The sequence below is a fragment of the Streptomyces barkulensis genome, assembly GCF_002843305.1.
Lineage (GTDB): Bacteria > Actinomycetota > Actinomycetes > Streptomycetales > Streptomycetaceae > Streptomyces > Streptomyces barkulensis.
The window spans coordinates 112,971-170,402 of the sequence record NZ_PGSG01000110.1 but is presented as its reverse complement, the minus strand read 5'-3'; the positions used below and the strand labels follow the sequence as shown (position 1 = coordinate 170,402).

General features: G+C 73.4%; 43 protein-coding genes and 1 pseudogene (2 of these 44 running past the window's edge). 14 read left to right on the top strand and 30 right to left on the bottom strand.

What is annotated here, in order from left to right; translation table 11 throughout:
• On the bottom strand, nt 1–108 hold the 5' portion of the coding sequence (locus tag CUT83_RS31180) for a hypothetical protein (RefSeq protein WP_240958212.1). 300 nt of this gene lie to the left of the window's left edge; only the first 108 of its 408 coding nucleotides appear in the window; it begins with the start codon at nt 106–108; the stop codon falls past the left edge of the window.
• A gap of 335 nt (nt 109–443) precedes the next feature.
• Between CUT83_RS31180 and CUT83_RS25640 the strand changes: the two genes are divergently transcribed.
• The 4 genes from CUT83_RS25640 to CUT83_RS25625 all read left to right on the top strand — a co-directional run bounded on the left by CUT83_RS25640 (nt 444) and on the right by CUT83_RS25625 (nt 4,939).
• On the top strand, nt 444–851 hold the full coding sequence (locus CUT83_RS25640; protein ID WP_173915151.1) for an NUDIX domain-containing protein: 408 nt from the start codon (nt 444–446) through the stop codon (nt 849–851).
• A gap of 117 nt (nt 852–968) precedes the next feature.
• On the top strand, nt 969–2,702 hold the full coding sequence (locus CUT83_RS25635; RefSeq protein ID WP_101258201.1) for an ABC transporter ATP-binding protein: 1,734 nt from the start codon (nt 969–971) through the stop codon (nt 2,700–2,702).
• Nucleotides 2,702–4,621, top strand: a complete 1,920-nt coding sequence (locus CUT83_RS25630; protein ID WP_101258200.1) for an ABC transporter ATP-binding protein — start codon at nt 2,702–2,704, stop codon at nt 4,619–4,621. Before CUT83_RS25635 ends, CUT83_RS25630 begins: the two co-directional genes overlap by 1 nt.
• Nucleotides 4,622–4,708: 87 nt before the next feature.
• Complete coding sequence (locus CUT83_RS25625; RefSeq protein WP_093850559.1) at nt 4,709–4,939, top strand: hypothetical protein; 231 nt, start codon at nt 4,709–4,711, stop codon at nt 4,937–4,939.
• Between the two features lie 31 nt (nt 4,940–4,970).
• Here CUT83_RS25625 and CUT83_RS25620 read toward each other — a convergent pair whose 3' ends face one another.
• The 5 genes from CUT83_RS25620 to CUT83_RS25600 all read right to left on the bottom strand — a co-directional run bounded on the left by CUT83_RS25620 (nt 4,971) and on the right by CUT83_RS25600 (nt 7,691).
• Nucleotides 4,971–5,285: a hypothetical protein gene (locus CUT83_RS25620; RefSeq protein WP_101258199.1), complete on the bottom strand. Its 315-nt coding sequence runs from the start codon at nt 5,283–5,285 to the stop codon at nt 4,971–4,973.
• 100 nt (nt 5,286–5,385) lie between these two features.
• Nucleotides 5,386–5,583 (bottom strand): hypothetical protein, encoded by a 198-nt coding sequence (locus CUT83_RS25615; protein ID WP_101258198.1) that lies wholly within the window; start codon nt 5,581–5,583, stop codon nt 5,386–5,388.
• A gap of 146 nt (nt 5,584–5,729) precedes the next feature.
• Nucleotides 5,730–6,149 carry a PPOX class F420-dependent oxidoreductase gene (locus CUT83_RS25610; protein WP_101258197.1) on the bottom strand — a complete coding sequence of 140 codons (420 nt, stop codon included), beginning with the start codon at nt 6,147–6,149 and terminating at the stop codon, nt 5,730–5,732.
• A gap of 147 nt (nt 6,150–6,296) precedes the next feature.
• Complete coding sequence (locus CUT83_RS25605) at nt 6,297–6,599, bottom strand: SCO4225 family membrane protein (protein WP_101258196.1); 303 nt, start codon at nt 6,597–6,599, stop codon at nt 6,297–6,299.
• A 48-nt stretch (nt 6,600–6,647) separates the two neighbouring features.
• Entirely contained in the window at nt 6,648–7,691 is a 1,044-nt protein-coding gene (locus CUT83_RS25600) for a S66 family peptidase (protein WP_101258195.1), read from the bottom strand.
• Between the two features lie 264 nt (nt 7,692–7,955).
• Between CUT83_RS25600 and CUT83_RS31800 the strand changes: the two are divergent.
• Together CUT83_RS31800 and CUT83_RS25595 are read left to right on the top strand one after the other, a co-directional pair.
• Nucleotides 7,956–8,168: pseudogene (locus tag CUT83_RS31800) on the top strand (hypothetical protein); the annotation flags it as partial.
• 85 nt (nt 8,169–8,253) lie between these two features.
• Nucleotides 8,254–10,941: a SpoIIE family protein phosphatase gene (locus CUT83_RS25595; RefSeq protein WP_101258194.1), complete on the top strand. Its 2,688-nt coding sequence runs from the start codon at nt 8,254–8,256 to the stop codon at nt 10,939–10,941.
• 117 nt (nt 10,942–11,058) lie between these two features.
• Here the strand turns inward: CUT83_RS25595 and CUT83_RS25590 are convergent, their stop codons facing one another.
• Nucleotides 11,059–11,889, bottom strand: a complete 831-nt coding sequence (locus CUT83_RS25590) for an NAD-dependent epimerase/dehydratase family protein (RefSeq protein ID WP_101258193.1) — start codon at nt 11,887–11,889, stop codon at nt 11,059–11,061.
• 306 nt (nt 11,890–12,195) lie between these two features.
• Between CUT83_RS25590 and CUT83_RS25585 the strand changes: the two genes are divergently transcribed.
• The 4 genes from CUT83_RS25585 to CUT83_RS25570 all read left to right on the top strand — a co-directional run bounded on the left by CUT83_RS25585 (nt 12,196) and on the right by CUT83_RS25570 (nt 16,743).
• Nucleotides 12,196–13,122, top strand: a complete 927-nt coding sequence (locus CUT83_RS25585; RefSeq protein ID WP_101258192.1) for a 5-dehydro-4-deoxyglucarate dehydratase — start codon at nt 12,196–12,198, stop codon at nt 13,120–13,122.
• 228 nt (nt 13,123–13,350) lie between these two features.
• A complete protein-coding gene (locus tag CUT83_RS25580; RefSeq protein WP_101258191.1) occupies nt 13,351–14,913 on the top strand; it encodes a sodium:solute symporter family protein in 1,563 nt (520 codons plus the stop codon).
• 106 nt (nt 14,914–15,019) lie between these two features.
• Nucleotides 15,020–15,934 (top strand): slipin family protein, encoded by a 915-nt coding sequence (locus CUT83_RS25575; RefSeq protein ID WP_101258190.1) that lies wholly within the window; start codon nt 15,020–15,022, stop codon nt 15,932–15,934.
• Nucleotides 15,935–16,311: 377 nt separating this feature from the next.
• Entirely contained in the window at nt 16,312–16,743 is a 432-nt protein-coding gene (locus CUT83_RS25570) for a subtilase-type protease inhibitor (protein ID WP_101258189.1), read from the top strand.
• A gap of 136 nt (nt 16,744–16,879) precedes the next feature.
• On the opposite strand, the gene CUT83_RS25565 is transcribed toward CUT83_RS25570, so the two are convergent.
• The 4 genes from CUT83_RS25565 to CUT83_RS25550 all read right to left on the bottom strand — a co-directional run bounded on the left by CUT83_RS25565 (nt 16,880) and on the right by CUT83_RS25550 (nt 23,716).
• Complete coding sequence (locus tag CUT83_RS25565; RefSeq protein ID WP_101258188.1) at nt 16,880–17,617, bottom strand: peptidoglycan recognition protein family protein; 738 nt, start codon at nt 17,615–17,617, stop codon at nt 16,880–16,882.
• Between the two features lie 175 nt (nt 17,618–17,792).
• Complete coding sequence (locus tag CUT83_RS25560) at nt 17,793–20,759, bottom strand: tetratricopeptide repeat protein (protein WP_101258187.1); 2,967 nt, start codon at nt 20,757–20,759, stop codon at nt 17,793–17,795.
• Nucleotides 20,759–22,621, bottom strand: a complete 1,863-nt coding sequence (locus CUT83_RS25555) for an HSP90 family protein (protein WP_101258186.1) — start codon at nt 22,619–22,621, stop codon at nt 20,759–20,761. The genes CUT83_RS25560 and CUT83_RS25555 overlap by 1 nt, the downstream gene beginning before the upstream one ends.
• Before the next feature lie 75 nt (nt 22,622–22,696).
• Nucleotides 22,697–23,716 carry a hypothetical protein gene (locus CUT83_RS25550; RefSeq protein WP_240958211.1) on the bottom strand — a complete coding sequence of 340 codons (1,020 nt, stop codon included), beginning with the start codon at nt 23,714–23,716 and terminating at the stop codon, nt 22,697–22,699.
• Nucleotides 23,717–24,127: 411 nt separating this feature from the next.
• On the opposite strand from CUT83_RS25550, the gene CUT83_RS25545 reads away from it, so the two are divergent.
• Complete coding sequence (locus CUT83_RS25545) at nt 24,128–24,322, top strand: antitoxin (RefSeq protein ID WP_101258185.1); 195 nt, start codon at nt 24,128–24,130, stop codon at nt 24,320–24,322.
• Nucleotides 24,323–24,464: 142 nt separating this feature from the next.
• On the opposite strand, the gene CUT83_RS25540 is transcribed toward CUT83_RS25545, so the two are convergent.
• From CUT83_RS25540 to CUT83_RS25525, 4 genes are all read right to left on the bottom strand, one after another.
• A complete protein-coding gene (locus tag CUT83_RS25540) occupies nt 24,465–26,108 on the bottom strand; it encodes an efflux permease Rv1217c-related protein (RefSeq protein WP_101258184.1) in 1,644 nt (547 codons plus the stop codon).
• A gap of 6 nt (nt 26,109–26,114) precedes the next feature.
• A complete protein-coding gene (locus CUT83_RS25535; RefSeq protein ID WP_101258183.1) occupies nt 26,115–27,092 on the bottom strand; it encodes an ABC transporter ATP-binding protein in 978 nt (325 codons plus the stop codon).
• A 36-nt stretch (nt 27,093–27,128) separates the two neighbouring features.
• Entirely contained in the window at nt 27,129–27,791 is a 663-nt protein-coding gene (locus CUT83_RS25530; RefSeq protein ID WP_101258182.1) for a hypothetical protein, read from the bottom strand.
• 131 nt (nt 27,792–27,922) lie between these two features.
• A complete protein-coding gene (locus CUT83_RS25525) occupies nt 27,923–28,906 on the bottom strand; it encodes an aldo/keto reductase (protein ID WP_101258181.1) in 984 nt (327 codons plus the stop codon).
• A 254-nt stretch (nt 28,907–29,160) separates the two neighbouring features.
• On the opposite strand from CUT83_RS25525, the gene CUT83_RS25520 reads away from it, so the two are divergent.
• The 3 genes from CUT83_RS25520 to CUT83_RS25510 all read left to right on the top strand — a co-directional run bounded on the left by CUT83_RS25520 (nt 29,161) and on the right by CUT83_RS25510 (nt 33,667).
• On the top strand, nt 29,161–30,189 hold the full coding sequence (locus CUT83_RS25520) for a pyridoxal-phosphate dependent enzyme (RefSeq protein WP_101258180.1): 1,029 nt from the start codon (nt 29,161–29,163) through the stop codon (nt 30,187–30,189).
• A gap of 157 nt (nt 30,190–30,346) precedes the next feature.
• Nucleotides 30,347–31,168, top strand: coding sequence for an SAM-dependent methyltransferase (locus CUT83_RS25515; RefSeq protein ID WP_101258179.1), 822 nt, complete (start codon nt 30,347–30,349; stop codon nt 31,166–31,168).
• Nucleotides 31,169–31,444: 276 nt separating this feature from the next.
• Nucleotides 31,445–33,667 (top strand): catalase, encoded by a 2,223-nt coding sequence (locus tag CUT83_RS25510; protein ID WP_101258178.1) that lies wholly within the window; start codon nt 31,445–31,447, stop codon nt 33,665–33,667.
• A 95-nt stretch (nt 33,668–33,762) separates the two neighbouring features.
• On the opposite strand, the gene CUT83_RS25505 is transcribed toward CUT83_RS25510, so the two are convergent.
• The 15 genes from CUT83_RS25505 to CUT83_RS25435 all read right to left on the bottom strand — a co-directional run.
• Nucleotides 33,763–34,644, bottom strand: a complete 882-nt coding sequence (locus CUT83_RS25505) for a peptidoglycan-binding protein (RefSeq protein ID WP_101258177.1) — start codon at nt 34,642–34,644, stop codon at nt 33,763–33,765.
• A 4-nt stretch (nt 34,645–34,648) separates the two neighbouring features.
• Nucleotides 34,649–36,265: a DUF6519 domain-containing protein gene (locus CUT83_RS25500; protein WP_101258176.1), complete on the bottom strand. Its 1,617-nt coding sequence runs from the start codon at nt 36,263–36,265 to the stop codon at nt 34,649–34,651.
• A gap of 75 nt (nt 36,266–36,340) precedes the next feature.
• Nucleotides 36,341–38,539, bottom strand: a complete 2,199-nt coding sequence (locus CUT83_RS25495; protein ID WP_101258175.1) for a hypothetical protein — start codon at nt 38,537–38,539, stop codon at nt 36,341–36,343.
• Between the two features lie 70 nt (nt 38,540–38,609).
• Nucleotides 38,610–42,527, bottom strand: a complete 3,918-nt coding sequence (locus CUT83_RS25490; RefSeq protein ID WP_101258174.1) for a putative baseplate assembly protein — start codon at nt 42,525–42,527, stop codon at nt 38,610–38,612.
• Nucleotides 42,524–45,844, bottom strand: a complete 3,321-nt coding sequence (locus CUT83_RS25485) for a putative baseplate assembly protein (protein WP_101258173.1) — start codon at nt 45,842–45,844, stop codon at nt 42,524–42,526. The genes CUT83_RS25490 and CUT83_RS25485 overlap by 4 nt, the downstream gene beginning before the upstream one ends.
• A complete protein-coding gene (locus CUT83_RS25480) occupies nt 45,841–46,224 on the bottom strand; it encodes a GPW/gp25 family protein (RefSeq protein ID WP_101258172.1) in 384 nt (127 codons plus the stop codon). The genes CUT83_RS25485 and CUT83_RS25480 overlap by 4 nt, the downstream gene beginning before the upstream one ends.
• Complete coding sequence (locus CUT83_RS25475; protein ID WP_101258171.1) at nt 46,221–46,559, bottom strand: hypothetical protein; 339 nt, start codon at nt 46,557–46,559, stop codon at nt 46,221–46,223. Before CUT83_RS25475 ends, CUT83_RS25480 begins: the two co-directional genes overlap by 4 nt.
• A 20-nt stretch (nt 46,560–46,579) precedes the next feature.
• The gene (locus tag CUT83_RS25470; protein ID WP_101258170.1) at nt 46,580–47,125 is read right to left on the bottom strand and encodes a phage baseplate assembly protein V; all 546 of its coding nucleotides are present in this window, start codon (nt 47,123–47,125) and stop codon (nt 46,580–46,582) included.
• 40 nt (nt 47,126–47,165) lie between these two features.
• Entirely contained in the window at nt 47,166–48,305 is a 1,140-nt protein-coding gene (locus CUT83_RS25465; RefSeq protein WP_101258169.1) for a hypothetical protein, read from the bottom strand.
• Nucleotides 48,295–48,567 (bottom strand): LysM peptidoglycan-binding domain-containing protein, encoded by a 273-nt coding sequence (locus CUT83_RS25460; protein WP_420882463.1) that lies wholly within the window; start codon nt 48,565–48,567, stop codon nt 48,295–48,297. The genes CUT83_RS25465 and CUT83_RS25460 overlap by 11 nt, the downstream gene beginning before the upstream one ends.
• A gap of 114 nt (nt 48,568–48,681) precedes the next feature.
• Nucleotides 48,682–49,365, bottom strand: coding sequence for a hypothetical protein (locus CUT83_RS25455; protein ID WP_101258167.1), 684 nt, complete (start codon nt 49,363–49,365; stop codon nt 48,682–48,684).
• A 14-nt stretch (nt 49,366–49,379) separates the two neighbouring features.
• A complete protein-coding gene (locus CUT83_RS29875; protein ID WP_143688619.1) occupies nt 49,380–50,141 on the bottom strand; it encodes a hypothetical protein in 762 nt (253 codons plus the stop codon).
• A 25-nt stretch (nt 50,142–50,166) separates the two neighbouring features.
• Nucleotides 50,167–56,616, bottom strand: coding sequence for an eCIS core domain-containing protein (locus CUT83_RS25445; RefSeq protein WP_101258165.1), 6,450 nt, complete (start codon nt 56,614–56,616; stop codon nt 50,167–50,169).
• Nucleotides 56,613–57,011, bottom strand: coding sequence for a hypothetical protein (locus CUT83_RS31175; protein ID WP_240958207.1), 399 nt, complete (start codon nt 57,009–57,011; stop codon nt 56,613–56,615). Before CUT83_RS31175 ends, CUT83_RS25445 begins: the two co-directional genes overlap by 4 nt.
• On the bottom strand, nt 57,002–57,432 hold the end of the coding sequence (locus tag CUT83_RS25435; RefSeq protein WP_101258254.1) for an ATP-binding protein. Its footprint extends 1,501 nt past the window's final position; the window shows 431 of its 1,932 coding nt (coding positions 1,502–1,932); its start codon lies beyond the right edge, outside the window; the stop codon is at nt 57,002–57,004. Before CUT83_RS25435 ends, CUT83_RS31175 begins: the two co-directional genes overlap by 10 nt.

The following is a 57,432-nucleotide window of genomic DNA, read 5'->3' as shown; positions in this document are numbered from 1 at the left end:
GTCCTCGAGGAAGATCTTCCCGTTCCGGCTGAGCGTGCGCGCCACCCAGACCGTCAGACCGATGCTGACGGCCAGGTAGACGACGTACGTGACCACGGTGAGGTCCATGTCCCGCCCCTTCGTGAAGCGCTCTTTGAACGTGTTCAAAAAGCTGTTGCACTGGACTGTAGACCTGTTTTTGAACACGTTCAAGTCGCTTGTGCGGCAAGGGGGATGAGGCTGGAGGGCTCCGTCCGGCTGACGGCGCGCACCGGCCCACGACGAGCGCCTGACGCACCGGCGGGGGCGGATGCGCCATCGTGGGCGGCGGCGCCTCCGCACGGCTGCGCACCGGCGCGGCGCGGAGGGCCGCCCATGCCGGACCCACCGAAGGAGAAGACGCCGTGAAGAGGATCGCCGCCCGGATCTGGCACCGCATCGGCGGCCCGCTGCAGTGGCGCCTGATGTGGCTGGCCAACCCGAAGTTCATGGTGGGCGTCACCGGTGTCGTACGCGACGCGGACGGCAACGTGCTCCTCCTCAGGCACCGCTTGTGGCACGCGGACCGCCCCTGGGGGCTGCCGACGGGGTACGCCAAGAAGGGCGAGACCTTCCAGGAGACGGTCGTCCGCGAGGTGCGCGAGGAGACCGGACTCGACGTGCGCGTCGGCGAACTCGTCCGTCTCACCAGCGGGTACCGGCTGCGGGCGGAGGCCGCCTACGAGGCCCGGCTCACCGGCGGCAGGCTCGAGATCGATCCTTTCGAGGTCCTGGAGGCCAGGTGGTTCGCGCCCGGCGACCTGCCCGAGGGACTGCAGGAGTCCCACCGGTCGCTGATCGGACGCGAGTCCGGTGGATCTTCGGGCAGTTGACTCGGTCGCCTGAGAACTCCTCGCCGCATGACGGATGATGAACCCCTCACCACCCGGCACGGCCCGCCGCGCCGCACCACGCCGATACGCCGATACGCCGATACGGGGGACCACCGCTTGCTGACCGGATTGCTCAGAAGACATCTGGCCCCCTACCGGGGAGCGATCACCGCCCTGGTGCTGCTGCAGCTCCTGCAGACCTGCGCCACCCTCTACCTGCCCGCCCTCAACGCGGACATCATCGACGAGGGCGTGGTGAAGGGCGACACCGGCCGCATCCTCGTCCTCGGCTCCGTCATGGTCGCGGTCACCGTCCTGCAGGTGGCGTGCAACGTCGGCGCCGTCCGCCACGGCGCGCGGACCGCCGCGGCGCTCGGGAGGGATGTGCGGGCCGCGGTCTTCGACCGCGTGCAGTCCTTCTCGGCGCGCGAGGTCGGCCGCTTCGGCGCCCCCTCGCTGATCACGCGGACCACCAACGACGTCCAGCAGGTGCAGGCGCTGGCGCTCACGGGCTTCACGCTCATGGTGTCGGCCCCGATCATGTGCGTGGGCGGCATCCTGATGGCCCTGCGGCTCGACGTGCCGCTGTCCGCGGTGCTGGTGGCGACCGTGCCGGTGCTCGGCGTCTGCGTGGCCGTGGTCGTACGGCGCCTGCGTCCGCTGTTCCGCGCCATGCAGACACGACTCGACACGGTGAACCGGGTGCTGCGCGAGCAGATCACCGGCAACCGCGTCATCAGGGCCTTCGTGCGCGACGCGCACGAGGGCGAACGCTTCCGCACCGCCAACTCCGAGCTGACCGAGGTGTCGCTGGGCGCCGGGCGGCTGCTGGCGCTGATGTTCCCGATCGTCATGACCGTGGTGAACCTCTCGTCCGTCGCCGTGGTCTGGTTCGGCGCGCACCGCATCGACGACGGCGACATGCGGATCGGCGCGCTGACCGCGTTCCTCGCCTATCTCATGCAGATCGTGATGAGCGTGATGATGGCCACCTTCATGTTCATGATGGTGCCGCGTGCCGAGGTGTGCGCCGAGCGCATCGAGGAGGTCCTGGCCACCTCCACCAGTGTCGCGCCGCCCGCAAAGCCGGTGCGGGAACTGCCCCGCCGCGGCCGGCTGGAGATCCGCGGGGCCGGGTTCCGCTACCCGGGCGCCGAGGAGCCGGTCCTGCGCGATGTGCGCCTGGCGGCCGGGCCCGGCGAGACCACGGCGGTCATCGGGCCGACCGGCAGCGGGAAGTCGACCCTGCTCGGCCTGGTGGCCCGGCTGTTCGACGCCACCGGCGGCGAGGTCCTGGTCGGCGGCGTGGACGTACGCGACCTGGACCCCGCGCTGCTGGCCAGGACGGTGAGCCTGGTGCCGCAGAAGCCCTATCTGTTCTCGGGGACGGTCGCGACGAACCTGCGCTACGGCAACCCGGAGGCGACGGACGGGGAGCTGTGGCACGCCCTGGAGGTGGCCCAGGCGGCCGACTTCGTCCGGCGGCTGGAGGGCGGGCTGGAGGCCCCCGTCGCACAGGGCGGGACGAACGTCTCCGGCGGCCAGCGGCAGCGGCTCGCGATCGCGCGCACCCTGGTGCGCCGCCCGGAGATCTATCTCTTCGACGACTCCTTCTCGGCCCTGGACTACGCCACCGACGCGGCGCTGCGCGCCGCGCTGGCGCGGGAGACCGCCGACGCGACGGTCGTGATCGTCGCCCAGCGGGTGTCCACCGTCCGCGACGCCGACCGCATCGTCGTCCTCGACGAGGGCCGGGTCGTGGGCGTCGGGGACCACCACGAGCTGATGACGGCCAACACGACGTACCGGGAGATCGTCCTCTCCCAGCTGACGGAAGCGGAGGCCGCCTGATGGCCATGGGCCGGATGACGGCCGGAGCCCCGGACCAGCGGTCGGCGGACTTCCAGGGGTCCGCCCGGCGGCTGCTGGCGCGGTTCCGGCCGGAGAGGACCGTGCTGTCCGGGATGCTGCTGGCCGTGGTGCTGAGCGTGGCGCTGTCGGTGGCCGGGCCGAAGATCCTGGGACGGGCCACCGATCTGGTCTTCGCCGGGATCGTGGGGCGCGAGATGCCCGCCGGCGCCGACCGGGAGCAGGTCCTGGAGGACATGCGCCGACAGGGCCGGGGCGACGAGGCCGACATGCTCTCGGGCATGGAGTTCACCCCCGGCGCGGGCATCGACTTCACCGCCGTCGGCGAGGTCCTGCTGCTGGCCCTTGCGGTGTTCGCCGCGGCGGGGCTGCTGATGGCCGTGGCGACCCGCCTGGTGAACCTGGCGGTGAACAACACCGTGTTCCGCCTGCGCGAGGACGTACAGGCGAAGCTGTCCCGGCTGCCGCTGTCGTACTTCGACGGCCGGCAGCGCGGTGAGGTGCTCAGCCGGGCCACCAACGACATCGACAACATCGGGCAGACCCTCCAGCAGACGATGGGCCAGCTGGTCAACTCGCTGCTGACCGTGGTCGGGGTGCTGATGGTGATGTTCTGGATCTCGCCGCTGCTCGCGCTGGTCGCGCTGGTGACCGTGCCGCTGTCCGTCGTGGTGGCCCGGCGGGTCGGCAGGCGGTCGCAGCCGCAGTTCGTGCGGCAGTGGGGCTCCACCGGCAGGCTCAACGCCCACATCGAGGAGATGTACACCGGGCACGCCCTGGTGAAGGTCTTCGGGCGGCAGGAGGAGTCGGCCGCGATGTTCGCCGAACAGAACGGGGAGCTGTACGAGGCCTCGTTCCGGGCCCAGTTCAACAGCGGGATCATGCAGCCGCTGATGTTCTTCGTCTCCAACCTCAACTACGTCCTGGTGGCCGTGGCCGGCGGTCTGCGGGTCGCCTCCGGCGCGCTGTCCATCGGCGACGTGCAGGCCTTCATCCAGTACTCGCGGCAGTTCTCGACACCGCTCACCCAGCTGGCGTCGATGGCCAACCTGGTGCAGTCGGGCGTCGCCTCGGCCGAGCGGGTCTTCGAGCTCCTCGACGCCGGGGAGCAGGAGCCCGATCCGGTGCCGGGCGAGCGCCCCGACACCGTGCGCGGCAGGGTCGTGCTGGAGAAGGTGTCCTTCCGCTACACCCCCGACAGGCCGCTCATCGAGGACCTGTCGCTGACGGTGGAGCCGGGGCGGACCGTGGCCGTCGTCGGCCCGACGGGGGCGGGCAAGACCACCCTGGTCAACCTCCTGCTGCGGTTCTACGAGACGACCGGGGGGCGCATCACCCTGGACGGGGTGGACATCGCCGCGATGCGGCGGGAGGAGCTGCGCTCGCGGATCGGCATGGTGCTGCAGGACACCTGGCTGTTCGGCGGCACGATCGCGGAGAACATCGCGTACGGCGCCTCCCGCGACGTGACGCGGCAGGAGGTCGAGGAGGCGGCCCGCGCGGCCCACGCCGACCGCTTCGTGCGCACCCTCCCCGACGGCTACGACACCGTCCTCGACGACGAGGGCTCGGGGGTGAGCGCCGGCGAGAGGCAGCTGATCACCATCGCGCGCGCCTTCCTGTCCGATCCGGTGATCCTGGTGCTGGACGAGGCGACCAGTTCGGTGGACACCCGCACCGAGGTGCTGATCCAGCGGGCGATGGCGCGGCTGTCCCACGGCCGCACCAGCTTCGTGATCGCGCACCGGCTCTCCACCGTCAGGGACGCCGACACCATCCTGGTGATGGAGGACGGCTCGATCGTGGAGCAGGGCACGCACGAGGCGCTGCTGGCCGCGGACGGCGCGTACGCGCGTCTGTACCGGGCGCAGTTCGCGCAGGCCGCGGCGGAGGTCGACTGACCCCCGCGTCCCGCGTCCCGGCCGGACCGGCGCACGGTCGGCCGGGATGCGGGACGCGGGATGCGGGAGCGGCCCCGCCCGTCCACGATGGAAGGCGTGACCGACCAGACGCCGTCGCAGCCCCCGATCATCGTCTGGGGCGTGACACACGGGGACCGGCCGTTCCGCACGGTCCAGCTCAGTGACGGGACGGTCGGCCTCGCCCATGACATCACCGACGTGGTCCGGCTGGCGTACGACGCGGGGCTGAGCCCGGTGGACCTGGACGACCCGGCCACCGTGCGCTGGGTGGGCGGGGGCAAGTACACCTGGACCTGAGCCGCCGCCCCGCTCCGGGGGCGGCGCCGCCTCACACGTCGTGTCCCCGGGCGGCGAGCCACCGGTGGACCGCGGTCTTGTCGGCCACGCTGACGTGCGCGGGCCCCTGCCTGGAAGGCCCCTCGTCCTCGTTGAACCCGGTGTCGGTGACCCGGGCCGTCACCCAGTCGGCCAGTTCCCTCGCGGCGTCGGGGGACAGACGGCCCTGTTCCCACTCCTGCCGGGCCCGCCCGGCCGCCTCCGCGTCGTGGCGGGCGGCCTCCTCCAGCCAGACCGGTACCAGGCGCCGGACGGCCTGTTCGTCCGCCGGGTCGCCGGCGGGGGATGTGCTCGGTGAATCGTTCATGTTCCGACGTGTGACCGGCCGGGCCGGATGCCATGCCGGACTCCCCTCTCCATGCCCCGGCAGGGTCAGCGGAGAACCTGCGGGGGCATGGGGAGGGGAGTCAGCGGGAAAGGGTCTCGGCTGCGCCGCCCGGGGTCGTCTCCGGCGCCCGCCACCGCACGGTCCGCGCCGCCGGCTCCCTCCGGCCGGCGAAGTGGTCCAGCAGCCGCACGGTGCCGTTCAGACCCCAGGTGAGCAGGGCCAGGGCTGCGATGGGCGCGACCACCAGGCCGAGGATGAGAACGACGGTTTCCGTCACGGTGCCTCCTGAAACAACCGAACCGGGCTGTCATCGACCGGTGCCCCGTACGGAGAAGAACACTCCTGCCGGCTCGCGGCCGCCTCGACCGGGCCTCGCGGACGAGCACGCGGACGAGCACGCTGCCGGGGGCTCGGCCGGGGGCGTCATCCGGGCTGGTCGCTGTCCTTCAGGGAGCCCCAGCCGTGCCAGCGGTCGATCCCGATCCAGGCGCTGACGCGGCGGCGGTCCCGCCGCGGATACGGCTCGCCGAGGTAGTGGCGGGCCAGCCGGTCGATGTCGGCGAGCTCCGGGTCGTCGCGGATCTCGGTCACGCGGCCGATGAGGCTGACGTGCGTGTACCAGTTGCCCTCGTCGAGCACGGTGAGGGTGACACGGGGGTCGTCGCGCACATGCCGCAGCCGTTTGCGGGCCTCGTCCATGTTGACCAGCACCCGGCCGTCCTCCCACAGGTACCAGGTGGCGGTGGACACCGGCTGGCCGTCCGGCCGCAGGGTCGTGATGACGGCCGGGTTGGCCTTCTTCAGCATGGTCACGGCCGCTTCGGGGAGCGGTGGCTTCGACATGGGTGGCACTCCTCGACACATCGCTGTACGTCGCTGTACGCCGTCCGACCGACATGGTCCCGCCCAGCATCACACACCGCCGGCGCCGAACGCGGGAGCATGCACCCCCCGCGGGCGGCGACGTCGCACCGCCGCCCGCGGGGTGCCTCAGGCCCGGGCGGCGCGGGTGCGGAACCGGCGCAGCACGGCGCTGAGGACCCCGGCGTTGACCACGGCGGCCAGGGAGACCAGGCCGAGCAGGAGCGCCGCTCCCACGGGACCGTCCGGCAGCGGCACGGCGAGGGCGAGCAGTCTGGTCGGGGCGGTGGCTGCCACGGGCCACACCACCGCCATCGAGACGACCAGGAGCAGCACCTTCCGTTCGCGGGGCGTGAGCCGCTCCAGTGCCCCGCCGACCCCGGGACGGACCGGTGCGCCCTGCGCGAAGGCGACGATGAGGCGGCCGGTCACCGCCGGCGCCGGGATGGGGGTCGTTCCCCTGCCGGCCGGGGGACCGGCTCAGTAGGTGACCGTGATACGGCGCGCGGGGCCGTCCACCCGGATCCGTCCTCCGACGGGGATGACGAGCTGAGGGTCGGTGTGGCCGAGGTCGACGTCGAACACCGCCATGGTGTCGGGGGCGTACTGCCCAAGGGCCCGCAGGACGGCCTCCCGCTGGTCCCGGCGGAACCGTGCCTTCTCCGGGGCGGTGAACCGGTTCTCGAACGACCAGCTCCTCGCCCTGCCCATCAGCAGCGCCGGGAACTGCCGGAGCAGACCGCGTTCGCCCATGTTGCGCAGGATCCGGTAGACCTGTTCGGCGCGCGGCATCTCCTCGGACGTCTCCAGGAAGAGCACGCCGCCGGCGTAGGAGTCGACCGGAAGGACCTCGCGGTCGGCCATCAGCAGCCAGGAGACGATCTCCAGTTCGCCGCCCCAGCTGATCCCCTCGACCACCCGGTCGCCGTTGTGCCAGGACCAGCCGTCGGCGGGTTCCATCTCCGGTTCGGAGTCGAAGGTGCGCGGGTCGTCCCAGGGGCGGCTGATGTCCCCGTAGGCGTCCGCTGCGGTGAGTTCGTACTCGCCGGAGGTGAACAGCGCCGCCCTGAGCGAGTCGGCGGTCAGCGGGTGCATCGCGCCGGGGCGCCCGAGCTCGACCATCACCGTGCCGCCGTGGTATCCGACGATGCCCAGGTTCCGCAGCAGGAGCAGCAGGTTGGTGTTGTCGCTGTACCCGAAGAAGGGTTTGGGGTTGGCGCGGAGGAGGTCGCGGTCGAGGTGGGGCAGGACGGTGATCTGGTCGTCACCTCCGATGCTGGCGAACACGGCCTTGACACGGGGGTCCGCGAAGGCCGCGTGGATGTCGGCGGCCCGCTCCCCGGGCGTCGACCCCATCTTCCTGGAGGCCGGGTACTCCACCGTCTTCAACCCGAACTCCTCCCGCAGTCTGCGCAGGCCCAGCTCGTACGGCATGGGGAGGACGCCGGGCAGGCCGGACGAGGGGGACAGCACCGCGACCATGTCACCGGGCCGGGGCTTCGCCGGGTATACGGGATCCGTCATCCGCCGATCATAGAAGTCGGCGGCCCCGTCACCGCAGCGAATATTCCGGGGCCCGTCCCGGGAGGGTTCGCTCCTCCTCCTCGGCGCTGCGCACCACCCGGCCCGCCCGTTCCAGAACGGTCCCGCGCGGCCCTTCGGCGACGTGCCGCCGCTGGGCGCGCCCCCGCGGCGGCGGGGGCAGCCGGTGCCGCCCCGCGGGTTCCCCCGCCGCCCCGGACACACCGATATGAACTTCCACCCTTTTTGTCCTATTATTTCGTTCCGGTGACTTCTTTCCCGATCCTCGCGAGGGACGGCCGCGGTGTGCGACCGCCCACCCCCGAGGTGCGTGCGGAGATCCTCGCCTCCTGGCAGCGATCGCGCCTGCTCGGCGTCGACCAGGAGAATCCCTCGCTACCCGTGGAGAGCGACCTGGATCCGGACTCCCGGCTGGTCAGGGCTGCCATGCCGGTACTGCGGCGGCTGTACGAGCGGTTCTCCGGGATGCCCGTCACCGTGGTGCTGACCGATTCGCGGGCCAACATCGTCGACCGGCTCGGGGAGACCGGGGGGGCTGGAGCTGATGGACGCCGCCTCCCTCGTCCCGGGCGCCAATGTCGACGAGCGGTTCATGGGAACCAGCAGCGTCAGCATGGTGCTGAGCACCCGGGCCCCGTTCGTGGTCGTCGGGCACGAGCACTTCCTGCACAGCCTCAAGACGCTGACCTGCATGGCCGCCCCGGTGCGCGACCCGGTGGGCGGCACCGTGCAGGGCGCGGTGAACCTCTCGGTCCCCATAGAGCTGGCCAGGCCCGGGATGGCGCTGATGCTCCAGAACGCCACCGACCGCATCGGCGAGCGGCTGCTGGAGATGGGATCGGCCCGGGAACGCGGCCTGATGGAGTCGTTCCTGCGGGCCAGGCGGCGCGGCGAGCACGCCGAGATCGATCTCGCCTCGGGGACGCCGGCCCGGCGCGGCGGGGCGGCGCCCCGGCTGGCCCCGCGAGAGGAGCTGGCGCTGCTGGAGACCGCCACCGAGTTGATCTCCTCCAGCAGCGAGACGTTCGCCGAGGTGCCGCTGACGGGCGGGCGGGTGGCGACGCTGCGGCGCAAACTCCTGCACCACGGCGACGCGGAGGGCGCCGCCGTCGAGATCAGTTTCCGGGAGGCCCGCTCCACCGTCACCGCACCGGGAGCGCCCGCGGCCGCGGCGGGCGGCCCGGACGGCCGGAGGGTGCCGCTGCTGCGTCCGCCCTCCCCCGCCGGGCGGCCCGCGGACACTCGGGAGGAGACGGACGTACCTGGCGGTGTACGGCAGGAGCCGGAGGGGCCGCGGGAGGCGGAGGGGCCGCGGGAGGCGGAACGGGAGCGCCGGCCCGGCGGGACGGAGGGCGGCGGCCCCGAAGCGTGGCTGCTGATGGTGGGCGAGCCGGGGGTCGGCCGCCTGGCCGTCGAGGCCCGTCGGCGGCTGTCGCTGCTGAACGAGGCGGGCACCCGGATCGGCACCACACTGGACATCCGGCGCACGGCGGAGGAACTGGCGGAGATCACCGTTCCGAGGTTCGCCGACGTCGTCGTGGTGGACCTGGCCGAGGACGTCCTGGCCGGCGAGGAGCCCCCGCCGGGAACCCCCGGCGCAGCGCCGGCGCTGCGCCGGGTGGCCGTACGGGGCGGAGGGCGGGCGGAGGGCGCGCCGGGCGACGGCGCGGACGCCCCGGTCGGCTACGCGCCCGGCACTCCGCAGGCCCGGTGCCTGGAGGCCGGGCGGCCCGTCGCGGACTCGGTGCGGACCGAGATCCTCACGGCCCCCTCCCTGAGCGGCGCCCACCCCGGTGAACTGCTGCGCGAACTGCTCGGCGAGGGCGAGCACTCGTATCTGGCCGCGCCACTGCGTGTCGGGGGCGCCGTCCTGGGCCTGGCCGGTTTCTACCGGCGCGGCAGGGCGCGCACCTACGAGGAGGACGACCTGGCCCTGGCGGGTGAGCTGGCGGCCCGCACCGCGATCAGCGTGGACAACGCCCGCCGCTTCAGCCGGGAGCGTGACGCCGCCCTGACCCTGCAGCGCAGTCTGCTGCCGCGTGACACGCCCCGGCTGGCCGCCGTCGATCTCGCCCACCGCTATCTGCCGGCCGACGCCAGGAGCGGGGTGGGCGGCGACTGGTTCGACGCGATCCCGCTGTCCGGGATGCGTTCGGCGCTGGTCGTCGGGGACGTGGCGGGCCACGGGCTGGAGGCGGCGGCCACCATGGGCCGGCTGCGCACGGCGGTGCGCACCCTGGCCGATCTGGACATGCCGCCGGAGGAGGTGCTGGCCCACCTGGACGACCTGGTCGGCCGCGCGCCCGACGACCCGGCCACGGCCGCGACCTGCCTGTACGCGGTGTACGACCCGGTGACCTGCCGCTGTACGGCCGCCCGCGCCGGGCATCCGCCGCCCGTCGCCGTGCTGCCCGGCGGCGGAACGCGGACGCTGGACCTGCCGGCCGGGCCGCCGCTGGGGCTCGGCGGGCTCCAGCCCTACGAGTCCGCCACCGTGGAGCTGCCCGCGGGCAGTCTGCTGGCGCTGTACACCGACGGCCTGCTCAAGGAGGGCCGCGGCTACGGCGACACCGAAGCGCGCACGGGGCTGCTCACCTCAGCGCTGCGCGGTACGGATTCGCCGCCGTCTTCACCGCCGGAGCCGTCTCTGGAGCGGATCTGCGACCGGGTCACCGGCGCCCTGCTGCCCGGCGACCCGCACGACGGGGCCCGGGACGGCCCCCGGGACGACGTGGCCCTGCTGCTGGCCCGTGTGCACGCGCTGCCCGCCGACCGGGTGGCGTCCTGGGAGCTGCCCTCCGACCCGTCGGTGGTCGCCGATGCCAGGGCGCTGACCCGGCGGCAGCTGGACGAGTGGAGCCTGCCGGAACTGGAGTACGGCACCGGCCTGGTGGTGAGCGAGCTGGTCACCAACGCCGTGCGGTACGGCGGCGGGGGGCCTGTACGGCTGCGACTGCTGCGCGGCGCGTCCCTGCTCTGCGAGGTCTCCGACCGCAGCAACTCCTCCCCCCGCATCCGGCGTGCCGGGGTGACCGAGGAGGGTGGGCGCGGCCTGTTCCTGGTGGCGCAGTTCACCAGGAACTGGGGGGTGCGCTACATGTCGCGGGGGAAGACGGTGTGGGCCGAGCAGGTGCCGCGCCCCGAGGACTCCGGCTCCGGCCGCCGGGAGGAGCCCGCCCTGGGGGAGGCGGACGAGCAGGCGCTGCTGGCCATGTTCGACGACCTGGGCTGAGACGGCCCGGCGTCCGCCGGAGCGACGGATCACCGGAGCGACGGGGCGGCTGGGCGGCTGGGCGGCTGGGCGGCTGGGCGGCTGGGCGGCTGGGCGGCTGGGCGGCTGGGCGGCTGGTCAGTGCGGCCAGATCGGCGGTTCGGTGGTGAAGTGACCGCCCAGGCGGGCGTGTTCCGGCCGGTCCGGATCGAGTTCGCCCTGTTCGGCGATGAGCTCGGCCGCGTACGGCTCGGAGTCGTCCTGCGGCTCGTACCCCAGGGCCCGGGCCGAGGAGAGGTCCCACCACAGCCGGGTGTTGGCGGAGGAGCCGTGGACGACGGTGTGCCCGACGCCCTCGGCGGTCAGGGCGGCGTGCAGCAGCCGGGCCCCGTCGGCGGGGCTCATCCAGACCGAGAGCATCCGCACCGTCGTGGGTTCGGGGAAGCAGGAGCCGATGCGGATGGAGACGGTCTCGATGCCGTGCCGGTCCCAGTAGAGCTGGGCCAGGTCCTCGCCGAAGCACTTCGACAGCCCGTAGAAGGTGTCGGGGCGGCGCGGGGTGTCCACCGGAATCAGCGGATCGCCCTCGCGCGGACGGGGGGTGTAGCCGACGGCGTGGTTGGAGGAGGCGAAGACGACGCGTCCGACGCCCTCCTCGCGGACCGCCTCGTAGAGGTTGTAGGTGCCCTCGATGTTCGCCCGCACGATCTTCTCGAAGGGGGCCTCCAGGGAGATCCCGGCGAGATGGACCACGGCGTCCACGCCCCGCACGGCCTCGCGCAGGGCCGCCCGGTCCGCGAGGTCGGCGGTGATCGTCTCCTCGGCCCGCTCCCCCGCTCCGGGAAGCGGCTCGACGGGAGCGACGTCGAGGAGCCGGAGGGTGTGGCCGTAGGAGGGGAGCAGTCCCCGCATCAGGGTGCCGAGGCCGCCCGCGGCACCGGTGAGCAGGACGGTTCTGGGGGCGGGCATGGGCTGTCTCCTCGGTGCGGTGGGGAGGCCGGCGCGCACACGCCGAGCGGGCTCGACGAAGGAGCGAATCACCGATCGTCATTCACAACTGTGGAGACGGTAGGAGGTCGCCCCGACGTCGTCAAGTGTAAGGGAAAGCGCTTTCCCGCGCCTCCGACCGGGCGGCACTCCCGCAGCAGCGGACCGTCTTGACCACGGTGAACCCCTGCCCTACCGTAACGGTGTTCATGAATATGGACAGCGGTCGTGAATATGTACAGCGTCTACCGCCCCGCGACACCCAGCCCGCGACACCCAGGGAGTGCCGTGACCACACCTCCTCTCGCCGCCCGGCTCGACGGCCTGCTCTTCTTCCCCGTCACCGCGTACGGACCGGACGGCGCCCTCGACACCGATGTGTTCCGGGCGCATGTGCGCGGCGGCATCGACGCCGGTGCCGCCGCCGTCTTCGCCTGCTGCGGCACCGGCGAGTTCCACGCCCTGACCCCCGAGGAGTACGGCGCGTGCGTCTTCGCGGCGGTGACGGAGGCGGCGGGGCGGGTGCCGGTGGTCGCGGGCACCGGCTACGGCACCGCCCTCGCCGTGCGGTACGCCCGCGCCGCGGAGGAGGCGGGCGCCGACGGACTTCTGGCCATGCCCCCCTATCTGGTCGTACCCGGCCAGGAGGGGCTGCGGGCCCACTACACCGCCCTCGCGGACTCCACCGGGCTGGACGTCATCGTCTACCAGCGGGACAACGCCGTCCTCGCACCGGCCACGGTGGCCGAGCTCGCCCGCCACCCCCGGATCGCGGGTCTGAAGGACGGCGTCGGCGACCTCGACCTGATGCAGCGGATCGTCAGCGCGGTGCGCACCGCGGAGCCCGGCCGCGAGTTCCTGTACTTCAACGGGCTGCCCACCGCCGAACTCACCTGCCTCGCCTACCGGGGCATCGGGGTCGGCCTCTACTCCTCCGCCGCCTTCTGTTTCGCACCGGAGATCGCCGTCGCCTTCCACCGCGCCTTCGACGGGGGCGACGACGCCACCGTGCGCCGGCTGATCGACGGCTTCTACCGCCCCCTGGTGGAGCTGCGGAACAAGGGGCGCGGCTACGCGGTCTCGCTGGTCAAGGCCGGGGTGCGCCTGCGCGGTCTGGACGTGGGCGAGGTGCGTCCGCCGCTGAGCGAGCCGGACGGCGCGCACATCGAGGAACTGTCCGCCCTGATGGAACACGGGCGCGCCCTGCTGGCCTGAGGCGGGCGCGGAGGCCCGGACCGGGCCTCCGCGCGGACATCCCCGAAAGAGGGCAGAGCCGCATCGGCTTCCATGTACGTGAACATCGATCCAGGGCTCGATCGACTCAACTCCTCTTGCCGCTCCAACTGTTCACGCGTATTGACGCCCCACGAGGGCGCTCCTACTGTGACGGCACGCATTCATAGAGTTGACAGTAGTTCACATCTATGAACCAAAGGAGCCGTCATGGCCGCACTGGACTGGACCGTGCTGGGCGCGTACTTCCTCGTGATGGTGGGCATCGGCCTGTGGTCGAGGAAACGCATCCACACCATCGCCGACTTCTTCACGGCCCGCGGCCGTATCCCGTGGTGGCTCTCCGGGATATCGCACCACATGTCCGGCTACAGCGCGATCATGTTCGTGACCTTCGCCGCGGTCGCGTATGACCACGGCGTCACCGTCTACTTCTGGTGGCCCCTCACCATTGGACTGGGCATCGGCGTCGGCGCCTTCCTCTTCGCCGCGCGCTGGAACCGGCTGCGCGCCGGACACGGCGTCAACTCGCCGCTCGCCTACCTCGCCGTCCGCTACGACCTGCCCACCCAGCAGGTCCTCGCCTACAGCGGAACCGCGCTCAAGGTGGTGGACATCGCCGCGAAGTGGGTCGCCATCGCCCTGCTGCTCCAGGGGTTCGCGGACATTCCGCTGGTGTGGGGCATAGCCCTGACCGGCGCCTGCACCATGCTCTACATGGCGTTCGGCGGCCTGTGGGCCGACGTCCTCACCGACTTCGGCCAGTTCGTCATCCAGGCCGTCGCCGGGTTCGCGATGCTCTTCGCCCTCTTCGCCCACCTCGACGGGGTGGCCACACTCTGGACGATGTGGGACGACCTCCCGGCCGGCCGCGGCGACCCGGTCAGCGGCCCCGTCACCACCGGGCTGATCATGGCGTTCCTGCTGGTGAAGACCTTCGAGTACAACGGCGGCATGTGGAACCTGGCGCAGCGCTACATGGCCGCGCCCTCCGGCTCGCGGGCCAGGAGATCGGCACTGCTCTCCAGCTTCCTGTGGATCGTGTGGCCGTTCATCCTCTTCGTCCCGATGATCGCCGCCCCTCTCGTCGTCCCCGGTCTGGACGACGGCGAGAAGTCGTACATCATGCTCGCCCAGGAACTGCTGCCCGCCGGGCTCATCGGACTGCTCCTGGCCGGTTTCTTCTCCCACACCATGGCCATGGTGGCCTCCGACTCCAACGTCATCACCGCCGTCATCACCCGCGACCTCGCCCCGCTGGTCGTCCCTCGCGTACGGCGTCTGACGGAGGCCGGGCAGCTGCTGTTCGCGCGGGTCACCACGGTCGCCTTCGTCACGTTCAGCATGGCTCTCGCCCTCCTCGCCGACCCGGACGGCTTCATCATGACGGTCGTGGTGAGCATCGTCGCCGCCACCATGGGGCCGATCTCCATTCCGCTGATGCTGGGCCTGCTGCCCTGGTTCCGGCGTCACGGGCCGCGCGCGGCACTGGTCTCCTGGGCGGGCGGCCTGGCGGTCTGGGCGTATCTCTACTGGGGGGTGGAGGACGCCGGGCAGACCGCGAACGTCGGACTGCCGGTCCTCACCTCGCTGACGCTGTACGTCGTCGTCGGGCTGGTGCGGCCCGAGGGCAGCACGGCGCGCGACGCACTGCTCGACTCCCTCGACAGCGACCCGTCGGAGGCCGAACGGGCCGAGGTGGAGCGGAGGTTCGTCGACCACCCGCCCTCCTCTGACGGCGACGCCGTGTCGGGCACGGTCTCCACTCGCTGAGGCGCCCCGGAGACGGGACTCCCGCCGATCTTCATGCGGAGTTATCGTAAATATCAGACAAATTCGACGGGGGGACAGCCCAACCCACGGACAGTAGGTGTCTGCGATGCTCCAGGGACTCGCGGCGGCGGGGATCGTGCTGCTCTGCGTCTGCGCCGTCTACGTCGCGCTGGCGGCCCGGGTGGTCAAACAGTACGAACGCGGCGTGGTCTTCCGGCTCGGGCGGGTCATGAAGGACGTACGCCCACCGGGCTTCACCATGATCGTTCCGTTCGTCGACCGGATGCGCAAGGTCAACCTGCAGATAGTGACCCTGCCGGTGCCCGCGCAGGAGGGCATCAGCAGGGACAACGTGACCGTCCGGGTCGACGCCGTCGTGTACTTCAAGGTCGTCGACCCCGTCGACGCGATCGTCCGGGTGGAGGACTACCGCTTCGCGGTCTCCCAGATGGCCCAGACCTCGCTGCGCTCCATCATCGGCAAGAGCGATCTGGACGATCTGCTGTCCAACCGGGAGAAGCTGAACCAGGGCCTGGAGCTGATGATCGACAGCCCCGCCGTGGGCTGGGGCGTCCACGTCGACCGGGTCGAGATCAAGGACGTCTCCCTGCCGGAGACGATGAAGCGGTCGATGGCCCGCCAGGCGGAGGCCGCCCGCGACCGGCGGGCCCGCGTCATCAACGCCGACGCGGAGTTCCAGGCGTCGAAGAAGCTGGCGGAGGCCGCGCAGCAGATGGCCGACACGCCGTCCGCGCTGCAGTTGCGGCTTCTGCAGACGGTGGTGGCGGTCGCGGCCGAGAAGAACTCCACCCTGGTCCTGCCCTTCCCCGTCGAACTGCTGCGGTTCCTGGAAAGGGCTCAGCAGACTCCTCAGCCGGGTGGGGCGCCCTCCGCGCAGGCCGCTCCCCCACAGGTCCCGCCCTCGCAGGTCCCGCCCTCGCAGGTCCCGTACGCCGCGTCCTCCCCCGCACGGACGCCGGCCGACTCCGGGAGCGACGGGCAGCGGCCCGGAGGAGGATGAGGCATGCCTCCGGCGGCCCCGGCCGCCTCCGGACCGCCGGACGCCCCGCCCCCCGGACGGGTTCGAGGGGGGTACCCGACACTGTCGGCCAAAGGCAGCCACGCCGCCTTCCGGCCGTGGTGAGGCGCTCGGACGGGGCGGCCCGCCCACCGAACCGCAGGTCACGGTCGCCCCACCGGGAGCCCGGCTCTCCTTTGTTCGCACGCCGGACACACTTCCGCGGGAGACCGGAAGGCTCACGGCCGCCCCGGAGCCACTTTGAGCGACCGCGATGTCGCCGAATGTGACCGGAAGTGATCCATCCGATGTGCGTTCGCCCCTCGCCCCAGCAAGACTCCTGTTCGGAATCTGCCGAACCGAACCAAGGAGTGTTCGAAATGCGGTACGCCATCAAGGCTCTGGGAGTGAGCACCGCTCTGGCCGTCACCTGCCTGACGGGCTCGGCGGCCACCGCGGCCGCTTCGCCCGCGCAGCCCGAAGGGCTGTACGCGCCCTCGGCCCTGGTGCTCACCGTCGGCGAGGGGGAGGACCCTGCGACCGCCACCGTGCTGCGGGCCACCGTGCTGCGCTGCTCGCCGGCGCCGGGCGGCACCCACCCGGCGCCTGCCGAGGCATGCGATGAGCTGCGTTCCGCGGACGGCGAGTTCGCCTCGCTGCTCGAGCCCGGCGACCGGATGTGCCCGATGGTCTGGGATCCGGTCACCGTGACCGCCGACGGGGTCTGGGAGGGCCGCAGGGTCTCGTACACGCACACCTTCCCCAACTCCTGCGTCATGGCGGACACCGCCCCCGCGGTCTTCTCCTTCTGAGCCCGCCGGCGGTACCGCCCCGGACCCCGGCCTGGTTCCCGGCCCCCTGTCGCGTGCCCGGAAACGCCGCGAGGCCGCCGCCGTACGGACGGCGGCGGCCTCGCGGCGGTGGACAGAGCCGGCGGTGCCCGGGCCGTCAGGGGCCGAGGTCGCGCAGACGGGTGGCCTCCTCCCGGATCTCCGGCAGCCTGTCGTACAGCTCCTGACCGGGGCAGTCGGTCTGGTGGCTGTCACGGTGGCCCGCGATGACGTCGAACGTCGCCGCCTCGCCCTCGTCGTAGCGGCTCTCGTCGTTCGTCGAGACCAGCCGCACCCTGCCTCGCGGGTCCGCTCCGGGCCGCAGCTTCCACGCCGCGACCTCGGCGATCGCGTCGATCACCACACGCGGCACCTCCTGCCCCGCGCCGAAGGTGCCCAGCGCCGCCACACCGACGCTGTTGCGGTTGAACCCCTTGGTGTGCGCGCCGTACACCGGGCGTCCGATGCCGCCGCCCCGCCCCTCGTAGATGGTCCCGCACCGGTCCACGACGAAGTTGTAGCCGATGTCGTCCCACCCCTGGCCCTCGACGTGGTCCGTCTCCAGGGCCCGCAGCATCCGCGGGACGTCCGAGCAGTCGTAGCCGTTGGGGTGGCCGGTGTGGTGGACGAAGACGGCGCTCACCGGGCCCGTGTAGCTGGCCTCCTCCCTGACCAGGCTCTCGTCGGCGCGCCAGACCTTCCGGCTGACGACCGCGGGCCGTGGTGCGGTGTAGGCGGTGGCGGGGCCGGCGGTCTCCGGCACCGGGGGGTCGAGGAGATGGGCGGGAACGTCCCGCGCCACCAGCAGCGCCAGCGGCAGAAGGGCGGCGCCCAGCACAAGTCGTGGGTACCACATGCCCCCACCCTGCCTCCGCTCACCGCGGATCTCGCGGTCAAAGGGGCCGGTCGGGTGACGGCAAACGGCCGCCCGGAAAGGCGTTTACGCAGCTCAGAGGCCGAACGTGGGCTTCCGGCCGGGACGGCGCGCCGTCCCGGCCGGAAGCCGCTCGGCGGATCGGCTGCCCGACCGCTCAGCGGGAGGCCATGTCCTCGCGCAGTGCGGTGAGGATCCCGGCCGCCTCCTGCAGGCCCGCCCCGGCGCAGCGGCGGACCGCCGCGTCCAGGCGGGCCACCGCCCCCTTCGGCCGTTCCAGCCCGTTGCCCTCGATCAGGGCGGCCAGCCGTGCCGTCTCCGCCCGGCCCGCCTCCCCGTCCGGGCCGCCCTCCGCCAGACGCGAGTCGGCCCGGTCCGCCTCGGCCAGCGCCTCCTCGAAGCGCTCGGCGCGGGCCAGGCAGCGGGCGCGGCACAGGTGGTTGTGGCCGGCGTGGTACCAGTGGGGGAACTCCTCCGGGTCCTCGGGGACCCCGGCCAGCAGCTCGTCGGCGGCGGCCAGGTGACCGAGCGCCGCCTGAAGGTCCTCCTCCTCGCCGCGCGTGGCGAGGTCGGCGAACTCCCGGAGCATCTCCAGGACCGGTACCGGGCTGGGCGCCCGGCGGTGGGAGTCCAGAGCGCGTTCGCGCGCGGCCCCGGCCGCCTGAGGGCGGCCGGCCCGGGCCAGGGCCGCCGCCGCCTGGGCGGCGACCATGGTGTGGGTGAACTGCTCCTCCCACCCGGCCACCGTGTCGGCCAGGCTCAGGAACTCCTCGGCCGCCGCGCGGTGCTCCCCCAGCTCCGTCAGGCCCCGGGCGAGGGTGAGGCGGATCTGGGCCAGCAGCCGCTCGTCGAGCGGGCCGCCGGATTCCGCGCCGCCCTCACGGACCACCGACTCCAGCACCGCGACGGCGTCCTCCGGCTGCCCGGAGGCGGCCAGGGCGTCGGCGAGTTCCAGGCGGCACTCGGCCGCGCCGTTGTGGTCCCCCTCCCGCTCCATCCGGGCGGCGGCCTCGGACAGGTGCCGGACGGCTCCGGAGAGCTCACCGGCGTGCCGGCAGGCGTGGCCGAGCATCGCGTGGACGGCCGTGGCCGGGAAGGAGCGGTCGTCGTACCGCGCGGCCCGGGCCATGGCCTGCCGGAACACCTCGGCCGCCTCCCCGGGCCGGCCGGTGCGCATCAGGATCTGGCCCAGCAGCAGCATGCCGCGGGTCGCCCGCCACGGGGTGCCGGTCTCCTCCAGGATCTCCTGGGAACGCCGCTGCCGCTCGACGGCCTCCTCGATGCGCCCGGTGCGGGCGGCGATGTCGGCTTCGTAGAGGTGGGCTGCGGCCACCTGGTGGGGGACCTCCCGGCGTTCGGCCGCCGCGCGCAGCGCCGCGACCGCGTCCTGGAAGCGCGCCGCGGTCTCCGGGCCGGCGTCCGGCAGCGCGTCGACCAGTTCGGTGTGCGCGGCGAAGGCCCGGCAGTGGAGCACGACGAGGTACTTGTCCGGCCGGAAGTCCGCGTCCGGCTCCCGGTCCCCGCCGGGGAGCATCCGTTCGGCGAGCTCCATCAGGGGCTCCAGCTCCCGCCGTACCGCGAGGTGGCCGGCGGGCTCGTCGGCGGATCCCTCACCGTGCTCACCGTGCCCCTTCCCGGCCCCGGGCCGACAGGCCACGCGGGCCCGGGCGGCCAGCTCGTGCCAGGGCAGGCCGGCCCGGGCGTAGAGGCCGGCCGCCTCGGCCATCGCGTCCCGGCCGTTCCCGCCCCGCTCGTCCTCGGCGAACGCGCGCTGCTCGGCCAGCTCGGCCAGGAGCAGGTCGAGGGGGCCGAGCGCGGGGTCGTGGACGTATCCTTCGGCGGCCACGCGCTCGGCGACGCGTTCCCACAGCGGTGTGTCACCGGGGTGCCCCCGGTCGGCCAGTCGCCGTGCCTCGGCGACCAGTTCGGCGAAGTCCTCGGGAACGGCCACCCGGTGCGCGGTGGCGGGAGCGGGGACGGGCTCCGCGGCGGCCCCGCCGTCCTTCGGTCCGGTCAGCGGGGTGACGCGCAGCCCCAGCGCGAGCGGCTCGTCCAGCACGGGGCGCCGCTCCAGGCGCTCGCGGCGGCGCTCGCCGACCGCCGCCGTGCCGTTGCGCCGGTCGAACGCGGCGGCCAGCTCGTCCGCCTCCGTCCCGATCTCCTCGTTCAGCGTCCGCGCCGTCCACTGCCGCCCGGGCGGCCCGGCGACGGGTGTGTCGGCGTATCCCTGCTCCACGAGGCGGCCGAGCAGCACCTGGAGGCCGGTGAGGAAGGCCAGCCGCGCCTTGGGGGCGCCGGTGACCTCGAACAGTCCGCGGTTCTCGGCGAGGATCTCCAGTCCGCGGCCCTCGTTGCGGGTCAGGGCGCAGAACTCCAGGTGGAGGCCGACCTCCTCGGCCATGCCCGTCCTGCCGCGGGCGTAGCGGTATCCGGCCAGATGGTGCGAGCGGGCCTCGTCCACGCGGCCGGTGCGCAGCAGCGGGAGCAGCGCGAAGGCGTGGCTGACGTACGGCTCCTCCTGGCAGCTCACGGCCCCGGCGAACAGCGGCGCCCAGATCCGCAGGGCCTGCTCGTCCTCCCCGAGGAGGACGTGGTGCAGCGCCCGGTGGCGTATCTCGCACGCCTCGCAGTCGCTCAGCCGCTCCCGGGGGCGGGTCACCCACAGGTCGTAGGCGGACTCCAGGCCGCTGCCGGTGTGCAGCGCGACGCGGTGTGCCATGGCCGCCACCGGCTGCATGCCGTGGCCGGCCTCGCGGTAGCGCTCGCGCATCCGGCCGATCCACTGCTCGATGGTGGCCAGCGGTACGTCCGGCACCTCCAGCAGCGAGGTCGTCACCCACTTGAAGCGCCAGTAGACCTGGTGGCCCTCCCACTCGTTGAAGGCTCCGCGGTCCTCGTCCCACAGCTGGAGCAGCCGGGCGAAGACCACCGGCGACTTGCGGTGCTCGCCGGTGTACTCGTAGGCCTCCATCAGTTCCAGCAGCGCGGTGACGAGGAGTCCCTTGTCCTCGAACTGCCCGGCGGCTTCGACCAGTTCCTCGGCCCTCACCGTTCTGGGCAGGCCGTAGGGTCGTTCGTCGTTCTCCCGCAGCGCGTCGAGCACGGCCTCCGGGGTCTCCAGCATCACGGCTCCTTCCGGGAGGCCGGGCCGCCGGGGGTGTCGGCCCGGTCGTGCATGGCGTGGTCGAGCAGGCCGAGGAAGGCCCGGTTGAGCAGCGCGCTCTCGGCGGCGCGCAGCGGGCGGCGGCTGAGCAGCAGCGCCTGCCCGTACAGTGCCTCCGCCGTGGCCGTGGCCAGCCCGCGTTCGGTGATCGTCGCCGCGCGGCGGACCAGCGGGTTGAGGTGGTTGAGGACCAGTTGGGCGCGGGGGGCCTCGGTGCGCAGGGAGCCGAGGATGTCGGCCCACAGCCCGTCGCCGGTGCCGGCCAGTTCGGAGCGGGTGCGCTCGTGCCGGGCCTCCCGGTTGTCCAGCAGGAGGGCGGGGGCGGTCACCGGCTGGAAGCTGCGCAGCACCACGTCGCAGTCGTGGACGCCGATCACCTCGCGGGCCACGGCCAGGAAGGAGGCCGCGGCCAGTTCGGCGGCGGGCTCCACCGCGTCCAGGTGCGCGGTGACGGTGGCCGGGTCCAGGTCGCCGACGGTGGTGCCGGAGCGTATCTCCGGCAGCCGGTGCACCAGGTCCCGGTCGTAGGTGTAGCCGCCGTTGACGACTCCGAGGCCGGCCGCCGCGGCGATCGGCGCGACCTGCCGGAACTCCTCCACGCTCCGGGTGACCAGGATCGTGGGGTGGGTGCGGGCGAACTCGTCCAGGGTGACGTTGCCGTCGGTCGTCTCGAAGGGCAGCCACGGCAGCAGCATCCGCAGCAGCGCGTCGTCGTGGCGGGCCAGTGCCTTGACGGCCAGGTGGTGAGTCTCGATGAAGCGGTGCAGGAGGGTGGGGTCGCCGGCGGCCAGGCCGGTGAGCCAGTCGCGCAGCCGGTCGCCGAGCGCCTCGCGCACGGCGTCGAGCGTCTCGTCCTCGTACAGCGCCTCGCGGGAGGCGGTGGGCCGCAGACCGGTGGTGTCCACCACGCAGCGCACGAAGAACGCCCAGTCGGGCAGCAGCTCGGACGCCTGGTCCGACAGGAGCATGCCCTTGAGGTGCACCCGGTGGCCGGCTCGCTGGGAGGGGCTGACGGCGGTCGGCAGGACGTAGGCGACGCCGCGCAGCCCGACGACGGGCAGGTCCAGTTCGACGGTGTCCAGCGGGGTGAAGCCGAAGGTGGAGCGGCAGTGCTCGGCCAGCGCCTCGCGGCGGGCCCGCGGGGAGGCGTGGCGCTCCTGCCACGGCGGGGTCCGGTCGATGCGGGTGGCCGTGCCGCGGGCGTCGGTCACGGTGACCTCGTGCCGCAGCAGGCCGCCGTAGTGCCGGGCCAGTTCCAGGACCCGGTCGGGACGTGTCCACTCGGTGCCGTCCGCGCGGGGGGTGAGCCGCACCGTGGTGCCCGGCTCCGGCCTGGTGTGCGCAGGCAGGGTGCGGATGGTGTAGCTGCCGTCGGCGCGTCCGCGCCATTCGACGACCGGCGCGTCGGGGGTGGCCGCCGAGCGGCTGACCACGGTGATCTCGTCGGCCACCACGAAGCAGGCGAGCAGTCCGATGCCGAACTGGCCGATGAACTCCGAGCGGGCCGAGGCGATGGCCGTTCCGTCGAGGCCTCCGTCGGCGGAGCGCTTGGAACTGCGGCCGATCGTCGCGAGGAAGGTGTGGACGTCCTTCTCGGACAGGCCGACGCCGGTGTCCGTGACGGTGAGCGTCTCACCGGTCTCCACGGTGATCCGGGCGGGGGCGCCCGGGGACAGCGCCTGGCGGGCGGTGATGGCGTCCACCGCGTTCTGCAGCAGCTCGCGCAGGTAGACGCGGGGGCTGGAGTAGAGGTGGTGGGAGAGCAGGTCGACCAGGCCGCGCAGATCGACCTGGAAGGTGTGGGACGTCTGATGCTGGGACACCGGGTGGGCTTTCTTCCGTGGGTGGCGGGAGGGGCCGTCGAGTCGGCGGGACGGTGGGCCGGCGGGCCGGCGCGGTCAGCGGCCGGCGCGCGAGCGCCACTTGCGGAACGCCGCGACCGGATCGCCGGAGTCGAGGTACTGCCAGGGGAACTCGGTGACCCGTCCCTCCAGCGGTGCGAAGGCGGCGGCCGCCGCCTCCCGTTCGCCGGCCAGCGAGAGGGCCATGGCGAAGGTGTTGTGCACGCCGATCCAGTCGTACGGACGTCCGAAGGCCGGGTCCCCGATGGACCGGTGAGCGGCCTCCAGCAGCCGGGCGCGTACGTCGGGGCGGCCGATGTACTCCGCGTCCTCCCCCCGCTCCAGGTCCAGCCAGTGCTCCAGGTGGGCGATGGCCACCAGTTCGCCCAGCGGGCTGCCCTCGGGGGCCGAGAGCATCGACTCGCGCGCGAACTCGTGCATCTCCTCGTGGGATCCGCCCCACTTGGCGCACACCTGCTGCAGGTGCTGCCGGTGCGCGCCCGGGTGGCCGGGACAGCGGCGCACCGCCGCCTCGAAGCGGAGCCGGGCGATCTGGGGTCCGACCTGGAGGCCGCGGCCGCAGACCTGGAGCATGAACCAGGGGGCGACCCACTCCGGCTCGCGCTCGGCCACCCGGTACAGCAGATCCTCGGCGACCTCCAGCCGCTGGTGGAAGACCCGGAACTGCTCACGGGAGACCTGGGAGGCCTGTGCGGAGGTGCGGGCCTCCCAGGCCCAGTCGATGTGGTGCGCGCCGGCCATGAGCAGGGCCAGGGTCCCGTCCGGCTCGCGGTCCATGACACGGCCCATCAGCTCGCCTGTGCCCGGCGCCTTGGAGGCGTGCCACACCAGCCGGCACAGCTCCTCCCCGTCGGTCACGGCCGCCAGCCGCTCGCGGACGGCGGGCCAGTCCCCCGCACCGATCGCCTCCCGCAGCCGGGCCAGCTCCGGATCGCCGAAGTCGGTGACCAGGCGCGCCGCCGGTCCGCGCTTCCACAGCCCGAACGGGAACACCGGCCGGCGCCGCCCGCCCGCCGACTGCTCCCCGGCCGCGGAGTGCCGACTGATGGTCGTCATGTGCATCCCCCCGTGAAGGCCCCGCCGGGGGCCTCTGAATGATCGTCTGGAGAACGAATATCATGCGGCACCGACAATGCTTCGGCCAGGGGTTTCCCGCTGGTTACCAACTGTGACCGACTGTGGCCGACGACGGCGGCCGGGCCGTTCAGCGGGCCGGCCGCTCCGGCCCGGCCCCGGCCCCGGCCCCGGCCCCGGCCCGGCCAGCGGGAAGGCTGTACTCCGCTTCCCGCGGTCCGGTCCAGCGAACCCCACCTTCCCCGCTGCCGGGCCACCTCCTCCTCCGCCTCGGAGATCGCCCGGATTCCGCGGCCCGGCGCCCATCCACAGGAGAACGACATGTTTCCCCCATTTGGCAGCGGTTAGGCGATATAGGACAAGACGGTACGACACCACCGCGAGGAGGCCGTTATGGGCAAGCTGGGCGACATGGCGAACAAGGCCAAGAAGATGGCCAAGCGCCACCCCGACCAGGCGGACAAGGGCGTCGACCGCGCCGACCAGACCATCGACGAGCGCACCGGCGGCAAGTACGACGCCCAGACGGACAAGGCCGCCGAGTCCGTGCGCCGCTCCTACGGCAACGACGAGGACCAGCTGCGGTAGGGCGAGCCGAGGCAGGGCTCTCGTACGGGCGGCGGGGCCGCCGGCGCTCGAAAGCGCCGGCGGCCCCGTTTCCTTTCCGGTCCGCAGAGGTCCCTCCGAAGGGCTGGGGGCCGGCGGGCCGGGCCCGCCGTACCGCCGCACCTCAGTCCCCGGTGACGTCCCGGCGTTCGAAGGCCGCGACGCCCGCCAGCGCGGCCAGCAGCCCGAGGCCGGTCATGACCGCCGCGGGCAGGAGCTCGAACGGCTCGACGGGCACGGTGGCCAGGTGGTGGAACGGCGACAGATCCAGCACCTGACCCGGCCAGTCCAGCGCCGTCCCGATCGTCTCCACCAGGTAGGCGGCGACCGCCACGGTCACCGGCAGACCGACGGTGAGCCGGGGCGCGGTGCCGTAGACCAGCACGGCCAGGCCGGTCAGGAGCACCACCACGGGCAGGGTGTTCAGCACCGATCCGAACGCGCCGGCCGCCCCCACCTCGGCCCCGCCGGCCACCGCGCCGGCCCACACGGCCAGTGCCGCGACGGCCGCGAGCAGCAGGGAGGCGGCCAGGGCGAGCAGGATGTGGCCGCCCAGCCAGCGGTAGCGGGAGACCGGCCTGGTGAGGGTGGACTCCAGACGCCCGGCGGCCTCCTCGGCGCGCGCCGCGCCGATCCGCCAGCAGGCGTGGAGGCAGAGCAGCAGGCCGAACAGCAGACCCATGGTGCCCAGGTAGCCCTCGGTGACCCGCTGCAGGTCCCACCCGAGCCGCCGGAGCATCTCCCGGTAGGACGCCTGCTCGGCCACGAAGTCGGTGACCGCCTTGGCCACCGATCCGGTCACCAGGGCGTAGAGGGTGATGCCGGTCAGCCAGCCGGCCAGCATGCCCTGCGTCCCGCGCCAGGCGAACGCCGCCGGGCCGCCCAGCAGCCCGAGCCTGGCGCGGCGGCTGTCGGAGCCGGCGATCAGGGCGCCGCCGGTGTCGCGCAGTGCGCGCAGCCGCACGGCGACGGCGCCCAGGAGCACCGGCGCGGCCGACAGCAGGAGCAGGGCCGCCCACCGGGGGTCGCGGTAGGCGTGGAGCTCGTCCATCCAGCCGAACGGGGTCAGCCAGCGCAGCCAGCCGCGGGAGTCGCTGCTGTTGGCGGCCATTCTGAGCAGGAAGGACGCGCCGAGCACCGCGGCCGCGGCGCCGGTGGCCCGGCGGCGCACCTCGAAGACCTGCGCGGTGACGGCGCAGACCCCGGCGAACGTGGCCGCGAAGCCCGCGACGCCCAGCCCGAACAGCGCCGAGCCCGCCGCGGCGGCGCCCGACAGCGTCAGTGCCGTCGCGATCGCGGCGCCGATCACGGTGATCGCGGCGGCGACGACCAGCAGCTGCACCAGCAGGGCGCGGCCCGCCCGCACCGGCGCCGCCAGTACGGACTCGGCCCGGCCCGTCTCCTCCTCCCCGCGCAGCAGCCGTCCGGTGGTCAGCAATGCCCAGATCCCGGCGATCGCGGCCAGGATCCAGCCGGCGTCCCAGGCGGCGAAGCCGCCGGGGGTGTCGACGGCGTGCGGGATGCCCTGGAGCATCCGCACGGCCGGGTTGTCCTGGAAGGTGGAGATGGTGCGGCGCGACGCGGCGTCGGGGTAGGCGGCGAGGTAGGTGAGGACCTCGACGACCGCGTAGAGGGCGGTCGACAGGGCCAGCACCAGGGTGCCGCGGCGGATCAGCCGGGCCGCCAGCCCGGCGATCGCCGCCTCCGTGCGGTGCCGCCGCGCCGGGCGGGCGGCCCGGGGTGCGGGTACGGCCCTGGCCATCGTCATCGCCTCCTACCGCGGGTCCCGCGGACTCGGCGCGTCCCGCGGTTCCGGCGCGTCCCGTTCTTCCCGGGCGCCGTGCGCGGCGGCGACGGCCCCGCGCTGCCCGGAGGTGGCCTCGTAGTAGGTCAGGAAGATCTCCTCCAGGCTCGGTTCCCGGCTGCGGAGCCTGACCAGTCCGGCCGAGGCCAGCCTGGAGAGCGCGGCCGACGGCGGCCCGGTGACGGACACCCGCAGGCCGCGGTCGATCCGCTCCACGGCGACCACGCCCGGCACTCCGTCGAGCCGGGGCGCGGGACCGTCCAGGACCGCCTCGAACACCGTGGTGTTCAGCTTGCGCAGATCCTCCAGCGCCGCGACCTCCACGAGCCGCCCCGCGCGCAGGATCGCCACGCGATGGCAGATGTCCTCCACCTGATCCAGCAGGTGCGAGGAGAGGAAGACCGTCTGGCCGCGGTCGGCGGCCTCCCGGGCCAGCGCCTGGAACTCCGCCTCCATCAGGGGGTCGAGGCCGCTGGTCGGCTCGTCCAGCAGCAGCACGTCGGGCCGGGTCATGAACGCGGCGGTCAGAGCGATCTTCTGCCGGTTGCCCTTGGAGTACGAGCGGGCCCGCACGCCCGGGTCGACCCTCAGCCGTTCGACGAGTTCGTCCCGGAAGGCCTCGTCGGCGCCGCCGGACAGGTTGGCCAGGTGGGTGAGGATCTCCATGCCGGTCAGCTGCGGCCACAGGGAGACGTCGCCCGAGACGTAGGAGACGTGCCGGTGGGCGCGCTCGACGTCCTCGACCGGCACCCCCATGATCCGCGCCGTCCCCGCGGTCGGGCGGACGAGGTGGAGCAGCAGGCGGATCGTGGTGGACTTGCCCGCCCCGTTGGGGCCCAGGAAGCCGAAGATCTCGCCCTGCTCCACCCGGAGGTCCAGGTCCTCCAGGGCGGTGACCGCGCCGAAGTGCTTCGTCAGCCCCTCGGTGTGTATGGCCGGAACGCGCATGCCGCACCTCCGAGGTCCGAAAGGACACCTCCCACGCTACAGATCTCTCCGGCCGGAGGCAGGCGCGGAGGCGGGGGCGGGGGCGGAGGGCCCGTGCGGTCCCGCGACGGTGGTGACCACCCGCACCAGGGCGGGTGTCCGGGGTGCGGAGCCGAACCCGAACCGCACCGGTGGGTCGACCGGCGCGAGCGGGCCCAGATCCCGGCCCTCCCAGGAGGCCTCGATCCCGGTGATCCCGCGCAGGTCCCGTACGCCGTACCACTCCTGGTATCCGCCGCCCGCGCTGCCCCTGGTCCGCACCCCGGGCATCAGCCGGGCGGGGAGGTCGGTGAGCGCGACCCAGGCGGGCCGGGCGGCGAGCGGGGCGGGCACACACCGCAGCAGCAGTCCGAGCCCGCCCCGGCGGCCGGTGGTGAGGCTCATCCGCAGCGGTCCGGCCGCGACGTGCCAGTGCCGTCCGGCCGCGTCCACCGCCACCGGGACGACCAGCACCCGGTCGAAGCGGTAGACCGCGGCGACGAAGTCCGCGATCCGCCGGGACGGGGCCAGCAGCAGCCGCTGCCCGTCGGCCCGCTCCAGCATCACGTCGCTGAACGGTCCGAACGGCGACCGGGGCCAGTGTCCGAGTACGATCCGCGTCCCGGAGGACGTCCCCGCACCGGCGATCCACCCGTGGAACCGCTGGGCGTTCCGCACCATGGGCACCCCTTCCGGTGACAGGGGGCGTTCCCCGCCTGATCACCCCCTGATGTCCAGGATGCCCGGCCGGGCGCGCCCGCGCCCGTGCGGTGCTCCCGGCACCAGGCCCGGTGCCGGTGCCGGGCGGTTTCTCAACCCGGCGCCTGTGCGCGCTCGTCGATCAGGCCCTGCTCACGCAGGTCGGCCCACAGGCCCTCGGGGACGCCCGCGACGAACGCCTCGATGTCGCGCCGCACCTCCCCGGCCGAGCGCATGCCGAGCACGACGCCCGCGACGGCGGGGTGACGCAGCGGGAACGCCATCGCCGCCCGCGGGAGCGTCACCCCGTGCGCCTCGCAGACGTCGGCGATGCGGTGCGCACGCCGCAGCGTCTCCGGCGGGGCCTGCGCGTACTCGTACCGCGCCCCTGCGGCCGGGCGCGGCTCGGCGAGGATCCCGGAGTTGAACACCGCGGCCGCCAGCACGGAGACGCCGCGTCCGGCGCACGCGGGCAGCAGGTCGTCCAGGGCGCTGTGGTCCAGCAGGGTGTAGCGGCCGGCCAGCATGACCACGTCGACGTCGGTCTCCTCAACGAGCCGGGTCAGCAGGCCGGTGTGGTGCATCCCCGCGCCGATGGCGCCCACCACGCCCTGGGAGCGCAGCTCGGCGAGCGCCGGGTATCCGTGGCGCAGCGCGTCCTCGAAGCACTCCTCCGCGTCGTGGAGGAAGAGCACGTCGACGCGGTCGGTCCCCATGCGGGCGAGCGAGTCCTCGACACTGCGCAGCACCCCGTCGCGGGAGAAGTCCCTCACCCGGCGGTGCGTGGCGGGCACCTGGAAGCTCTCGTCCGTGCGGCCCCGCGGGTCCTGCGGGACCAGGACCCTGCCGACCTTGGTCGACAGGGTGTACTCCTCCCGGGGTCTGCTCCGCAGGAAGCCGCCGATGCGGCGCTCGGAGTGCCCGATGCCGTAGTGCGGGGCGGTGTCGAAGTAGCGGATCCCGCCCTCCCAGGCCGCCGCGAGCGCCCCGGCCGCGGTGTCGTCGTCCAGCGGTTCGAAGAGTCCTCCGAGCGGTCCGCCGCCGAAGCCCAGTTCCGTGACCTCGACCGTGCTGCGCCCCAGCCGGTTCGTTCTCATCCCGCCGTCTCCTCCTCCTGCGTCACTGCGTCACTGCGTCGCGCCGCGGCCCCCGGATACGGGAGACCCTTACGGAGGTGAACCGTCCCCGCGACTTCCGGCGGTCAACCGCGCGGCGGCGGGTTCCGTGCGGTACGCCGCGGTGCGCCGGTGTCCTGGCGGCGTACCGGATTCCCCGGTGCGCCGCCACCGTGTGTCACCATGTACTCCACCGAAGCCCCGCTCACGGACGGCACACCAAGGTGACCACACGGATGACGACACCGGACGGCGCTCCGCGGCGGGCGGTCCTCGGCACCTGGCCGACGCCGCTGGAACCCGCGCCGCGCCTGGCCCTCGCCCTCGGGCTGGGGGCGGAGGACCTGTGGATCAAGCGGGACGACCTCACCGGCCTCGGCGGTGGCGGCAACAAGGTGCGCAAGCTGGAGTGGCTGTGCGGGGCGGCCCTGGCCGAGCGCGCCACCGTCCTGGTCACCACCGGCGCGCCGCAGAGCAACCACGCCCGGCTGACGGCGGCCGCGGCCGCCCGGCTCGGCCTGGGTGCCGTGCTGGTGCTCGCCGGCCGTCCGGGGGCGTCCTCCTCCGGGAACCTCGCGCTCGACGGGCTCCTCGGTGCCCGGGTGGTGTGGGCCGGTGACACCGACGCGGCCGCGCTCGACTCCGTCGCACACGAGATCGCCGAGAAGCTGAGCCGGCAGGGTGCCGTTCCGTCGCTCGTGCCCTTCGGGGGCTCCAGTGTGCTCGGCGCCCGGGGCTACGCCGAGTGCGGGCGCGAACTCCTCGCCCAGGCTCCCGGCCTGGACACGGTGGTCACCGCCGTCGGCTCCGGGGGGACCATGGCGGGGCTCGCCGGCGAGCTGGGCGCGCACCGGGTCCTGGGCGTCCACGTCGGCGCCGTGTCCGCCCCCGCCGTCACCGTCTCCCGTCTGGCCTCCGGCCTGACCGGCACGTACTGCCCACCGGAGTCGCTGCGGCTGCGCATGGACCAGGTGGGGGCCGGCTACGGCACGCTGACGGAGCCGGCCCGGTCCGCGCTTCTCCTCGCCGCGCGCACCGAGGGGCTCGTGCTCGACCCCGTCTACACCGGCCGGGCCCTGGCCGGTCTGGCGGCGGCCGTCGCGGACGGCACGGTCCGGCCCGGGCAGCGCACGGTCCTGCTGCACTCCGGCGGCCTGCCCGGTCTCTTCGGCCACGCACCGGCGCTGGCCGCCGCCGAGTCCGGGCTGACCGCCGAGGACGGGGACGGGGACGAGGACGGGGACGAGGACGCCGCCGGGCTCTGATCCGACTCCTTCCGTCTCCTCGCAGCGGCTTCCGCCCGGCCGGCTGCCGACCGCCGACTGCCGACTGCCGACTCTGATCAACAGAGCTGCTGCCAGGGCGAGTTCGAGCGCGTAGTTTGACGGAAGCAATCGCGCAGAACCTCAGGAGGGGGCTCCCATGACAGATGGAACGACCACATCCGAGCAGGTTTCGGCCCGGATCGACACCACCGTTCCGCACTCGGCCCGGATGTGGGACTACTGGCTGGGCGGCAAGAACTACTACGAGGTGGACAAGGCCGCCGGCGACCAGGTCCGCAGCATCCACCCGGGCATCCTGGACTACGCCCGGGCCGACCGGGCCTTCCTGGGCCGAGCGGTGACCCATCTGGCCGGCGAGGCGGGCGTCCGGCAGTTCCTGGACATCGGCACCGGTCTGCCGACCAGCGAGAACACCCATGAGGTCGCCCAGCGCATCGCGCCGGACGCCCGGATCGTCTACACCGACAACGACCCCATCGTGCTGGCGCACGCCAGGGCCCTGCTGACCTCCACCCCCGAGGGCGTCACCGACTACCTCGACGCCGATCTGCACGACCCCGACGCCATCCTGCGGGAGGCGGCCAGGACTCTGGACTTCACCGAGCCGGTGGCGGTCATGCTGCTGGGCATCGTGATGTTCGTCGAGGAGACCGACCGTGCCCGCGCGATCGTGAGGCGGCTCATGGACGCGGTCCCCTCCGGCAGTCACCTGGTGCTGTCGCACACCATCACCGCCCCCGGGCTGGACGACGTGGACGCGGCGGTCGAGTACTGGAACAGCGTCGGTACTCCGAAACTCCACCAGCGCACGCCCGAGGAGGTCGCGCGGTTCTTCGACGGGCTGGAACTGCTGGAGCCGGGCGTGGTGTCGTGCTCGCGGTGGCGGCCGGAGCCCTCACCGTCCGGTGAACTCCCCGACGAGGTGGCCTTCTACTGCGGCGTGGCCCGCAAGCCCTGAGGGGCTCCCGGAGCCGCCCGGGCCGGCGGGCCGGCGGGCCGGCGGAAGCGACGGGAGCGGCGGCGGGTACGGCGACGGCGGGGGCGGGGGCGAACCGGGCGGGTGTGCGCAGGGCCTGCCGGAGACACGGCCGCGTGCGTGCCGGGTTTTTTGGGGGGGGCTGCCCGGAACGGACGGGACGGACAGGAAGGTGACTTTTCGCTTTTCGCGTTTCGACGTCCGGTTCGCAGGTGACGAGTGTGCCGTTGCCCGTCTGCCCCACACGGAGGAGCGAACATGGAACAGCAGCACCCCGTTCCCGGCCGCCCCGGTCCCGAGCCGCCCCCGCTCGAGGAGCCGACCGAGCCCCGGGGGCCGCTGCCTCCCAAGCCCGACCAGGGCGGCCCCGCCACCGTCAGCCCCACCGGTCAGCCCACCGGCGCGGACCGGGCGGTGATGGCGCAGGGCGGGGAGTACCTCACCACCGCGCAGGGGCACCGGCTGCCGGACACCGACCACTCCCTGAAGGTGGGCGCCCGCGGGCCGGTGCTGCTGCGGGACCATCATCTGCGGGAGAAGGTCACCCACTTCGACCACGAGCGCATCCCCGAGCGCGTGGTGCACGCGCGGGGCGCCGCGGCCCACGGCGTGTTCCGGGGGTACGGCACGGCGGCGAGTGTGACCAGGGCCGCCTTCCTGGACAAGGACGTAGAGACCCCGGTCTTCGTCCGCTTCTCCACGGTGCTCGGCTCCCGGGGGTCCGCGGACACCGTCCGGGACACCCGGGGGTTCGCCGTGAAGTTCTACACCGGCGAGGGCGTCTTCGACCTGGTGGGGAACAACATCCCGGTCTTCTTCATCCAGGACGCCATCAAGTTCCCCGACGTCATCCACGCGGGCAAGCCGCACCCGGACCGGGAGATCCCGCAGGCGCAGAGCGCGCACGACACCTTCTGGGACTTCGTCTCCCTGCACACCGAGGCCACCCACCACACGCTGTGGAACATGTCCGACCGGGGCATTCCCCGCTCGTACCGGATGATGGAGGGCTTCGGAGTCCACACCTTCCGGCTGGTGAACGCCGACGGCGGAACGACGCTGGCGAAGTTCCACTGGAAGCCGAAGCTCGGCGTGCACTCCCAGGTGTGGGAGGAGGCCCAGATCACGGGCGGCGCCGACCCCGACTTCCACCGGCGCGACCTCGCCGACGCGATCGAGGCGGGCGCCCACCCGCAGTGGGAGCTGGGCATCCAGACGTTCCCCGACACGCCCGAGCAGACCTTCGAGGGCATCGACCTGCTGGACCCGACCAAGATCGTCCCCGAGGAGCTGGCCCCGGTGCAGCCGATCGGGCTGCTGACGCTCGACCGCAACCCGAGCAACTTCTTCGCCGAGACCGAGCAGGTCGCCTTCCACCCGGGCCATCTGGTGCCGGGCATCGACGTCACCGACGACCCGCTGCTGGCCGGGCGGCTGTTCTCCTACATCGACACCCAGATCACCCGGCTGGGCGGCCCCAACTTCGCCCAGCTGCCGATCAACCGCCCGCACGCGCCGGTCAACGACATGCTGCGGGACGGCATGCACCAGACCGCCGTGCACCGGGGTACGGCCCCCTACCGGCCCAACTCCCTTGACGGGGGGTGCCCGTTCACCGCCGGGGCCGACGCGGGCGCGTACGTCGAGGTGCCCGTGGAGGTGCCGGCCGGGCGGAAGGTGCGGGAGGCCCCGGCCTCCTTCGCCGACCACTTCAGCCAGCCGCGGCAGTTCTGGCTCAGCCTGTCGCCGGTCGAGCAGGAGCATGTGATCTCCGCCTACACCTTCGAGCTGAGCCGGTGCTACGAGAACGCGATCAAGGAGCGGGTGCTGCGCACGCTCGCCAACATCGACCCCCGGCTGTGCCGGGAGGTCGCCGAGGGTCTCGGGCTGCCGGCCCCCGAGCCGTCGGAGCCCCTGGCCGATGTCGCGCCCAGCCCGGCGCTCTCCCAGGTGGGGCGGGAGTGGCCCGCGGCCGGGCGGATCGTGGGGATCGTCACCGACGGCGGTGACCTGGAGTCCGTGCGCGCGGTCCGGCAGGCGGTGCTCGACCAGGACATGGTGCCGCTGGTGGTCGCGCCCACCGGCGGCGTGCTGGGCGCGGACACCGGTGACCCCGTCACCGTCCAGCGGACCTTCGCGGCCGCCCGTTCCATCGAGTTCGACGCCCTGCTCCTGGCCGGCGCGCCCGCTCCGGCCGCCGACGCCCACGGGGCCCGGGACGCCAAGGCCGGCAGCGGCGACCGGAGCGGGGACGCCGGGGCGGCGGTCGATCCCCGGGTGGTGCTGCTGGTCGGTGAGGCGTACCGGCACTCCAAGGCCCTCGGTGGCTGGGCGGGCGCCGAGCGGGTCTGGCAGGCGGCGGGCATCGCCTCGGACGCGCCCGGCGTGGTCGGCGGCGGCGACGGCCGGGACGTCCTGCCCGAGGTGGTCCGGCTGCTGACCCGCCACCGGGTCTGGGAGCGCTTCCCCTCGGCCCTCTGAGAACCGCCGCCCTCCACCGGGCCCGGCCCTCCGGCCGGGCCCGGTGCGTGCCGGGGAGTCCCGGTGGCCGGCCGGCGAGGGCGCGTGGCGCGTCGTCAGACGTTGGGGACGCGCAGCTTCCTCCAGCTGGTGGGACCGGGGATGCCGTCGGCGTCCTTGCCGGTGAAGCCCAGCTTGCGCTGCCAGGCGGCGTAGGACTGCCGGTCGGCCTCGCTCCACCGGGGGCCGGGGCCCACCTTGTAGCGCCCGCAGCCCTCGGCCACCAGCCGCTTGCCCATCGCGGTGACGATCGCGCTTCTGCGGCCGACCCGGAAGAAGTCCGCGCCCGGGTACGGCTCGTACCGCGCGGGCGGCTTGGGCGCCGGCTCGGCGGGGCCGTCCGCCTTTCTGCCCAGTCGCCCGGCGATACGGCTCCGCATGGTGCCCATCGGGAAGCCGCGCGGGTCCACCTTGCCCGGCTGCCACTCCCGGTGGCCGATCACGGACTTCTCGTTCCAGCCGTGCGCGCGGCAGACGGCGGCCGCGGCCTTCTCGATCGCCAGTTTCTGCGCCTCGGGCCACGGGTCCTTCCCGTCGCCGAGGTTGACGCACTCGAAGCCGTAGAAGTGGCGGTTGCCGTCGGTGTCGGCCTCGTTGTCGCCGGGGAGGTCCCGCTCGGCGACGACGGCTCTGAGCACGTCGCCGTCGCCCAGACCGGCGTGGTTGGCGCGGCCGTTGCCGACCAGGTGCACCACGCCCTCCTTGTCGATGACTCCGTGGCACAGCGGGCCCGGCAGCGTGGAGTGCCCCTCGTAGCACAGCTCGACGGTGTGGCCTGTGCCGCGGGTGACGGTGTGGTGGATCATCACCCCGTTCACCGGGCCCCAGGGCCCCTTGTGGTTGCGGTTGTGGGTGCGCCAGCCGCGGTACTCGCGGACCTCCAGGCCCTCGTCCCGCAGTGCCTTGACCAGCCTGGAGGCGCTCAGGGGTGTGGCCATTGCGTCACTCGCTCCTCTCGGGTGTGCCCGGTGCCGTGTCCGTCTCGCTCCCCGGCTCCCCCTGGGCGGCCGGCGCCCGCGCCGCGGCCTCCTCCTCGGCCTCCGCCCGGGCCTCGGCCGCCAGCTCCTCCTCGGTCGCCGAGGGGACGGGCCCGGCCAGGGGACGGAAGGACAGCCTCAGGTCGGAGACGCCGTGCTCGCCCATCACCCAGGCCAGCGGCGCATGGTGCACCTGGACGCCGGCCGGCGCGCGCAGCAGCGGTTTGCGGGCGGCGTTCACCGGCCACTCCACCGCCCCGGTGGCGGTACGGGCCGGGATCAGCCAGTGGTCTCCGGGCCGGTAGGCGCCGCCCGGTTCGAAGTACACCTCGACGCCGTCCTCCAGCGGCAGCCAGCGGCCCTCCTCGACCCGGGCCGCCCCGCCCCTCAGCCGGCCGCGCGCGCCGTGTCCGCCGCGCCCCGGCGCCTCGCGGTGGTCCCAGCGGCGCAGGTACGGGTGCAGCCCGGGGCGGCGGCCCACGCCGCCGCCCGGTTCCCCCGACAGCCTCACGCGCCGCCCGGGCAGGTCCACCTCCTCCACCCTCAGCAGCGGCAGCGGCTCGCCGCGGCTGGTGTAGGCGGTGTCGGCGAACTCCACCCGGTCCCCGGTGTTCAGGTCGAGCCTGCCGTCCTCGCCGAGCGTGGCCAGCTCCGCCCAGGTGCCGTCGAGGCCGTCGACGGGCAGGACCACCGAGCCGTTCTCCCTGGACCACTTGAAGGTCGCCTCGTCCGCCGTTCCGCCTTCGTGCACCTCCACCCGGTAGAGCTGGTTCTCCGGGCCCCGGTAGCGGGCGTCGGGCCGCAGCAGGCAGGGGTCCTCGTCGGCCCGCCCGGGGCGCCGGCTGCGCGCCGCCATGCGCGACTTCGGCGCGGAGCGCTCGTCGGCCCACCGGTGGAAGGCGGTGCGCAGGGCGTCCTTGTCGGTCTCGCCGTCCTCCACCTCCAGTTCGGAGGCGGGCAGTGCCAGCACCTGCCAGACCACCTTGACGCGGGCGGCGGTGTCCGCCACCGACGGGCCGAGCGCCACCTCGCGCAGTACCGGATCCTCGGCCGCGGTCACCGTCCGCTCCCACACCTTCAGATAGGCCAGGTAGGGGAAGGCGGTGGGCAGCCGGTCGCCGGGCCGCTCGGGGTCGCGGTGGCCGTCGGGCTGGTCCCAGTAGGTCCAGTGGGCGGGTGTCCCGTCCGCGTCGCCGGCCTGGTCCGCCGCCCTGCCCCCGCCGCCGTCCTCACCGTCGGGCCGTCCGTCGTCGCCGTCGCCGTCGCCGTCGTCCTCGACGGCGTCGCCGGGAGCGGGGCGGGAGGCCTCGCACAGGATGCCGTCGACGTAGTAGCGGCCGCCCCCGATGGTCAGGTCGTCCAGTTCGTGGCCGCGGCTGTCGAGCCCGATGGCGAAGCCGGTGGCGCCGGCCGGCCCGCCGTGCCGTCCGATCAGGTCGGCGGCGACGGTGCGGGCCCGGTGCAGCTGGATCGCCGTCTGCTCGTTGGCGTCCGCGTCGAGCTGGACACGGCCCTGCTGGGCGAGCACCGCCGAGTAGTGCCGCTCCGGCCGGAAGGTGATGCGGGAGAGATCAGCGTGCATGGAAGGGGTCCCCCTCGAAAGGTTTTCCGTACGTCTGCGAGGTCTGCGGATCCGGGCTCCTGGCCGGCCGGTGGTTCAGGTCACGAACAGGACCCCCGCGTCGGTACCGGCGGGCGTGTACTCGGCGAGCCGGGCGCGCAGGTTGTCCTCGCGCTGCGGCAGGTACAGGTCGTGGAAGGCGCCCATGGAGGCGCCGTCCTCCGCTCCCCGGAGGATCTGCGGAGGGCAGTCGTCGGCCAGTTGCGCGTACGCGGGCGTGCCGTAGCGTTCGCTCGCGAACAGCGGGCGCGTCCGTTCCGCCTCCCCCGGCCGCACCGGGTGGCCGGGCACGCAGCGGTACCGGCGCGGGGTGCGCGAGCCCGGCGGCACGTACGAGTGGCGCAGGCAGCCGGTCCCGCGCCGGGCCACGTGCATCCGTCCGGTGAACACGCTGTTCTCGCCGATGGCGACGGCGTGCGTGTACACCTCGCCGATGACGGTGGTGCGGTGCGTGTGCAGGACGGCGTGCGCGTGGCGGCAGTCGGGCCCGGACAGTGCCTCCCGGTCGTGGCCGGTGGCGTCCAGGACGCTGTCGCTGATGTGGATCTCCAGCGGGTCGGCGCCCACCTCGTCGCCGGTGACCTGGACGGTGCCCAGGATGCTGCGCTCGATCCGCACGCACGCGGTGGTGCGCTCCAGGACCAGGCTCGGCTCGTCCGGCGACCGCGGTTCGCACTCCGGCTCCAGCGACCAGCCCGGCACCAGGGTGCAGTGCCGGACGACGACCGTGCCGACCGGGCCGGTGACGTTCAGGCCGCGCCCGCTGACCAGCAGTCCGTCCAGGGTGACGCGCGGCGCGTCCCGGCCCGGTGCGCACTCCTCGTCCGCGCGGATGTTGAGCGCGTCCGGCCGGTTGCTGTACCAGTCCAGCAGGCGGATCACCGGGCGGGCGCCCTCGGCGGCGCGCAGTTGGAGCCGGTCGCCGGGGCCGAGGTCGAAGTCGAGCTGCTCCTGGTAGGCGCCGCTGTGGGTGATCTCGATGACGCCCTCGGGGCCGCAGCGCCCGGCCCGCCGGTCCTCGCGCCACCGCGCGTAGGCGTCCATGATGCGCTGGTGGGCCCGCCCGGGGCCGACCCGGTAGACCGCGGCGGCGTCGGGGGTGGTGCGGCCGGGGCGGGCGTACTCGCCGCCGCCGGTGTCGTCGGGGAAGGCGTGGTGGTAGTCGACCCAGACGCCCCGGCGCGGAGCGGAGCGGGAGCCGAAGGCGATCCGGCCGAGCACCGGGTCGACCACGACCTGGCCGCGGCGCGGGCGGTAGCGCCAGTCGGTGAGGTCGGCGACGGTGATGTCCGAAGGCGGCACCGGCTCCCCGTCCCCGTCCCCGTCCCGCCGGATCACGAAGGACTTGCCCGGCCCGTAGTAGTCCGCGAGCCGGTCGCTGAGCTGCCGGCGGCGGATGTACGCGGGGACGTTGTCGATCGCGGCGATGTGGGTGGCCGACGGTTCCGGTTCGGGCCGGGTCACCAGCGGGGTGTCGTTGCCGAGGATGGAGAAGGTGTAGAGGCTGCGGGCCCGGTCGACGCAGTAGGCGGGGGCGTTCGTGACCGGGTACGGCTTGAGCCGCCACACGTACAGGCCGACCCCGGCCGGGGTGTGCCCGCCGGGCGTGCGGCGTGAGTCTGCGCGCCGTACGTCCGCCGATCGCGCCGTGGCGGCGAAGGGACCGCCCGCCAGGTCCAGCGCCGCCCCGTCGCGCAGGTCGGCCAGACGGCCGCGCTCGAGCCGCCGCCGGCCGGCCGCCGCGGTGCCCGTGCCGTGGAGCCTCACCGGCTGGTGGTGGGCGGTCAGCCGGGAGAACTCCACCACTCGCGCGGGCCAGTCCGCCGCCGACCGCGCCAGTTCCTCCAGCAGGTGGGGGGTGCCCTTGCGGCGCCGGTTGGCGACCGTGGACGCCACGTCCCGGCGCGGCGCGAGCGCGCGGGCCAGCCGCTGCCGCGAGACGTCGTCCGGGCTGCCGTCCCGCAGGCCGGTGGCCAGGACCCGCTCGTAGCCGGGCAGCGGCCGGTAGCCGACCAGATCGCCGAGGTAGGGCAGCACCCAGTCGGCGGCGGTCTCCACGAACCAGTCGTCGTAAGCCTGCTCCACCCCGGTGCGCACGAGGTCGACCTGCTCGGCGATCACGGCGAGCAGGGCGCGCAGGGGCTCCTCCCCCGCCCCCCGCGTCCCGCGTCCGCCGTCCCGCAGCCTGTGCCACTGCGGCAGCAGTTCCGCGAGCCCGTCCGGCTCCCTGCTCATGGCCGTGTCCTTCCGTCGTCCGTCGGGGTCGTGGGGATCGGGGCCGAGCGGGCCGTGGGAGTCGCCGGGCTCATCGGGGGGCCTCCGTGAGGATCAGCGTGTCCGCCGCCGCGGGCGAGAACATCGCGAGCCGGGCCGGGCGGACACCGCGGAAGACGTACACCGAGCGGCCCCTGGGGAGCGGCCGGGTGTCGGTGATGTCGGGGTTGAGCCGCAGCAGTTCGGTGAGCGTGATGCCGTGGCGGGCGGCGATGTCACCGAGCGTCTCGCCGTCCCCGGCGGTGACGGTGTGGACGCGCTCCTCGTAGCGGGCGGGGCCGGCCGGCACGGTCTCCTGCGGTCCGGTACGCCATCCGTCCGGGAGGAGTGGTCCGCCGGACAGGGCGGACGCGGACACGCCCGAGAAGACGTCCACGTCCACGTGGTCCACGCCGGGCACCGAGTGGGCCGTCGCCAGGACCTCCGAGAGCCGGGCGGGCTGCCCCAGTTCCCGCCCGTGGAAGCCCATCGCGTCCAGCAGCGCCTGCCGCAGCCGGGGCTGGACGACGGCCCAGGAGTGGTCGGGCCCGACCGCCACCCGGGCCGCCAGGAGCAGCAGCACCGGTTCGCGCACGTCCACGCGCACCGGCAGCCGGGAGTCGCCGTGGGCGGCGAGGGCGGCGCGCAGGGCGTGCAGGGTGTCGGCGTCCGCGCCGATCGGCGCGTCGTCCACGCCCGCGACCGTCACGTGCAGCACCTGCCGCCGCCCGTCGAACACCTCGCGCGCGGCGGCCCGGCCGATGCCGGCGCGGCAGCGGGTGAAGTCCTCGTAGTCCTGGACGGAGACCAGCCGGTCGAGCGCGGAGACGGCGAGCGGGATGCCGCGCCTGGTCGCCTCCGGTCCGTCGGCGTCCGCGCCGCCGGTCGCGGGCAGCGGGTTGGTGACGGCGGTGACGCCCAGCGGCCGGGAGACGGCCTGGGTGATGCGGCCGGCCGCGACGTTGGCGGCGCCTCCGGTGCCGAAGCGGTAGCGGGCGCGTACGTTCTCGTGCCCGGTGGGCAGCCGCGCGCCGTTCACGCCGTCGCCGAACGTGACGGTGGTGCGGCCGTCGGCGTCCGCGCCGATGACGTACACCCGCTCCCGCGGCCCGCGTCCGGCGAGGCTGTCGACGGGGTGCCACAGCAGCCCGTCGACGCGTACCTCCAGGGCCGGCCGGGCGCCGTGGTGGTACCCCCGGCCGGAGGCCGGGGGAGCGCTGTCCGCGGGCAGCCAGGTCAGCGGCGCGTTCCAGAGGGCGAACGTCTGGCCCGCCCGGCCCGTGTCGCCGCTGCCGACGGCCTCGTCGCGCGTCTCGCCGTGTGTCGCGGGCACCACGTTGCCGTGGATCACCAGGGTCTCGCGCCGGTACCGGTGGGCGAGGTCGGCGGTGAGGGTGAGCACGGTGTGGACGTGGTCGCCGGGCAGTTCCGGATCGACCCGCTGTTCGACGGCGGCGATCACCGCGAGTTCGGTTCCGCGCACCCCGGTGGTGCCGGGGACGTCGGTGCGCTCGCCGGAGAGGATCAGTGTCCGGCCGGGCCGCAACCCGTCGTACAGCTCGGCCAGTTCGAGCTCGTTGCCGCCCACGTCGTCGCCCAGCGGCTCGTCGGCGGGCCGCAGCGGCTCGCCCGCCGCGTGCACGGTGGCGTCCCGGATGTGGGACAGCAGCACGTCGTGCTCGTCCAGCCAGGGGTCGGCGAGGGTCAGCTCGGTGCCCCGCCCGGTGATGCCGTACCGGGCGTAGGAGCCGGTGCGCACGGCCGTCACACGGGTGGTGACCAGCGAGAGCCCGCTGTCTCCGGGAATGCCGCTCGGGGCGCCCTTGCGGGGGCGCTCGATCGCGACCCGGCTGCCCGCGGTGATCCTCTCGTGCACGGTGTCCAGGGCGATGACGTTGCGGTGGACGGGCTCGGGGACGGTGGCGATGCCGATCTCCACGGCCGCCGGCCCTCCTCCGGTCCGGTGGACGACGGTCAGCTCGTGGCCGCCGTACGTGGCCCGCTCCGGCCTGTCCGGGGCCAGGTGCCACTGCAGCGGCGGTTCGCCGTTCCTTATGGCGACCTGTACCCGGGCGTCCGCCCCCGGCCGGGAGACGAACAGCGTCAACTCCGGCAGTCCGCCGCTCAGTTCGGCCGTCACTCCCGGTTCCTGGGAGTCGGCCGGGCGCCGCCGCAGCCAGCTCAGATCGTTGTCCTGCCCGGTGCGGGTGGACAGCCGGACCTCGCCGGGGCCGAGGGCGAAGCGGAGGTCGGCGGGGAGGTTCTCGGCACGCTGCACCGACGCGGTCGTCTCGGCGTGCACGAACTCGGCCCTGACCGGCACCTTCCCGCTCGTGTCGAACACGACCCGCGCGGTGGTCAGCGTGTTGCCCGTCAGCGGCCAGTCGGACTGCCGGATCACCCGGCCGCGCTCGTCCTGCACCGGCTTGAGCGGTGCCGTCGAGCCGAAGGGCGCGGCCGTCACCCGCATGGCCAGCAGATCGGTGAGGGCCCCGGGGGCCGGGGGCGCGGCCGGCACCGAGCGGCGCCAGGCCCGGTGGAGCTCGCCGGACAGCGACGGGTCCAGCGCCGCCGCCAGCCGTGCGCCCAGGTCGGACTCCGGGCCGAACAGCCGTGCCGGGTCCGCCGGTGCGGCGCCGGCCGCGGGCGGGCGGTGCGCCGCCCCTCCCCCGCCCGCGCCCCGGGAGCGCAGCGCGGGCAGCAGTTCGCCGAGGGCGCGGGCGGCCGCGCCGCCCGGCCCTTCGCCGGCTCCCGTGCCCGGGGCGCCCCCTGCCGCGAACCGGCCCTCAAAGCCGTCCGGCCGCAGCGGCTCCAGCTCCGCCGCCCTCTCCTGGAGGTCGACGAGCACGGCGGCCAGCCGCTCGAACCAGGCGGCGCTCTCCTGGTGGGGCTCGGCCAGCGCCCGCGCCTCCTCCAGCCGGTCCACCGGTTCCTCCAGGCGGCGGGCGAACGCCGCGGGCGTGTCCAGCAGGTCGAGGTCGGCCCGCAGCCGGCCGAGCACCTGCTCGTCGAACTCCTCGACGAGCAGGCTGCCCACCGGCCGCGGATTGGGGCTGTCTGCGGCCGGTGTGATCCACCGCTGCAGCTCGCCGACCAGCTCGGCCAGGGTCGGGGGCGGCGACACGGGCAGGCCGAGGGCCGTGCTGTCGTCGTCCCGGTCGGTGCGGATCCGCGTCACCGGCAGCAGCAGCCGCCGCCCGGAGTCCGCGGGGTCCGCGGGGTCCGCGGAGTCGCCGGGATTTACGGGATCACCGAAATCGCCCGAACTGTCGCCGCCGAAGACGAACAGCAGGCGGTCGCCCACCGAGAGGGCGTTGGCCGTGCCCGCGACGTACAGCTCCGACCGCTCCCGCAGATCCTCGTAGGTCAGCGGGGCCGGGCGGCGCCGCCGCACCCTCAGGTCGTTCCACGACCAGCGGGCCGTCAGGTCCTCGGTCGTCTCGAACGTCTGCGCCTCCTCCCGGGAGGAGGCGGGCACGCTGTGGCTGCGCGAGCCGCGCGGGATCAGCACGGGGACGTCCTCGCGGCTGCGCGGATCCCGTTCCACCGTGTACGCCAGGTGAGTGTCGGCGGCGATCCCGGGGCGCGGCCGGTACCCGACCAGCCGGCCCAGCCGTACCAGCGAGCGGTGGTCGTCGGCGGTGCGCAGATAGCCCTCGTCGGCGATCCGCTCGCAGTGGAAGGTCAGCAGGTCGCCCAGGACCGCCCAGGCGTCCAGCAGCGCGATCGCCGGGTCGTCGGGGGTGCGGACGGTCAGCCGGCGCAGGGCCGGGTAGGCGGGCGAGGCCAGCCGGTCGAGCATCGCCGCCAGGAAGGAGCCGTACTCGCCCACCCGGTGGTCGAGCGCGGTGCGGCCCGGCGGGTTGTGAAGGGGCCGCGGCGCGCGGCGCTCGTCGTGGCGCCCGCCGCCGGCGGGTGCGCGGTCGCGGGAGCAGCCGCAGGAGCGGCCGCCGCTGTGGTAGCCGGTCATCGCGTACCTCCCAGCCTCAGGGCGAGGCGGCCGTTCTCGGGCCGCTCCGGGTCGTTGTCGCATCGGGCGACCTCCAGCGGGGCCGGCCGCAGCACACCGTCGTCCGGCAGCGGGTCGCCGGCCGGGTCCGGGGCGTCGGTGGAGGCGTCCGCGAACAGCCGCCGCAGCCTGGTGACGCGCACGCTCTCCACGCCCTGGACGGCCGCGGCGACGGCCACCAGGCGGCTGAGCCGCACCGGTTCGCCGAAGCCGAGCGCATCCGGGTGGAAGAGGCCGAGCCGGCCTCCGGGCAGCCGGCGGTTGCCGAGCACCCGGCGCAGATCGGCCAGGATCCGGCCCGTCTGATGGCCGGGCGTCACGCACACCTCCACCTCGATGTCGAGCGGCACCGGCCGCGCGGGCCCGACCACCAGGTCGTGACCGATGAGGCGGTAGGCCTCCAGCGACTGCGCCACCGCGTCCAGGAGTTCCGCGGGCGCCTGTCCGGTGCCGTCGGCGTCGACGGCGACATGCGCCTCCCGCACACTGCCCGTCCAGCGGATCTCGGCCGCCGCCCGCTGCACGCCGGGCAGGGCGGAGGCCAGTTCGGCGTAGTCCCGCGCGGTCACGGCGCGCAGCCGCACCCGTCCCGGAGCCGAAGGCGCGAGCCGGCGCACCTGGTCGACGGGCTCCGGATCGGTGCCGCCGGCGGCCGGCAGCGGGTTGCGCACCCCGGCCACGGGCATCGGCTCGCCCGCGTCCGCGCCCTCCCCGGCCTCCCCGGCCTCGTCGGCCTTCCCGGCTTCCCGGCACAGCACCAGGTGGTTGATGGCCTCGGCGCCGACGTTGCCGGCCCTGCCGCCGCCCAGCCGGTAGTGGGCCTCCAGGGTGGTGCCCGGTTCGGGCCGGGCGCCGTGCAGACCGTCGCCGAAGCGCAGCGCGAGCCGTCCGTCGTCCTCCAGTTCACCGACGAAGTGGCGGTCGCGGGGGCCGCTGGCAAGGAGGTCGCGGCGCGGCTCCCACACGGCTTCCCCTCCGTCCCCGCCGTACCCGCTTCCGCCCCTGGTGCCGCCGGTCAGCCGTACGGCCGGGAGCGCCGTGCGCGGATCAGGGGTCAGCGCGGACGCGGGTCCGTGCAGCTCCGGCTCGTCCGGGTGGAGTCCGGCGGCGTACACCGGGCCCCAGCCGTGCGCGATCTCCCAGGCCGTGCGCCCGTCCAGGACGCGTCCGGCGCGGGCCCGTGCCGTCAGCACCTCCAGTCGGCGCAGCTTCGCCGCCAGCAGCCGTTCGGCGCGGTGGAGCAGCTCGCGCAGGGCGGGTACCGGGTGGCGGCGCAGCTCCAGCCGCTCCAGCGTCTCCAGCCCGAACAGCACGGTCAGTTCGGCGATCTCCCCCTCGTCCAGCCCGTCGCGGTCGCGGGCGCTGCGCCACAGCTCCACCAGCCGCTGCCGCACCCGTCCGGGGACGGCGGCCAGCCGTTCGGCCTGGCCGGCCGAGACATGGCGGGGGTCGGGGAACGGCGCGGCCTGGGCGACGGGGAAGCGGTTCGGGCGGGGGCGGAGGCGCGGAGCGATGCCGGGGTAGACCGACTGGGCGAGCAGCGCCTCCAGCGCGGCCTCCTGCTCGTAGGCGGTGCCGGGCACCGCCTTCTCCCCCCTCCGTCCCGCCCGCTCCACACCGAGCCCGGCCCGCCGTACCGCCTCCTCGCCGACGACCTCGGACAGTTCGCGGATGTGCGCCGGTGTCAGCGGCCGGCCGCAGCCGGTCTGCCGGAGCCGGTCCAGGATCAGCCTGCCGGGCCGGTTGCCCTGGGCCGTGTCCGTGTCCGTGCCCGTCCGGCAGCCGGAGGACGGCTCGCAGGACGGGACGACGGCGGGCACCGGTGGTACGCGCAGGCGCTCGGGGAGGTGTCCGCAGAAGGTGAGCGAGCGGCCGTGGTCGACGAGGGCCACGTTGCCGCGCGCGACGGTGACGTCCTCCACCGGTTCGCAGTCCCGGCCGCCGAGGGTGGTCAGATGCAGCGGGAAGGCGAGCGCGTCCTCGCGGGCCCAGGTGACCTCCAGCACCGGCTGGTCGCACAGCCGGTCGACGGCCGGGGTGACGGAGGTCAGCCGTACCGCCTGCCGGCGGGTGGGGTCGGCGTCGCCGGGGGTTCCCGAGCGCGGGCCCTTCACCTCCTCCAGTACCAGCAGATCGCCGGGGCGCAGGTCCAGCCGCCGCTCCCGGCCGCCCTTGCCGGCGGTCTCGTCGCTCCCCTCGCCGGCCCGCTCGTCGGCCCGCTCGCCGGCCCACTCGTCGCGCAGGGTGGCGGAGGTGGCGCCCTCGGGCAGTGCGCACTGCTCGCCGTCCCAGGTCCACAGACGGATGGTGTTGTGCTCGGGCCGCAGCCGCAGCGGCGCGCCGGTGACCGGTTCGAAGACCTCGACCGGGCCGCGCTCCTGAAGTACCGCCAGGTCGCGGTCGTCGATGACCGTGCCGGTGCGCGGCCGGTCGTGCGGGCCGAGGGTGCGCACGTCCACGGCGGCGAAGCGGTACGTCCCGGCGAGCAGCGTCAGCGGCCGGGCCACCTCGACGGCGACCAGCGCGCGGGCGCTGCAGCCGTCGTGCACCGGGTAGTCGACCAGCCGCGCATGGCGGCGCACCGAGACGCGGCGGCGGGCGGTGTCCAGGTACGCCTCGGTGGCGACCGCGTCCTGCTGGTGGCTGATCTGGTCGGCGGTGTACGCCAGCAGCTCGGCCAGGGTGGTGCCCAGGTCGGCGGGGTTGCGTTCGGTCCAGTCGGGCGCCGTCAGGGTCAGGCGGTCCATGACGAGCCGGCGCAGGGTGTCGTAGTCGCGGGCGGTGTAGTCGATCACGGGGGCGGGCCGGAAGGTCCCGGGCACCTGCGCCGTCTCCTCCGGATCCCCCGGCTCCCGGCAGTCGAGGGGCGAGGGGCAGTCGGGCCGGAAGGAGAACTCGGCCGCGTGGTAGCGCTGGTCGAAGCCGGGGAACGGCTCGGTGCCGGGGCGGCCGTAGGGGTCGGTGCCGACGATCGCCAGCCGGTGGCGGCCGAAACCCCCCGTCCGGTCCACGGTGACGTGCAGCCGGTCGTCGAGTTCGGGGTCCTCCTCGCGCTCGACCTCCACCGCGACGGCCCGGATGTCCCTGCCCCCGCGGCCCGGTTCGATGCGGACGTTCTCCGGGCACAGGCCGTGCGGCGCCTTGCCCAGGAAGGTGACGGTGAGGGTGAGCCCGTCGTCACCGACCTCCACCGCGTCCACGCCGTTCAGCCGTGCCGCACGTACTCTGCCGCGCCTGCCTCCCCGGTGCGGGACCGTCGTTTCCCTGCCGCCGCTCATGCCGCGGCCCTCCCCTCGAAGACCTCGTCGCGTCTGCTCGCCGTGGCGCGCACCGTGTAGCGCAGATGAACGCGGACGGTGTTCTCCTCGTCGACCACGTCCAGGTCCTCCACGGCGATCAGCTCGCCCAGCCAGCGCTGGAGCGAGGCCTGCACCGACAGCTCCAGCGCGGAGGCCAGCTCCGGGCTGTTGGGCGTGAACACCAGGTCCAGCAGCCCGCACCCGAAGTCGGGGCGCATCACGCGCTCGCCGGGGCTGGTGAACAGCAACTGCTCGATCAGATCGCGCACGTGCTCCTCGTACGCCGCGTGCGCGGTGCGGCCGCGCCGGTCGGCGCGGAAGGGGAAGGCGATGTCCCGGCGTGCCGCCCCGGCCCTCATCCGCAGGTCACCCCCTTGTGCGCCGCCGGTGCGACAAGCGGCTGCCCCTGCGGCACGAGCCGTGCGGTGAGGCATATGCCCGGTGTGCCCTCCGCCAGCAGCGGCGAGCCGTCCACCGTCACCCCGCCCTCCGCCGGCGTCCAGCGGACGGTGGTGCACGGCACCGGCACCCCGTCGACGGTGTGGCGGCAGCCGGTGACGGTGTGGACGAGCGTGCCGGTGGCGGCCGGCAGGCCGTCGACCAGCACCCCGTGCGCGTCGGCGCCCGCGGCGCTCGCCCGGCCGCCGTGCGGGCAGCCGACCGCGGTTCCCGTGTGCGTGACTTCTCCCGGCAAGACTCTTCTCCCCGTCCCGTTCAGCGTTTGATGGGCACGATCAGCCGGCCCTGGTTGACGTCGACCCGGTCCCCGGCCACCGAGACCGAGGCCCCCTGCCCGTTGTCGATGTGGATTCCGTCCCGGGTGACGCGGATGTACGGACCCGGCCTGCCCTCGCCGGGGCCCGGCGCCTGGAGCAGGATCCCGGTCTCCGGGTCGTCGGAGACCACGATCTTGTGCCCGCCGCGGGTCTGGATGACGACCGGCTCGGCGCCCGTACGCGCCGCGGCCCGGGCGTCCTCCGGCAACTCGCCCGCCTCGCCGTACCAGCAGCCCGTCCAGATCGGGTAGCTCGGGTCGCCCTGCTCGAACTCGATCCAGACGCCCGCTCCCCGGCCCGGGACCACGTACTGGCCGGACCGCTCGCCCGTGAAGGGGAGGCAGGGCATGGCCCAGGTGGAGGCCTCGTCGCCGAGCACGTCCGGGACGTGGGCGGTGATCCGGCCGATCCCCAGCGGATCGTCGTTGTCCGCCACCCGGCCTCTGAACTTGCCGAGGAAGCGGTTGTTCGGTGCTGGCGCCATACGGACTGCTCCTGGTCGGTCTGGATGGTCTCGGTGGCCCCTACGGGCGGACGGTGTCCCCGCGTGCGATCAGGCCCTCGCGCGAGAGCGTGAAGTTCTGCCGGTACGAGCCGGGCGTGAGGTTGTGCGTGACGGAGGTGACGTAGTACTCGCCGTCGTAGGTCACGCCCGCCCCGCGCACGCCGACGAGCTCGCGCGGGCGCAGTACGTAGCCGTGGCGGTTGACGTCGAGCTGCCCGGAGCCGGAGATCGCGTCGGCGGACGTCGCGGCCCGCGCCAGCGCCTCGGCCCTGGCCTGCGCCTGGTCCTTCTTGGCGGTGCCGGCCAGTCGGCGGCGCTTGAGCGCCGGGCTCGCGCGCCTGCCCAGCGGCGGGCGCAGCGGGCCGATGTCGGGCTGGGGGATCAGGGTGGACTCGCGGGTGCGCGGGTCCTGCCAGTGGGCCTGCGGCTCCTCACGGGCGGCGCCGTCGTAGGCGAAGGTGAGCTGGTCGACGGTGGAGTGGACGTCCATGTTGACGTTGAGCGCGTGCTGCGGCAGGCCGACGCGGCGCTGCGGGCCCCAGTAGGCGGTGGAGCGGCCGGGCCGCGGACCGGGCTCCAGGTAGAAGACGTAGCCGTTGGCGCGGGCCAGTTCGTTGACGTAGGCCAGGTCCGTGCCGGTCTGGTAGTCCACGCGGCGCTCGGCGCGGGGCTGCTGGACGATCTGCTCGGGGTGGACGTCCGGGTGGACGCCGTAGTCGGCGTACCGGGCCAGGATGCGCTCCACCCGGCGGGCCGGGGAGAGGTTCGGGTAGCGGTCCACCCTCTCCTCCAGATCCATCAGGATGCTCAGGTCCTCGCCGGTGACGGTCAGGGTCGTCTGGCCGGGCTGGTTGCTCGCCCCGACCTCCTGGCGCACGATCAGGCCGTCGAGGAGGACGGTGGGCGTTCCCCTGATCACCGTGGTGACGATGACGCGGGTGCGCGGGTCGAAGAACCCCTCGGGCAGCAGGTTCGAGATGATCGCGCCCTTCTTGGTGAGGTCGAACGCCAGCTGGAAGCCGGAGCGCTCGCCCGCGGTGCTGGTGATCTGCGCGGACAGCAGCGCCTCGCTCACCGCCCGGGGAACGGGCCGGGCGAGGTGGGGGCCCATGCTCAGGATCAGATGGATCGGTCCGCCGCCGACACGCTCATCGGCCATGTGCGCCTCCTCCCGGGAAGCCGCCGGGCAGCGGCACGTCGATCTCCTGTCCCGGCTCGGCGGTCAGCTCGCGCGGGTCGAGGACGGGGTTGGCATCGGCGATCCGCCACCACTGGGAGGGGTCGCCGAAGTAGCGCTGGGCGAGCTGGTCCGGGCGCTCGCCGCCGCTGACGGTGTGGACGGCGGTGTCCTCGCCCCCACCGGCCGGGAGCGGGGGCAGCAACCGCCGCCTGGTGTAACGGACTTCGGTGCCGTCGGGCATGCGGTGCACGGCGATCTCGGCGTCGTGGTACCGGCTCGTCCTCGGGTATGGATGTGATCCCGGGAGCCCGTCCGGCAAGCTGCCGTATGTCCCGCTCTCATCGGCCATGGCCCCTCACACCCTCCCCGCTCCGATGTCGGCCCCGGTCAGCCCGAGCGCCCCCAAAGTCCCCGCCCGCGCGGTGCCCGCCAGCCGCTCCTTCTGCGCCAGGTGGGCCAGGTACAGCTCGGCGCCGCGGTGCCCGGCGGGCAGGTCGCTCACCGTCAGCACCTTCATCCCGATGCTCAGGGAGGCCCGTATCGGGTTGAGGTTCACGTCGAAGGCGGACTCGTTGACCGACAGCTCCGTCAGCCGCACCGGCATGACGCGCTTGCTGCCCCAGGTGAACAGGGTCAGCGGCATCTCGATCGGGCTGATCTCGATGGCGCCCTTCTCCGACAGCCGCGTGGCCTCCCTGAGCTGGGCGGTGGTCGGCTGTACGAGCATCTCCAGCGTCGCGAGCTGCGGATGGATTCCGTCGGGCGCCGCCAGCTCCAACTGGTCGGTGGCGTCGATCTCGGCGGTGAACTTCCACGTCTCCTGCGCCGGCCCCTTCAGCCGCAGCGCCTCGTTCCGGTCCCCTCCGCTCCCCCCGCCCCCGGCGTCCCCGCTCCCGCCCGCGGCCTGCGGGCTGATGCCGCGCTCCAGGGTGTCGGGGTTGAACTGCAGCACGATGATGCGCTGCGGTATCCCCCGCTCGGGGTCGACGATCACGATCCCGGACCGGATGGGCCTGGGAATGTCCGCGTAGCGGGTCATTGTCTTCTCCTTGATCACTCGCTGCTCAGCAGGTCTCGAACTTCGCTCGCCGGGTAAGGGGAATCGTCCGGCCAGGAAGCGAATCGCTCCTCGACGAAAGACCTATATGTCTCCAGGTCATGGAAGGCCAGGGCGTGCGTCGCCGTCACCTGCAGCACCGGATCGCGAAATTCCGCCACCCGGGCAAGCTCACGGAGGGTTTCCGGGGTCTTCCCCCGCGCAAGGGCCTGCAGGGCCTCCAGGCGTTCGTCCAGATCGAGATCTTCGTCGTGAACAATCAACAGAATGGATGAAACCAGGTTATCGGGAGGCGGGTCCGACCATCGCATGATTCGCCCCGCCACCTGGAGTGCCGCCGATACGGTGTCAAAACTCGACGCTTTCCGCAGAGCATCGACCACAAGACCGGAATCCTGCTCGGTTGCCTCGTTCGCCAGCGCGACAAGCGCACTCGCATGCTCCGCCCCATCGAAGTCACCGCCGGATTCACGGGCCGGACGAGCGGGAGCGCGCAGTATGTTTCGCGCAGCCTCCAGTACTTCGGAACGGAATCCGGAGAAAGGATTCGGAGAGCCGTATCTCTCCTGCGAAGCGGCGTGATAATAGTAGTCCAGGGCGATCCCTCGGGCTGCTTCCTCAGAACTGCGCAGGAGCGTCAAGAAGGAACGCACACCCTCTTCATCGCCCGGCGAGCGCCCCAGACGGTTCCTGGCGGCCTGCAGGTCGGGATCATCCAGAACAGCGTTCTGCCAATGATAGCTGTCAAATTTCCGCATTACCATCCTCTGTAAAATCCGGACCCTACCTCTGGGCTCTGATGAGTTTGATGGCCTTCTTGGGAATCGGTCCCTTCACGAGGACTTCCTGAGTCCTCACGACGTCACCGAGCGCCTGCTGCTTGATCGGCGTGTTCGGTGCACTCAACTGCCATTCGTCCTGCCCCTCCCTCCTGGTGAGGTCATAGATGTTCGACGGGGCCACGTGGGAGAGGTCGATCTCGACGGTTCCAAAATAGCCGAACCCCTCGCCTTCACCGAACAGCCTTCCTTCCGGGTTTGTGATGTTCCCGCTCCTCACTTTCGTGGTCGATATGAAAGGGGAGTCCTGCGCGCCCGCGACATGCAGCCAAACGGGCACATTCGCGTCCGCGTCGCGGGGTTTTATACCCATACTGCCATAGGTTTTCTTGTCCTGTTTCGACAAGTTACGCGCAACGCGCCTGGGAACCTTTTTCCCCATCTTGTCCCGGACGTATTCATTGCCGTACACGTCGGCGATCACAAGCTGCGCGTTTCGCTCCCCGGTAGGTTCGTAGTAGTTGTTCTTCTGAAATCTGCCGACGGCCGGTACGGCCGCACCGGGGTGGTTCAGAAGCAGAGTGGAGGAGTCCTCCGACTCGTCCAGCCACCTAAGGTGGTTCGCCCTCACGTCAAGCTTCGGGTTGTTTCGCGTGATCGACCGACACATTTCCTTAACCGTCTCCAGGTCGGAATCTTCCGGAAGGCTACCCAACTCCCTTGCGATGATCCGACGGAACTCCGCAACTCTCGGATCGTCCTCCACTGGCTGCTTGTCCTTCTTCCGACTCCGCTGCGGAAATCTGTTTTCCGTGTCAAAGGATTCGAAGGTGGCTACCGTATAACCCTCTTCGTCCTCTTCCCACTCGAAAGGAGTGACGGTCCTAGACGGATTGAGCGCGGCGATGACACGAGGCTCGGAAAAACCTGACACGTACAGCCTCGTCAGCCTGTGCCAAGCACGCAGCGCCCTCAGCAGTGCGTGGTACACAGGTCCGCGTATCCCTACCTTCAGAAGCGGCAGCAGAATCCGGCGAAGCTTTGCGACGATCCGGGAAAGGCGCTCCTGTTTCGACTCCGGCGAGTTCTCCTTCCTCCGGCGCTGGTCGCGCAGTCGGCGCTTCCGTTCCTGGCGGCGATGGCGCTGGTCGAGCAGGAGGGCACGGCGGCGACGGTGGGCGTCGCGCATGCGACGGGCGTTGTTGTCCAGGGAGCGGTCGAGGCGGCCGTCGCGGTCCTTGCGGTCGAGGGCCTGCCGGGCTCTGCGGATGCGGTTCTGGGCGGCCCTGACCGTCTGCCGCGCGCGGTTCGCGGCGCGGGTCTCCGGTGACGTGCGGCGCGGGCGCGATGTGGTGGGCCTCGTGCCCTCCGTCTCGCGGCGCGGGCGGGACCGGTCGCGGTCCTGGTCGCGGTCCCGTCCGGTGTCCTGGGTACGGCGCTCGGGCCGGTCCGTACGCGAACGGTCGTCCGGGCGTCGGGGGTCGGGGCGGGACCGGGGCGGGTCCGGCTGCCGGGTCGGGCGGTTCTGCGGGCGGTTCTGCGGGCGGGACCGCTTCGGCTTCGCCGGCGGCCTGCGTGACATCTCCGCGTTCGCCCGGCGCGTCCGCTCCTGTGCCCTCCTCGCCTCCTCCTGCGGGTCCTGGCGCTTCTTCGGATCGTCCTTCGGCCTGTCCGCCGTCGGCGGCCTGTCGGTGTCCCGCGGTTCGTCCTCGTCCCTGGCGCCGGGCTTCTTCTTCCCGAGGTTGGCCGCGACGTCCTTGAGCCGGTCGCCGACCTTGCCCACGTACTTGCCGATGCCGCTGAGCAGCGCCTGGTAGGCCAGTTCCAGCAGGGCCACCACGCCCGAGGCCACGGCCTTGGCGAACAGCACACCGGCGTTGCCGCCCTTGACTGCCTTGAGGTAGTCCATGAAGGCGCCGAAGGCCCGCAGAATCTCGCTCAGCGACTCCCAGGCCGCCTTGAAGGCGTCGATGATCGCCATCACCCAGCCGGCACCGGGGATCAGCTTGGCGATCACCTTGGTGATGATGATCTCCCCGATGATGAGGGGGAGTTGGGGGAGCGCGGCGTCCCAGGCCTCCTTGGCCATCTGCTCCCTGCTGACGCCCCCGCCGATCAGCTTCTCGAAGACGGCCTTGGGGAGCCCGAGGATCTCCTGGATCTTCTCGTTGAACCAGTTCCTGATCGCCGAGGTGACTTCCCGGAACAGATGGTTCCTGGCTCCGTCCTCGGCCGAGGTCTTGGCGCCGCTGAGCCAGCCGCCCGGGTCGGAGAGGATGTCGGCGGCGATCATCGCCCACTCGCCCAGGGCGCTGAGCAGGCCCATGGCGAAGTCCATGATGCCCTTGAGCGCGCTCTTGACGGCCTCGACCGCCGCCCGGAGGCCCTCCATCAGGGCATCGAGGACGCCGCTGAGGATCTTGCCGATCTCGTCGAGGAGTTCGGTGACGATCCGCTTCAGCTCGTCCGCGATCCGGTTGACCAGGGCGATGGCCGCGTCCCTGATGCGGATGATGAGGGTCCGCAGCCGGTTCGCGATCTCCACGATCGCGTCGAGGAGGTCCTTGCCCAGCTGGACCAGGGCCTCGGTGAACTCCTTGAACTTGTCGACGACGAACTGCCGGGCCGCCTCGATCCAGCGGATGACGGTGCCCTTGAAATCCTTGATGAGGCTGGTGATCGCCTCGCGGGCGGCGCGGAAGAAGCCGACGATCGCGTTCTTCAGCTCGATGAGCTTGTCGCGGATCCAGTCGAACGCCCTGGAGAGCCAGTTGCCGGAGTCGCTCTTGGCCGTGTCGCGCTTGTTCCTGGCGTCGTCCTCGGCCTTGGTCTTCTCCTTGCCGATGTCCTCCTGCTTCTTCTTGCGGTGCTCCTCGGCGTCCTTGTCGGTCTGCTCCTCCCTCTCCCTGACATCCCTGCGGATCTTCTCGGTCTTCTCGGTCTTCTTTGTGCCGAGGGAATCGAGTTCACCGTCCTGCTCCTTGCGCCACTGCTCACGGGAGGACTCCGCCTCGGCCCTGGTCTTCCGGCGTTCGGCGGCCTGCGTACGGGTGTTGCTCTCGACCTCGCTGCGAACCTGCCGCCTGTGGCGCTCCTGGGACTCCCTAAAACCCCTGTCCTTGGCCTGCCGCTTGTCGGACATCTGCTTCTGTCCGTCGGTGAACGCGGTCTGGATCTGCGGTCCGCGCTCGTGCTCCGCCACCGCGGACACGGCCTCGGGCGGGATGCGTCCGCCCACGGACGGACCGCCGCCTCCGCCGGGGCCGCCCTGGCCCTTTCCGCGCGGGACCTTCGCGGTCAGGGTCTCCTCGGGCACATCGGGGTAGATCTGGTCCTCGCCCAGGGGGCGCCCGGCGTCGTCACGTCCGGAGGCGTGGAGTTCCTGGCCTTTGGCGTCGAGTTCACCGCCCTGTTCGCCGGCGCGCCCGTCCGTCTCGCCCTGGAGGCCGACCCCTGGCGCCGTGCCGACGTCCGCCTGGGCGAGCATCTCGTCCTCGGTGGGCAGGTCGAGGATCCACTGGACCACCGCGTCGGAGTCGATGAGGTCCTCGTCGGCTCCCAGGAAGTCGGCGACACCGTTGATCGCCCCCACCACCAGCTGGGCCCCGCCCGCCAGAAGACCTTCGAGGGTGCTGGGCTCCTCGATGTCCTCCCCCGGGATCTCGCCCTCCGGGGCCTTGTCTCCCGTGACCTCGGCCTTCTCCTTCTCCGGAGCGTCGATCCGGGCGGCCGGGTCACCTGAGTACTGTCCCGGAGCCGAGGTCTTCGGCGCGCCGTGCAGGGTCTGCGGGGCGCCCGCGGGGCGCTCCGTCGTCGGCGGCGCGTCCTGGAGGGCCTGGTGCTCGTCCCCGACCGTCTTGTCGACCGCGCCGTTCACTCCGCCCAGCGCTTCGAGTGCGCGGTGCGGTCTCAGCCCGGCGGCGGTGGACAGGCCGGCTTCCGGCGTCACCTTCGACAGGTTGGGGGCCGCGGGGTCCTTCTTCGGCCGGGACGAGGCGGTGGGGCGGGCACCGCCGCCCCCTCCCCCGCCACCGCCCGATGCGCTACGGGTGCCGCCACCGCCGCTGACCGACCGTGAGGGCCTGGATGTGGACCTCGGTGCGGGAGCGGGCCCGGGCCGGGGCTCCGGGGCCACAGGCTCCCGCCGCTGCCGGGAGCCCGCCCCGTCCCCCGGCGTGGCGTCGCTGGTGAAGCCGTCACCGCCGTCCGCGCCCGAGACATGGGTGTCCCGGGCCGGAGACGCCTCGGCCGGCGTGTCCGCGGCCGGTCCGGGAGCGGTCGTACCGGTGGCGCCGCCCCCCGAAGGCGCGCCCGAGGCACCCGCGCCCGGAGCCGTGGCGGAGGACGCGGTGGACGTGCCGGACGAGGTGCCGGTGCCGGAGGAACCAGAGGTTCCGGACTCCGTCGCTTCCTCCTTCGAGGCTCCCGTATCGGCCGTATCGGCCGTATCGGTTTCGGGCGCCTTCTCCGGTTCGGTTTGCCGCTCCTCCTCCTGCTGCGGGCCTTCGGGGGCTGTGGGGTCGGGCTTCGGCTCGGGGGCGTCGGTGCGGTCGCCGGCGGTATCGGGGGACGGAGGCCGCGGGTCGGCCTCCCGCGGGCCCGGCGTCCCGGTGCCGAGGCCACGTGTCATGCGTTCACCGGCTTCGGCACCGGTCGCCGGGGAGATGGACGCACCACTGTCGGCGGGCAGCGGTGCGGCGAACCCGGCGTCTTCGGAAGCGGCCTCCTCCGCGTCCTCCGCGTCCCGCCTGGCCTGTACCTGTTCGGCCTTGGTGGCGGGCGGTTCGGGGAAGCTCGGCACCCGCCCTCCGGTGTCCGAGCCGGGCACGGTCTCGTCGGCGGTCGGTACGCCGGAGACGTCGAGGTCGGTGGCGGGGAGGAAGTCCTCGGGCCTGAGCTCGACGTTCCACGCGCTGTCCCGGTCGGCGGCCCGCTCGTCCTCGAGTCCGTCGAGCGCTCCGGGCTCACCGCTCGGGCCGGGTTCCAGGCCGATCGGCTCGTCCTGTGCGAGCGCCGGCTCGTCCTGGGGCCGCTTCCCTTCCAGGGTGCTGCGGTCGCCCGGATCGGCCGTCCTCAGCAGGGGGCCGGGCTCCACGCCGGCCCGCTTGCCGCCGCGCGTGTCCCGCCCGTCCGCCTGGACCGGCTGCTGCCCCGCGATCAGGGGCTCCACGGCTCCGGGCCGGTTCCTGGCCGCGGACTCCTCCTTGCTCGCCACAGGGGTGCCGCCGGCTCCGGGCTCCTCGGACCGGCCGTCCGTACCGCTGCCGTCCTGCTGCCGGGGCCGGGCGGCTCCGGCTCCCGAGGCCGTGGCACGGTCGCCGCTCGGTCCTGACGCCCCGGTGCCTTCGCCCGGCCTTTCCGAACCCCCGGAGCGCCCGGTGGGCCGTTGTGTGCCCGGGTGAACCGCACCTGTGTCACCACGACCGCGCCGTTGCCGGTCCGGCCGCACCGGTGCGGCCCTCCCTTTCCCCTCTCGCCCGGCAGCTCCTTCGGAGTCCTGCCGCTCCCCGTCCGTACGCTGTTCGCGGAGCCGCTCGTCCTCGGTCCGCTGCCTCCGGTCGGCGGCTTCGGCCTCCTCCCGGTCGTCCTCCAGTTGCTCGGTGGCGTCCGGAACGGCCTCGGGGGCGCCGAGCGCCTCCGGTTCGGGTGTTCCCTCGTCCTCGGCCTCCTCGACCAGCTCGATCAGCCTGTCGAACTCCGAGGAGAGCAGGTGCGATTCCAGTCGGTCGAGAACGGCGTCCTGCATCTCCGGTGAGAACCGGGCGAGTTGTATGCGCACGCGCTTGGAGCGGTCCTGCGGGTCGCCGCGCAGGGAGCGGAGCACGCCGTTGGCCAGACGGTCGAGCAGCATCGCCGGGTCCAGTTGCTCCATGCGCCGCCGGTCGGCGTCGACCGTGGCGTAGCGCAGCCAGCCCGGGGTGGCCCGGCCCTCCTCCACGCGCTCGGCGGCCGGGCCGCCCGCTCCGCCGTCGCGGGCCGCGTCCCGCGCCGCCGTCTCCTGGGCCGCCGCCTCCGCCTCGCGTTCCACCGTCTGCTGCGGCAGGCTCACCGCGCCCAGGTCGCGGCCGGCGCGCAGCGCGCCGAGGCCGTCGGGGTTCTGGACGGTGTGGAGCAGTTCATGGGCGAGCAGGCGCATGCCGTCGGCGGTGCCCGGGCGGTACGCGCCCTCGCGGAAGAAGATGTCCTGGCCGACGGCGACGGCGTCCGCGCCGAGCAGGTCGGTGAGGGCGGCGGCGTCCCGGTCGGTGTGCAGGCGTACGCGGCCCAGGTCGTGGCCGAGCCGTTCCTCCAGTTCGCGGCGGACGCTCGTGTCGAGCGGCCGGCCGGCGCCGCCGACGATGTCCTTGGGTTCGGGCACCGGGGACTTGGCGCCGCGCTCCTTGCGCTCCCCGCGCCTGCGGCGTTTGGCGTCCTGCGCCGAGCGGGTCTCCTGTGACGCGGTGTGCGAACTCATCGGCGCCTCCCCTCGTCCACGGGCCCCGTATCGCCGTGCTCCGCATCGCCGTGCTCCGCATCGCCGCGCCCCGACAGGCCCGCGTGCACCGCGCGTGCCAGTGCCTCGCCGAGACGGGCCGGTGAGGTGGTGGCGGGCAGCGGCGGCAGGCCCGACAGCGCCTCCAGGGCGCGCCCTTCGCCGTCCGCCGCCAGCGGTACGCCGCGCTCGCGCACCAGCCGGGTCAGTTCCGCCTCGAACGCCGCCGTCACCCGCTCGGGATCCACTCGCGCGTCGAAGCCGTCGAGCACCAGCTCGCCGATGTCCACCCGGACCGCCGTGTCGCGTGCCGTGCCGTGTGCCGTACCGCGCCCGGCGGCGTGCGTGGTGTCGCGCGGCGCCTCGTTCACACCCATCCGCGGACCTCCGAAGGCGTCAGGGAGCGCTCCAGCTTCAGGTACTCGGTACGTGCGGCGGCGAGCATGTGGCGCATCCGCAGTACGTCCCCCTCCTCGGCGGCCAGGAAGGCCGCGGAGAGGGCGATGTTGCGGATCGAGCCGCCCGCGACCGTCAGCCGGGCCAGCAGTTCGGGGGCGATGTCCTTGGCCGGGGCGCTCCCGGGCAGCACCCGGCGCCAGATCTCGGCCCGTTCGGCCTCGCCGGGGAAGGGGAAGTCGACGACGAAGCGGATGCGGCGCATGAAGGCGGTGTCGAGCGCCTTCTTCATGTTGGTGGTGAGGATCGCCAGGCCCCGGTAGGCCTCCATCCGCATCAGCAGGTAGGAGACCTCGAGGTTGGCGTAGCGGTCGTGGCTGTCCCTGACCTCGCTGCGCTTGC

What these genes read in the sequence shown, in the direction of transcription:
- CUT83_RS25640 (WP_173915151.1), top strand. Translation starts at nt 444, where the DNA reads ATGTGGCTGGCCAACCCGAAGTTCATGGTGGGCGTCACCGGTGTCGTA.
- CUT83_RS25630 (WP_101258200.1), top strand. Translation starts at nt 2,702, where the DNA reads ATGGCCATGGGCCGGATGACGGCCGGAGCCCCGGACCAGCGGTCGGCG.
- CUT83_RS25625 (WP_093850559.1), top strand. Translation starts at nt 4,709, where the DNA reads ATGGAAGGCGTGACCGACCAGACGCCGTCGCAGCCCCCGATCATCGTC.
- CUT83_RS25620 (WP_101258199.1), bottom strand. Translation starts at nt 5,285, where the DNA reads ATGAACGATTCACCGAGCACATCCCCCGCCGGCGACCCGGCGGACGAA.
- CUT83_RS25610 (WP_101258197.1), bottom strand. Translation starts at nt 6,149, where the DNA reads ATGTCGAAGCCACCGCTCCCCGAAGCGGCCGTGACCATGCTGAAGAAG.
- CUT83_RS25600 (WP_101258195.1), bottom strand. Translation starts at nt 7,691, where the DNA reads ATGACGGATCCCGTATACCCGGCGAAGCCCCGGCCCGGTGACATGGTC.
- CUT83_RS25595 (WP_101258194.1), top strand. Translation starts at nt 8,254, where the DNA reads ATGGACGCCGCCTCCCTCGTCCCGGGCGCCAATGTCGACGAGCGGTTC.
- CUT83_RS25590 (WP_101258193.1), bottom strand. Translation starts at nt 11,889, where the DNA reads ATGCCCGCCCCCAGAACCGTCCTGCTCACCGGTGCCGCGGGCGGCCTC.
- CUT83_RS25580 (WP_101258191.1), top strand. Translation starts at nt 13,351, where the DNA reads ATGGCCGCACTGGACTGGACCGTGCTGGGCGCGTACTTCCTCGTGATG.
- CUT83_RS25575 (WP_101258190.1), top strand. Translation starts at nt 15,020, where the DNA reads ATGCTCCAGGGACTCGCGGCGGCGGGGATCGTGCTGCTCTGCGTCTGC.
- CUT83_RS25570 (WP_101258189.1), top strand. Translation starts at nt 16,312, where the DNA reads ATGCGGTACGCCATCAAGGCTCTGGGAGTGAGCACCGCTCTGGCCGTC.
- CUT83_RS25565 (WP_101258188.1), bottom strand. Translation starts at nt 17,617, where the DNA reads ATGTGGTACCCACGACTTGTGCTGGGCGCCGCCCTTCTGCCGCTGGCG.
- CUT83_RS25560 (WP_101258187.1), bottom strand. Translation starts at nt 20,759, where the DNA reads ATGCTGGAGACCCCGGAGGCCGTGCTCGACGCGCTGCGGGAGAACGAC.
- CUT83_RS25550 (WP_240958211.1), bottom strand. Translation starts at nt 23,716, where the DNA reads ATGACGACCATCAGTCGGCACTCCGCGGCCGGGGAGCAGTCGGCGGGC.
- CUT83_RS25545 (WP_101258185.1), top strand. Translation starts at nt 24,128, where the DNA reads ATGGGCAAGCTGGGCGACATGGCGAACAAGGCCAAGAAGATGGCCAAG.
- CUT83_RS25540 (WP_101258184.1), bottom strand. Translation starts at nt 26,108, where the DNA reads ATGACGATGGCCAGGGCCGTACCCGCACCCCGGGCCGCCCGCCCGGCG.
- CUT83_RS25535 (WP_101258183.1), bottom strand. Translation starts at nt 27,092, where the DNA reads ATGCGCGTTCCGGCCATACACACCGAGGGGCTGACGAAGCACTTCGGC.
- CUT83_RS25530 (WP_101258182.1), bottom strand. Translation starts at nt 27,791, where the DNA reads ATGGTGCGGAACGCCCAGCGGTTCCACGGGTGGATCGCCGGTGCGGGG.
- CUT83_RS25525 (WP_101258181.1), bottom strand. Translation starts at nt 28,906, where the DNA reads ATGAGAACGAACCGGCTGGGGCGCAGCACGGTCGAGGTCACGGAACTG.
- CUT83_RS25520 (WP_101258180.1), top strand. Translation starts at nt 29,161, where the DNA reads ATGACGACACCGGACGGCGCTCCGCGGCGGGCGGTCCTCGGCACCTGG.
- CUT83_RS25515 (WP_101258179.1), top strand. Translation starts at nt 30,347, where the DNA reads ATGACAGATGGAACGACCACATCCGAGCAGGTTTCGGCCCGGATCGAC.
- CUT83_RS25510 (WP_101258178.1), top strand. Translation starts at nt 31,445, where the DNA reads ATGGAACAGCAGCACCCCGTTCCCGGCCGCCCCGGTCCCGAGCCGCCC.
- CUT83_RS25505 (WP_101258177.1), bottom strand. Translation starts at nt 34,644, where the DNA reads ATGGCCACACCCCTGAGCGCCTCCAGGCTGGTCAAGGCACTGCGGGAC.
- CUT83_RS25500 (WP_101258176.1), bottom strand. Translation starts at nt 36,265, where the DNA reads ATGCACGCTGATCTCTCCCGCATCACCTTCCGGCCGGAGCGGCACTAC.
- CUT83_RS25495 (WP_101258175.1), bottom strand. Translation starts at nt 38,539, where the DNA reads ATGAGCAGGGAGCCGGACGGGCTCGCGGAACTGCTGCCGCAGTGGCAC.
- CUT83_RS25490 (WP_101258174.1), bottom strand. Translation starts at nt 42,527, where the DNA reads ATGACCGGCTACCACAGCGGCGGCCGCTCCTGCGGCTGCTCCCGCGAC.
- CUT83_RS25485 (WP_101258173.1), bottom strand. Translation starts at nt 45,844, where the DNA reads ATGAGCGGCGGCAGGGAAACGACGGTCCCGCACCGGGGAGGCAGGCGC.
- CUT83_RS25480 (WP_101258172.1), bottom strand. Translation starts at nt 46,224, where the DNA reads ATGAGGGCCGGGGCGGCACGCCGGGACATCGCCTTCCCCTTCCGCGCC.
- CUT83_RS25470 (WP_101258170.1), bottom strand. Translation starts at nt 47,125, where the DNA reads ATGGCGCCAGCACCGAACAACCGCTTCCTCGGCAAGTTCAGAGGCCGG.
- CUT83_RS25465 (WP_101258169.1), bottom strand. Translation starts at nt 48,305, where the DNA reads ATGGCCGATGAGCGTGTCGGCGGCGGACCGATCCATCTGATCCTGAGC.
- CUT83_RS25460 (WP_420882463.1), bottom strand. Translation starts at nt 48,567, where the DNA reads ATGCCCGACGGCACCGAAGTCCGTTACACCAGGCGGCGGTTGCTGCCC.
- CUT83_RS25455 (WP_101258167.1), bottom strand. Translation starts at nt 49,365, where the DNA reads ATGACCCGCTACGCGGACATTCCCAGGCCCATCCGGTCCGGGATCGTG.
- CUT83_RS29875 (WP_143688619.1), bottom strand. Translation starts at nt 50,141, where the DNA reads ATGCGGAAATTTGACAGCTATCATTGGCAGAACGCTGTTCTGGATGAT.
- CUT83_RS25445 (WP_101258165.1), bottom strand. Translation starts at nt 56,616, where the DNA reads ATGAGTTCGCACACCGCGTCACAGGAGACCCGCTCGGCGCAGGACGCC.
- CUT83_RS31175 (WP_240958207.1), bottom strand. Translation starts at nt 57,011, where the DNA reads ATGGGTGTGAACGAGGCGCCGCGCGACACCACGCACGCCGCCGGGCGC.